The sequence below is a fragment of the Puia sp. genome, assembly GCF_036500295.1.
In the GTDB taxonomy this organism is placed as follows: domain Bacteria; phylum Bacteroidota; class Bacteroidia; order Chitinophagales; family Chitinophagaceae; genus Puia.
In genome coordinates this window covers 173,014-230,684 of record NZ_DASYCH010000125.1, presented here as the reverse complement: position 1 = coordinate 230,684, position 57,671 = coordinate 173,014, and the positions used below count along the sequence as shown (strand labels likewise).

Genomic DNA, 57,671 nt, shown 5'->3' with positions numbered 1-57,671 from the left:
CGCGGAATACATCGCCGTCAAAGCCGCCGATCTTGCTCCCAAACCAAAATCGATAAACGCCGTCGAAGCCGCGTCGATCCCCTTATCGGCACTTACCGCCTGGCAGGCGCTTTTTGATCGTGCTCAACTGCGGAAAGGGCAACGCATACTCATCCACGGTGGCGCCGGCGGCGTCGGCATCTTTGCCGTTCAAATGGCCCGCTGGTGTGGGGCGCATGTCATTGCGACGGCGCAAACCCACAATATCGACTTTGTCCGCAGTCTCGGCGCCGACGAACTGATCGATTATAAGACAAGCCGCTTTGAAGACAAGGTAAAGAACCTCGATGTGATCTTCGATCCCATCGGCGGCGATACGCAACGGAACTCCTGGCCCTTGCTGAAGCGCGGCGGCGTCCTCGTGTCCATCGCCGGCGAATCCATCGAACAGCCGGATCCCACACTCGGCGTGCGCGGCGTCTTCTTCATTGTAAAGGCTGACCGTCAGCAACTGATCAAGATAGGCCAACTCCTTGACAACGGTGTCGTCAAGACCATCGTCAGCACCATCCTTCCCTTACAGGAGGCTGGAAAGGCCTTTGAGATGGCCTTCTCCTCCGGCAAGCGGGGGAAGATCGTCCTCAGCGTCGGCAATTCCTAACCCGGCGCCAAAAGGACAAGAGATGCGTGCATCCTTACATTGCCGCATTGAAGGTATCTGTCTAATTTTGATGCCGAATGAGAGCGGATCGGGTTGAATAAAAGAGAAAAAACTCTTTTATTAAGAAATGCTTACCTTTGTTTCCGCAAATGCACACTATGTTCTCAAAAGCTTGTGAGTACGCCATCCGCTCTGTCATATACGTAGCGCAGAAGTCGAGAGACGGTGTGAAGGTCGGGATCCGGGAGATTGCCAAGGGCATCGACTCCCCCGAGCACTTCATCGCCAAGATCCTCCAGGACCTGAGCCGTAAGGGGCTCATCCAGTCGCAAAAAGGACCCTCGGGGGGCTTCTTTCTCGACGAACGCTCATTGAAAGCACCATTGGCAGACATCGTCCGCACCGTCGATGGCGACGAGATCTTCACCGGCTGCGCGCTGGGTCTCCGGCAATGTTCGGAGGCAAAGCCCTGCCCCCTGCACCACGAATTCAAAAAGATCCGCGATGATCTTTCCCATCTTTTGCAGAACACGACGGTGGGTGAATTCAGTACCCAGCTCGACAAGAACCGGCTCTTCCTGAAGCGATAGCCGCCGCCGCTGCCACTCCCATCATCGCCAAACAAGCGCCACTCCGCCGACCGCCATCCGCGCCGCAACTAATAACCGAACCCTAAGTTTTAAATAAAGGATTAAAAGACCTTTAAATATTTTAATATGCCGTTCTTCTCGCTTCATTCCATCTCCGGCCTCAGCCTCATCCTGATGGCCCTGCTGCTCATCCTATTACTCGCGGCCCTCTATCTTTATGGGAAGACGAAGGAGATAAAACACCTCGCCGCCAAAACCAGGAAAACCTTTGACGAACAGCGACTCGAAGAGTACCTCAGCGGTCTCGACAAAGACAAACTCATCCGGCTCCTGAAAAAGCGCCACCCCAAGGCTCCCGCCATCATTATCGCCGTCCTGACCTCCACTCTCCTCACGACCCCCGCTGCCGCGCAAACCTCCCCTGCAACGCGGGAAACGCTCTTCACCCAACCCGGCATCATTATCCTGATCATCCTTATCCTGCTTCCCGTTCTCCTCGGGGTATTCCTCATGGGCGCAAGACTTACCCGCATCGTCCAGCAATACCGCCGCGACCGCCACGAGCGCGACGACCAACAACTGGATGCTTACCTCGACTCCCTTGAAAATAGCGAAGCCGCGCTTGAAAAACGACTCCACGCCCTCGAATATACACCGGGACCCAACCAACTCTCCGGCACCGTAAAAGCCGAGGATACAAAAGGTCTGATCCATCACATCGAAAGCGAAGACGTACTTCCCGTCGTACCCGTAAAAAAACGTGCGACAAAACGCCCACCGGTCGACCCGCAACTCACCCGGCTCATCCTTGCCTATCTCGTTTGTGCCGCCGGCTGGCTCCTCCTGGGTACTTCCATCGGCGAATACCTCGGCATAAAATTCGTCGCCCCCGACGCAGATCATGTCTCCTGGCTCAGCTTCGGCCGTCTTCGCCCCGTTCACACCAATATGGTTTTCTGGGGCTGGGCCTCGCTCGGGATGCTCGGTCTGGGGTATTATATCGTCCCGCGCGTCAGCAACACGCCGCTGCACAGCATAAAGAAAGGCTGGGTGGCCCTTTGGCTTATCAATAGCGCCGTCCTCATCGGTTCCCTCAGCCTTATGGCCGGTATCAACAACGGCGGCGGCGAATACCGCGAATATACCTGGCCCGTAATGGCGCTCTTCGCGATCGGCCTGATCCTGACCCTAAGCAACTTTCTGCGGACGGTTGCCAGGCGAACTACCCCGGCCATCTATATCTCCAACTGGTACATCATCTCCGCTATTATCTTCGCCCTCGTCATCGTCTTCGTCGCCTACCTCCCCTGGTGGCAGGACGGTCTCGGCGAGACCATCATCCAGGGCTATTATATGCATATGGGTGTCGGGATGTGGTTTATGTTCTTCACCCTCGGCATCGTCTACTATTTCCTGCCACAGCAACTTAACAGACCCATCTACTCCTATAGTCTCGGCATCCTCGCCTTCTGGTCGCAGATCCTTTTCTATACCGTCATCGGATCGCATCACTTCATCTTCAGCTCCATCCCCTGGTGGCTGCAGACCGTAGCCATCGTCGGCAGCGTGGGTATGATCATCCCCGTCACCGCCGGCGCGACCAACTTTCTGCTTACCATCAACGGTTCCTGGTCGAGTGTCGGCAACAGCTACACGCTTCCCTTCTTCCTAACCGGGATCGTTTTCTATTTCACCGGCTCCATGCAGGGAACGGCCGAAGCCTTTCGATCCACCAACCTCATCTGGCATTTCACCGACTTCACCGTGGCCCACTCGCATCTGACGATGTATGGCATCATCACCTTTTTCATCTGGGCCGCCACCTACGTCCTCGTCCCGCGGCTTACCGGCAAAGAAGCGCCACAGATCGCCATCGGCGCCCATTTCTGGCTTGCCCTTCTCGGTCTGCTCTTCTATACGATCCCGCTCATGTGGGGCGCCACCCTCAAGGGATTGCTCTGGAGCCAGGGCAAACCCTTTATCGACGGCGTCGTTCTCATGGCCCCTTACTGGCTCTGGCGCGCCATCGGCGGAAGTCTCATGTGGTTCTCCCATCTCGTATTTGCCTACAATATGTATCGGATGATCGAAGGAACCGGAGTATTTACCTGGAGCTTCCCCGCATCCGGCGTAAGTCCTTCACCCAAAAAAATCTAAAGCAATGGAATTTTTCGACAATCATAAACAGCTTTTCCGCACCAGCTTCCTGTTCTTCGGTACCCTCACCCTCTTCGTCGCCATCCTCCCGGCGCTGACCAATCAACGCAACAACTCTCCGCTACCCGGCTCGGAACCCCTCAGCGCGGACGCCCGGCAGGGAAAACTCATTTTTATCGCCAACGGCTGCGTCGGTTGTCACACCCAGCAGGTACGCAACATCGATATGGACAAATCTTTTGGAAGCCGCCCCAGCGTTTCCGCCGACTATGCCCGTATCCACCGCACCTCCTTCTGGCAAAACACCGCCACCCTCATGGGCTCCGAACGAACCGGCCCCGATCTCACCAATATCGGCAACCGCCAACCCCTGGAATCCTGGCAGCTGACCCATCTCTTCAATCCCCGCATCGTCGTAAAAGAATCCATCATGCCCGCCTATCCCTGGCTCTTCGAAATAAAAGACTCCGCTGAAAAAGGCGATATTACCATCTCCGTCCCTGACCTCTTTCTCAATGCCCAAACAGGCGTAGTGGTCGCGACAAAAGAAGCGCGCCAACTCGTCGCCTATCTTCAATCCCTCAAACAAACCAATCTCCCCGACGGCCGGCCCATCCCCGCCTTCCTCTATCCAATAAAAGCAGCCGCCGGCGCCGGCAAGAATGACAAGTCCAACCAACCCGACGGCGGCGCCCTGTACGCCACCTACTGTCAGTCCTGTCATCAACCCAACGGCGAAGGCCTCAAAGGCGCCTTCCCCTCGCTGAAGGGCAGTGCCATTGTCAACGACCCCAACCCGGAAACCCATCTCAGCATCATCATCAATGGGTATGAAGGCCGGGTCAAAGAAGGCTATCCGCCCATGCCGCCAGTCGGCACCACCAACAACCTCAGCGCAGCCGAGATCAGTGCGATCATGAATTACGAACGCACCAGCTGGGGCAACGCCGGCAAAACCACCGACGCAGCAACCATTGAACATCTCACCACAACAATAAAAAAATGATATATCTTCTATTCTGCCCGGCCTGCTCCATCGGCCAGCCAAGAATTCTAAAAGCCATCAGCCACGGCCCCGGTCCGGATAGCCGCTGGGACTATTTCATTGCCCTGGCCTTCGTGCTCATCACGCTATTCACGGCGTATTATTCGATAAAATGGCTCATCCGTCCCGGTGAAAAAACCAGCGATCACCCCAAGTATCTCATCTTCAATAAAGACTAGTATGAACGCCAAAAGCACCCTCATCCTTTTCCTTGACGACGACCCGACACCCATCGCCCGGCTGTCCGCCCCCGTCACCTTCGAACTCGACACCACCCGACTTGTCGATGGAAGACATACCCTCCGCATCGTTAGCAGGGACGCCGGCGGCAAGGAGGGTATCCGTATCATCCCCTTCGAGGTCCGCAACGGTCCCGCGATAGCCGTCGAAGGTCTCAAGGATGAGGCCATTGTGGACGGCATCCTCCCGCTCATGATCAATGCCTATGGCAAAGGCGATGCTCGGAATTTCGTCATCACGGGTAGTGAAACGCCGCAAAGTATTCCCTTCTGGATCTTTATCTTTCTCATCGCCTTTATCGCCTGGGCCATCTATTTCCTGATCAGCTCCAACGCGATCAACCTCTTTAAGTAAAAAAATCCATCCCCGGCTGGCGGCGGTAGCCAGCGGGCTATTTTCTGTGGGGGTAAGTTTTGTGGAGAGAGCGTAAGAGGAAGAATCAAATCAACTGGTCCTGATCTAAACAGCAACGGCCATGGCGGCAGCGAGCGCGAGGGCAGCATCAGACCGCTCCATCAATTCGCCTGCCAGTTGCCGGTAGTCTTTCGCGCCGTTCGCCGTCCGGTCGAAACTAAAGATGTCCTTGCCGGCTTCCTGGGCCTTGGCCAGCTGGATGTTGGTGCGGATGACGGTGTGGAATACCTTGTTCTCGAATTTCTGTTCCAGCTGCTTCTTCACGCCGATGTTCATCGACTTGCGTTCATCGTACTTTGTCATGACCATGCCCATCAATTCCAGCCGCGTGTTCAGCTTCTTGCGGATGACGTCGAATTGCCGCATGAACCCATAGACGCCTTTTAATGGCAGAAACTCGCCGGGCAGCGGAAGCATGACGAAATCGCTGGCTACAAGTGCGTTCACGGTCAGCAGGCTGATGGCATGGGGGCAATCGATGAAAACGTAGTCGTATTCGTCGACGACAGGACCCAGCAGTTCGCTGATCAGGTATTCCCTACCCATCAGCCCCGCCATTTCCAGTTCGACGATAGCCAGATCGATCGATGCCGGGACCACATCCATTCCCTGCTTGGTATGGACGATCGCCCTTTCCAGATCACCGCCTTCCTGCAGGATCTCTTTCTTTAACTCGGAATACAGATTGAATTGAGGCTCGTCTTCGATGCCGAGGGATTGGGACAGATTGGCCTGGGGATCGGCGTCGATCAGTAACACCTTTTTTCCTTCATTGACTAAGGCGGCCCCCAAATTGAGTGTGGTGGTGGTCTTTCCAGACCCGCCTTTTTGAATCGCAATCGAAATAACTGGCATGAACTACTGTTTTTAAGGTTATAGTCCCTAAAAATATTTATAGTTCCCCGTTAAATCGCAATATAGTTTCCCACGGCTGTGGATTGTCGCGTCAATGCCGGACCATACACCCCACTTACCCTATGAGAACCGTAGGATCGCCGGCGATTATCGTTCCTCCATGCAGTGTAGTATCACCCATGCGCACGGCAGGCTTCCCACCGATCAATACCGTAGTAGACGCCAGCAGGACACTGTCGGGCGGTCCCACACAGGTGCAGAGATCGCCGAGAACGGATGCCGGTATCCCGCCGATGAGCACCGTTGGACAGCCCGGACCCGTGATCGGTCCGCCCACATGCGGGATCGGCGGCGTTCCCGGTGTCGCCATCGGGCAAAGGTGCATATCGGTTAGTCTGGCGGCAGGTTGTCCCATGATAGCTGTTATTTAAAGGGGATATTGTCTTTACTGAACTCAAGCCGCACCCCCTGGATCAGGTCGGGCAGATAGATGGTCAGTCCATCGGTCTTTTTCTTCCTGCCCTCCTCCATTCTTTTCGCTCCTTTGATGCTCGCGTAGTGAACGATATTCAGTATGCTCCCGCCCGACAGCTGATAATGTTTCACCTGCTCGATGATATCCGCTTCCACGTCGCCCGGCTCGGCCCGGAATTTCGTCCCGGGCAGGAACGTCTTCTGCCAGATAAGCTTCCGTTCCTCCGCATCGGGCATGGGGAAATGCAGGATGGAGTTGAACCGGCGGATAAAGGCTTCGTCGATATTATTCCGCATATTGCTCGCCAGAATGACCAGCCCGTTATAGTCTTCGATCCTTTGCAACAGGTAAGAGACTTCCTGGTTGGCATATTTATCATGGGCGTCCCGTACATTGGTGCGTTTGCCAAAGATGGCGTCGGCTTCATCAAAGAACAGGATCCAGTCCTTGTCCTCCGCCCGGGCAAACAGCATCTCCAGGTTTTTCTCCGTTTCCCCGATATACTTACTCACCACCATGGACAGATCGATGCGGTAAACATCCTTCTGCATCGCCTTCCCCAGCAACGCAGCCGTAAAGGTCTTGCCGGTGCCTGGCGGGCCATAGAAAAGCGTCCGGTAGCCGTTTCGGAACCGTCCCTGCTTGATGTCTTTCTCCCGCAGGCCGTCGTGATACTGCCGCCAGTCGAGAAGGTCGCCAATCTGCTTGCGCAGGTTATCATTCACGACCAGGTGATCCCAGTCGAGATCCGTGGTGACGCGTTTGGCGGGAAAGCTCATCCCGAAATGCGGCGGCGCAGCCTCACCACGGGTCAGCAGTTCGATATATTCCTGCGACACGATGATCTTGCCGCTCATCGCCGGCTCGCCCTGCGGCACTTCTTCCAGCCAGACGATCTTCCGGACCGCAAAGAAATGATCCGCGGAAAAAAGCCGCTGCACTTCCAGCCGCTTCTTCCAGTCGCCGCCGCTCAGCAGGAACAACGCGGTATCGCCCGTCGGCAGAAAGCCCCGGAAATTTTTCCCGGTGACTCCGCCGATCTTCGGGAATTCACCGCCATTCTTCAAAACGCTCTCTATCGCCGTTTGAAAAAGGTCCGGCTGGATATGGTGGGCCAGTCCGATCAGCAAGAGCAGGGCCTCCTCTTCCTTCAGCTTCTGTTCCTTTGCAAAACCGCCCAGCGGCAGCTCCCACTTGTCATAGGCAGGCATTTTCGGATCGGCGGCGGCCGCCCCTCCCTGTTCGCCCTCGGCTTCCGCCGTGACCCGGCTTCGGATCAGCTTGTCTAGAACCTGTAATTCTTTAGGTATGGTCATAATATGTCGGGTTTGCCTGCTGCACGACATGTGTCAGCTCATGTGCCAGCAGCTTTTTCCCTTCTTCGCTGTGCGGGTTGTACATTCCTTCGCCGAAGTAGATATCCTGTCCATGGGTGAATGCTGCTGCGTTCAATTCTTTACAAAGGGCCGCGGAGGCGGCATCATAGTGTACCCGTACGTGACAAAAGTCCATGCCAAATGCATGATTCATCTCCGTCAGCACCGTCGGCGGCAGCGAACTCCCCTTCCCCGCCTGTTTCTTTATCGCATCGGCCACGGCATCCGAGGTTTTCCGGGCCTTCCGCTGTACGGTCAGTTGCCGCTTTTGAACGGGCTTTTCTTTTTCTTTTTTCTTCTTCTCCCCGGGCTTGGCCGATCTCTGCACGGGCTTCATCGGTTCTTCCTTATCCTTTTCCATTTTGGCGTCATTGGTTGCGAGTTTCTCATCCTCTTTGGAGGTCGCGAGCCGCTGGATACCCGGGAAGAAGCCATCCCGCTTCTTTTTTTGCACAGCCCCTTTTTGCGGGCTCTTGAAAAATGGCGAGCTGCTTTTTTTCTCGTCACCCCCTTTTGGGTTTCGATGCCGGTAATTTCTTAATTGATAGGACATAAAATTTGTTTTATTGGTTTCCCGCCGAACTCGACTGACTGCTGCTGTTGGCATCCGCAGGTGGTGGCTCCGGCGCCTGTGAGGACTGAGCCGCCGCCTCCAGCCTGATCACCTCTCCTTGCAGGGCGACGATCTGCCAGGGTTGCACCATCACATGATCCATGGCGAATTGATCGACCTGCTCCTTCTTGCTTACCGGCTCACTCACCGGCTGCAATACCCGGTCCTTGAAGTCTTCAAATTCTTCCTGCTCGACCTCATACCACACCTTGCGGAAGAAATCCCAATTGACCATCGGCACCGTACTGACCAGCCAATGATAATGGAAGTCCCTGCCTCGCACCTGGTTGTATTTGGGGTTACGCGGACCGATAGCCGGTAACTTCCGGATATCTTCCTGCACTTCCTTTTGGATCTCTTCGTCGCTCTTGCCCTGTTCCTTCTTCTCCGCGCCGCCCGGCTTGTTAAGCATCCAGTCTGTGGCGGTATCTTTCTTGGCAAATGGCGTTTCAGGCTGCAGCCGGTTGGGCGGCAGCGGTGTTCCGTCCTTGCCAAAGTTCAGCGGGAAGTTGAGGCTTAGCTTCCCAAGCTCTCCCAGGTCCATATGCCCGAGGTCCCAGGTCTTGTCCCAGACATTGACCGTCGTAAAATAAAAATCCAGCAATACCGCCACCTTGCCGGTCAGATCGACGGCCGCCTTGATATCCGCATCCAGGTTGACGCCGGCGCTTACAAAACCCAGACCTTCCGTAGGCGACCAGGACAGGACCAGGCTGGGGTGGAAGGTCGTCTCGGCTGTCAGACCGATCGATCCGGTGACGGTCCCTTCCGCTTTCAGAACTGCAACCCTCGCGCCGAAGGTGAATGATCCCCATAACCTGACCCCCGCGCTGGCCGTGATCTCAGGGGTGATGGTCGTTATCACTTTCATTGAAGAAGGATCGTGGATATCCACGTCCTTCAGGTTCACATCCGCGCTGATCAACGGTACACCGATGTTATAGTTGGCGTCGGCGCCTCCGCCGAATCGGATATAGACATCCCCGACCCCGATGCTGAATACGGGGATATCAGGCGATTTGATCGCAAATAAGGGATAGTCGTCCCCATACAGCTTGTTCCCCTTCATCAGCGGCTGCTTGTCCAGCTTCACATCACCGTTGACAAGCACCTTGCCCTCCTGTGTCAGCCGGACGCCTACGGTGGAGTGTAGATGCTCGTTGAAGACGACGATGATCGTCCCGCTTCCATACAATCGCAGATCCTTGCCGCCGCCCTGCCCGCCGGCCGCCTCTCCCGTTGTCTCATCCACCGGTTTGTTTGTTACGCCGACCGTGACGCTTCCGGTGACATGCTCCCCGACCTTGATGTTGGAGACCTTCGCGGAAGCATCGAATTCACCATCTTTATAGCTTACGGCGATCGGTACGGCATCCAGTTTGGGAACGTTGAGGGTCATTCCACCCGAGAGGCTCAGCCGCCAGCCGGTATTCTGGTCACCACCCGCACCGCCGCCGGGAGCGCCACCACTCGCCAGCGTGACCTCGATCTGCGGGTCCTGTATATATTTGTTCTTGAAGTCGAATGCTGCGCCGAGTGTAAGGCTGAAATCCTGCCCGTTGCGGTAGCTGCCTTTGATGGTAGCGGATTTTACGCCGGGAACATTCAATGCGGCGCTGCCGTCAAACGTCAACTGTCCATCGGCATAGCCGACCCTGATCGTCGCACTGTCGATCCCCTTGACCTTTTTACCGATGACCAGCGTGCCTTCAAATGTCCACGGATTCTTTCCGGGCAGGTCCTTCGTGCTGTCATAGGTGACGGTGATATTTCCCTTATCGAAAGTGCTGGGGTCGAAATCAAAGCCGCCTTTGAAGATAAAACCTTTGCCGTTCTTAGAAGCCTCGACATGTCCCTTGCCGGCCTTCGGGATGCTGAAGCGGACACCGCCGCCGACCGTGAACCCGTTGTTTAGACTAAGACCGATAGTCAGATCCGCGTCGTCCACATTGATCGGACCCACCTTGCCCAGCTCGCTCGCGGCAAAAGTCTTCTCCAGCGACAGATCACGGCCGTTGATCGACACATCGATCGGGGTACCGTTGAGGAAGCCGGGTGTAGGTTTATTGATCTTCCCCGTAATATGCAGATTCAGCTCACTGTCCAGCACCGGGTCGCCGAATTCTACCAGACTTAGATAATTGATCTCCAGTTGGGACATCTCGTAGCCAAATTTCTCCGCCCTGAACACTTTGGTTGTTCCGGGAACTTTGCTGACGGCATATTCCTTCACCGGCGGCTTGTCCCCTTTCAGCACTCCGCCGGCCAGGTCAAGTACGGCGGTGATCTTTGTGAGCCCTTTTGCCTCGCTGCCATGCATGGTCAGCAGATAGCTGCCCACCTGCAGGTCATCTGCCTTGTAAGGAAGAGTGATCATTGTACCTCCCTTGCTCGACTGCAACAGGAATTCCCCCACCTTGGGTTTTCCAAAGGACTTGATATCGATATTGGCCGCCTGCAACGGATTCAGCTTTTCCATTGTTTTTTCGACCATATAGTCTTCCAGAATGGCCTCGTCCTGTGCAAAATTGTTCTTCACCCTCCGCAGACTCGCGGCCTGGATCGTATAGCGACCCTTGGCAAGCTGTTGCGCCTCGTTGGCCTTCGTCTCCAGACTGCCCGCGGGAATATATTGGTTGTAATGGTCCAGGATATCCTGGATCTTCCCCCGGATCATCCGAAGGATATCTCCGCCAAGGTCCCTGTTCCGTTCGGCATTCAAGAGCATCAGGTTGGCGGCATCATCGGCTTTATCCCCCGCTATCTGATAATCCATGATATGTTCCACCTGGAAGGACATCCCTTTCCCCTTAATACTCCATTTGGGAACGATACACTCATCCACCAGATTCCTGTAATTTCCTACCAGTTTCGTAATTCCCTTGCTGTTCGGCAGACTGAGACTATAGAGATTCTCGGGTTTTATCTTGTCGGCGATCGGCTGCGGAGCGTTGATCTTCGCGATATAGGATTTTATTTTATCCTCCACGCTCGACTTTACCATATCCGTCCACATCCCGATCTGGTCGGTTGGAGCCTTTGCCCGGTCACCCGGTGCGGGCAGATCGAAGGGAAGCGTCTTCTTTATTTTTGCGAGATATTTTTCATCGACATTGTCCTTTACTGCAAGATTGTTGATCGCGATCGTCGTATAGCTGCCGCTCCGGCTGATCATCCCGCCCGGGAACGGACATTTTTTTGTCACATCGTCGATACTCGCATCGCCCGGCGTCAGCCCGCAGGTTTTGGCCGGCTTCCGCTGTACCTTCTTCTCACTCTTCGTTCCCTTTTTCGCGCTTTTACCGGTCTGCTGCACTACGTGCGTCAGTTCATGCGCCAGCAAATGTTGCCCATCGGTATTCTGCGGCTTGTATTTCCCCGAGTCGAAATAGATATCCTTCCCATGCGTAAAGGCCTGTGCATTCAGTTGCTTGTTCATTTGATGCGCACTACTGTTATCATGAATACGCACGCCCGAAAGGTCGGCGCCAAACGCCGGCTCCATATGGCTTAGCGTTGTCGGGGACAACGCCGATCCCGATCCCTTCGTGCTCGTGATCCCCGCTTCTACCGAAGCGGAAGCCGCCCCCGCCGCGGGTCCCTCACTTTTCCGTTGCAACCCCTCCTCTTTCTCACAGGATGCGCATTTTCGCTGCAATCCTTCCGCCGGATCGTTCTTGCTCTCGAAGATCGGCTTGCGCCGGATATGCTTCGCCATGCCCATTTCGCTGCTGAGTCCTGTCCCGGCACCAGCCCCCTCGGCAGGTTTCTTCTTCACCACCTGGTCCGCCATCTGATCGGCTTCTTTCTCGTATACGTCGCCCGGCTCCCCGATGGTAAGCTTGGTCTGCACGACGGGCTGCGCGGGTTTGAAAAAACCCTGCCCGGCGACCTTCTTAAAGAACGGCGCCGTCTTCTTCGCCGGCTGCGCGGCCGATGTCTTCGTATCAGTTGTTTTCATTTATCTCCATTCAACATAGATAATATCTTTCAGCCAGGGGAGTTTCACGATGCTTAGCCCCCAGGGCAGGAAATCCAGCAGGGCATCGATGCTGCTGATCTCCAGCATCAGGCGCGTCCGGTCGTTGCGGCGGATCAGCTTCCCGGTGCGCTGCAGGAATCCCTCCCGCAACCCGCCGATGGATGTTCGTTTCAGCTTGTCCCATTGCAGCAGGATGTTCTGTAACAACGCTTCTCCCTCCTCCCGCGCGCTATCCGGAATTTCCGTTCTGGCCGGCAGGGGTTCCTCCAGTCCGTAACCGCACAATATCTTTGGAAAAAGCAGCTCATACTCCGGCGCTTCTTTTTCGCCGGTGGCGAGGAAGTGGAGCAGGAAGACCGCCTGCTGCCGCGCCTGCGGCCCAAGGAACACTCCGTTATCCCACAGCCCGCACCGATGGAAGTACGCCGGCAGAAAAGGGTGTAACAGGATCAGCCCGGCATGCCTGCCGAACAACCCGGCCTCATCCAGCGCTTCGTCCGGCTGGACTACCCGTGCCTTCTCCGGGGTAACCGCCTTCTTCTCCGCCGCCGGCTGCGTGGCCGCAGACGATTCCGTCTCATTGGCTGGCGCCGGGGCGCCGGTATCCTTCGATGTTTGCCCGATCGACCCTTCTTCTTTTTCATCCCGCGTTTCAACGGCTGAAGACTTTGCTTCGGGTTCCCCCGGCTCATCGGCTTCCCACGCTTCACCGGGCTCCCTCACTGCTTTCCGCCCGCCGGACCCGTCACCCGGCACGCCTATTTCCGGCAAGCGAAGTCCTGACTCTTGCAACAGCCGGCGGATCAACCCCTCTTCCGGGCGAAGGAATTCCCGCAAAAGCACCCATTCCGGGCTGCTTGTTCGCAGCTTTTCGGGCCGCCTCGCGGCCTCGCGCAACAGTATTCTCCACACGGCCGCTTTCCGCTCTGGCTTTAAAAGCATAAGAAAAGAAGAATGCGCTTCCATCCACCGCCGCAGGGCCCGGATGGTTTCCGCTCTTTTTTCCGCGGGGCCCGGCTGGCTCCCGATGATCGACGTCATATCATGAAAGGTCTGCTCCAGCCATTGGCTGAGAACACCAATCGCCTCGACCTGTCGCGTCAGCGACGGCTGACGCGCACCCGTGAGGATACCGGTCAGCGTCTCCAGAAACTCATCCGGATGCTGATGACTCACCCGCTGTAAAAAGGCCGCCTGGCTTTCCAGCGCCTGCCGAAGCCGCGTGACGCTGTTATAGTCGACGGATAGCATCTCCAGCACCTGCTGATACCATTCCCTGCCGGGATCCGTGATATTCCACGGCAGCCGGCCTTTCTCCATATAATACCACCACTGGCTCAATGCATTTTCCCGCAGGTCGGCGCGGACAAGCCCCGCCTCCGGCCGCTCGCCTTTCAACACACGGAGGAATTCTTTTTTTATCGCGGCATACAGCTCATCCCCCGATCCATCACCCCGCAAACTCTTTTCGGCGATCCGGCCGAGATCGATCACCAGCCGGTCGATGAGAATCACCTCTTCGTTCGTCGAACATTCATCAAACACCTTCTCCAGTACGGAAAGCAGCTTGTTCCGATAGAAGCTGCTGGCCGCATGCTGCACGCCAAAAGGTTCCAGTCCCGAGGAGATCCGCAGCAGTAATTCCTGTTTTTTTATAAGGTGTTGCATCTTATTTCTTTTCCGGGTCTTTCGTGCCCGGGTCTTTCGTATTCGGATCTTTCGTATTCGGATCTTTGGCGCTTGTGTCTTTCGTCGCCGGATCTTTTGGTTTGGCTTTTTCGATCAGCCCTTTCAACCGGTTGAGCAATCCCTCCAGCACATCGACACCCCTGTGAAGGATCTTTGTCCAAAGCCCGACCCGCACGGCGATCCGCTCTGCCGCGGTGATGGCCGGCCCGACAACCGGGATCTCCTCTATCACAAAAGGGATCACATCCTTCGCAATTTTCTCCACTTCTTTCAACCGGTTAGAAACATCATGGACCTTGTCGGTGGCATCCTGTACCTTGTTCACCACATCCTCCGCCTTATCCGCAACTCCCTTCACCGTGTCCACGACCCCTTCGGCCTTATTGACCACATCCGATTCCACGTTTTTCACCCTGTCCACTATCGAGGCGGCTTTCTCGCCGACAGCCGTACCTACCGCCCCTGCGCCCGTAGCCGCCGCAGTCGTCGGCACAGCGGCGATCATCCGCTTCGCATCCCCGCCCACGGTCTGGCCCGTTGGATTCGGCGAGGGCTTAAACTGAATGCCGCCGCCCGTCGGTCCCGTATTCGGGATATCAAAATTCCATTTCGAGGTATCCGCGCATTCCCGGTCCTTCCAGCAGTAAAGCAGGTTGACCTCGCTCAGCCATTCATCACTGTCCCCGCTTTTTCCGACCTCGGCCGTTGCCTCCGCCAGGCACTGCACCGGCTCGGCAAAAAGCATCCTGACCCAGGGGTCGGCCAGATAGTTCGCACAAGGCTTCTCCGGCCGTAGCGAACGCAGCCAGTCTTTATATTGGCTTTCCCACCGGCACAGGTCCATCGGCGTCAACCAAATGATGCGCAGAAGGATATGCGCCGGAGTCTCCTCCTGTAACAGCCGCTCCAGCACCTGCCGGTTCTCCTTCTTGCGGAACCGCTCCGGCCAGGCGGGGAGAAAGGCCGTAATAATAAAGGAGTAAGGGTCGACACCCGGCTGGCTCAGGAACCCGGGCAAGGGGGTGGGGGGCGGGCACACCGGGATGGCCGTCTTCGCGCCCTTCTCCGGCCGTAACAACAGGTGCTCCACCAGTTGGATACCCTCCTTGTTGATGCAGTCTTTGGCCCGGCCCATCCCCAGCATCGCCATCTCTGCATAGGCATAGGTCTGTGGGTTATACGCCAGGATCTCTTCCGGCTTGTACAGCTCGATGCCATACACCCCCGGTTTGCCATGCACGCTTCGATAATAGGACAATTCATCAAGCAACGGCAACAAATCTAAAAAAGCCTTCCAGGCATCCGCCGCGTGTGCGTAAGGTGCGGGGCCGACCCAGGCGGCAAAACAGCTGGGTTCCTTACCTGACATCTCCGGCGAGCAGCCGCAGTCTTTATCGACAAACCAGGGACCCGGCAATGCCGCAAACCCCGGCAGTTTCATCTCCATTCGATATTCCGTTCCCTTTCTGGTCACGGGGAAATAGGCGATATAATTCAACAGCTGATCCTCCCATTCGTCCCGCGTGACCGACCCGCTTTTGTCGGGGTCCTTCTTTTCGGGGTCTTTCTTTTCGGCTACGACCGGTCTGATCTTCACCGACCCGCCACCTGCCGGCACATAAAGTCCCAGCTCGTCTTCGAAGAACTGTCCCGCCCAAACCGCGTCGGCCATATCGAGTACAATATCCAGAAAGGTATCATCGACGACACCCTTACCCGGTGAAGGAAACCGGGCCACCGCTTCTCCCGACCGCACATCCAACAGCGAGACCGTATCGGTGCCGCTAAACCAGGCTGCCTCAGGGAAACCCTGAGCGGCCGTATAGAGCCGTTGCAGGGCCGCATCCCGTTCCTGTCCCGTTTCATATTGACAGGGGTGCTGCGCATGGGTATCGGCGCCGGCGACAAAATAGCCCCAGCTGCCGTCTTTTCTTTTCTCGGGATGAAAGCCGCCCACCGACTGCGCAACGGAAATAAATTCTTCGACGGCCCGCCAGGCGGTGTCCACCGATGCATATCGTGTGACGCTCTCCGCCAGCACTTCGCGCAGCCCCAGCCGGAAGCCGCATTGTTCATCGTCATAGTCGATAAAATAGTTGCCGCCCACATTCAGCAGCATCCGGAAAAACCCGAATGCGACATGCGCTTCCTGCGCATCGGCAAAAGACCCCGCGCCTTCCCAATCGGTCTCTGCCGTATCCTCATTGATCAGCTGAAACAGGAAGCGATGTAGTTGGCGGCGTATCGGGTAGGCCTTCGCCGCCCTGACCAGTTCATCAGCGGTATTCAGCCCCGCCTTGTTCATCGCCTCCTGCAGGTCTTGCGGGACGAAGACCAGGGTCTTGCGCCTGCCGTGATCGGTCCAGGCGATGGGGTCTTTGTCGCCATAATTGACTCTGTCCATTGCCAGCTCCAGGATCGACAGATATTGATCCTGGAATGCCTGTTGCGCCGCATCTGCGGAAGGGAAACCCGCTGTGCTCTCGAACATCGTCCACTCCCTGTCTGCCGGCAGCCCGAGCTGTGAGAAGTAATCGTTGCGGCATTTTACAAGATAATGCCAGTCGCCGCCGCTCTCCTTGGCTCTAAAATATACATTGTCGCCCCCGAGACAGATCTCGGGATATCGATATCCCTTTCTCCCCTTGGCGATGAGTGTCTCACGGACAGTCTTTGCTTCCTCTTCCGTCTTCCACAGTACCGGATGAAAAGCCCGGGGCCGGTTCTTGTCCGTCAGCCGGTAAACGAACCCTTCCGTTTTGGATGCTGTATCGGGCCGCACCATACTGGACAGCACGGCTGCATCGCCCGCCTGCATCGCCCGCATCGAATTCTTCAACTGCACCGACTGCTGCAGGCCGGTTTCGTCTGCCGCCGGCGTTTCTGCTTCCAACAGAACAAGTTCCTTACCCTCGACCTTCGCCACTGCAAACGAATTCCCCGTCTTCCTGACCTCCCATCCTTTATCCGCCGAATAGAAATCGACGGCCGCCGCGTGCGCCTCCTCCACCGTCTTATATGCCGTGTCGCTATGAAAAACAAAAAACGATCTACCCGGCACTCCGGTATAAAAGCTAAATTTCCAGGTCAACGGCACCCGCGTCATCTGGAGACGATACAAGCGCTGGCGGAGCGACCGGGCGATCTCGCCTGCCTTTGCCCTGGCCGGCGCCTCTTCGGCAAACTCCTCTTCCGAAACCGCAAGCGATCTCCCCTCTTCCTGCACCGAGATCCGATAGCGGTCTGTCTCGGTATCAAAATACACGGCATAGCCGGCCTCCGCCGTCATCCGGAACAACAACGCATTCGCCGCGGCACGCCCCTGTGTATCCGTGGGATATTGTTCCACCGAAGCAAACCGATACGTCTTTTCGGCATCGGCAACTGTAAACCGGCAGTGTTCGGGTTTATGAGGGATGTCGTGCTTCAGGGCGATGTTAAATCCGCGGATATCCAGGTATTCTCCCATTGCCGACTCGGCTGCATTGCGGATCAGCTTTCCGATATCGCCGTCTTTTGCCGCATCGAACTGCCAGCTTTTCGGATCATCGATGCGATGCACGCGTTTGGTGGCATCGTCCCAGGCCCCGCTCTCATCATTAAACGGGGTCGCGCTGCTCCGCACGACCACCCCCTCAGCATTCAAGAGCGCGGCGCGATATTCGAATTGATCTACGGCAATGTCTTCCTCTCCCGGTTCCAGCTGGCGCATCTTCGCCAGCTGATCCGCCGCCGTTGCTGCCTGTGCCTCATCCGGCCAGTCTGCTACCGTTACAGCCTGATAACCGCCATAAAAAAATACGCCGATCGCCCAGCGGCCTGTGTCATTTCGGTGAACCAGTTGAAAGTTTTCCGCGTTGCCCATATTTCGAAACAACTCCGTTGCCGCGGGTAACGCACTCTTCCCGGGAATGGGATCGGGGCAGACCATGAAATCGCTGCCGTCGAGAGAGATCGCCACCTGGCATTGTTTGTCTTCCGTCGCGACCTCAAAATTGCACAGCCAGTGCCGGCGTTGGTCGGTGATCCCGCTAAACGCCATGAATCTTTTCTCAAGACCGCTGGTATTGGTGGTATTCCAGCCGGGAGTTGTATAGTTGAAGCCCTGGCCGCGATTGCCGCTCAGCGCCGGGAAATTGCCAAGAAATTGTTCCATCAGCCCTACCTGCCGGCCGGCAATCTCCTGCGGCGACAAAAACCCCGCCGACAGCAGGGCATAGTCCGTAAACGACTCGGCAAACCGATGCATCAGGTGTTGTAAAAAAGCCGTTCTTCGCTGGGTATACTGTGCCGGGTTCTCGAGCAGGGTCTGTACATAGTTGACGTAGGAGGCGCCGGTCTGTACCAGGCTAAAACTGTAGACGAGGCTGTCATCCTTTCCGGTGAGCACCGATGAATTGTAATTTTCCGTTGCCCCGCCGATATACAATACCGTCGCCACTTCCTTCGAAGCCGAAGCGATATCGGGGAAGAGCGACTGGCTTACAAGAACAAAACGGCCGCCCACTCCCGTAAGGACATAGACCACCTGTTTCTCTTCCACCGGAATATAGTTCACCGTTGGGGTATCGATGCTGAATAGAAGCGCGAGCTGCGTCAATGCGATATCGCGATCGGCGGCATCCGCAAACGTAAAGGGGGTCAGCGTTTCCAGCTGCCCGCAGGCGATGGTCCCTTTCCCTGCGATGGCTTCCCAGACGCCGGCATCCACGGGATAGACGAGCATCGTCCCCGCACCCGCCGCCGGCGGAAAGCGCAACAACGGCGCCAGGCCGGGCACACTCGATACATCCCCCGCAAAATACGTTGATCCGCCTGTATCCGAAGACCCGCTTCCACCAGGCATCGCTCCCCCCATGGAAAACAAGGTCTGGATATTCCCCAACTGCGCGAGATAGTCCGCCAACAGCTGATCGAACAGCAGCAGGTATCCCTTCAGTTGCAAGGCCTGCGCCTGCCGGCCGGCGGGCGCCGTTCCCGGCAGGCCCCCCGGGCCGATCCCGTAAACCTGCGGGTAGTCGTTCTGGATAGAAAAATATCGGTCCAACCCTTCGAGCCACCGGCCCGTGGGAATAGCAACATCGAGATCGGCGGCCGGATAAAATACTTTTCCCGCATGGATCACCTCCTGCTGCAGGGACCGGGTCTCGCTGCCAAGATCCACGGCCAGCAACTGCCCGCCGCGATACCAGCGGAACTGACTCCCGGCAATGTCGAATACCGGTAGCACATTTTCCATGAGCGACGCCGTCCAGACCGGCTGCATCTCCTTTCCCGCCGGCTCACCCGTATCCAGCGACAGCCGCCGCACGGTCTTCACGCCCTGGATATCCAGCAGTTGATGATACACCGCCGAGAGATAGATCGGCGTCCGCCCGGTGGGCCGCTCCGGCAGATCCCTGTCAAGGATGAACCCGTGGCTGGGCCATTTCCCGTATGGCCGGCCCGCGAAGACCTCGTCCAGCGGAATGCCCATCTGCACCAGTTGTCCAAGAGTATAGTAGGCGGGGACAGGCGAGAAGAAGGTATAGAGGGACTTGACCAACTGCCGGTACACCTCCGCCGGCGTCGCATCATCAGCGAGCTCGATATCCGCACTCACCGTTATCGGCTTTCGGTCAAGGACAACCGGTTCTCCAAAATCCTCGCAAAGATTGCGATGCGCCTGCAATACCCCCTTTACCTCGCGGACTACCTTGTCGCTATAGGCTTCCCACTGCTGATCCGTCCCAAAATCGCTGCGATCCATCTCCAGCTCGAGAAAAATAGAATATACCCCCCGGACGGCGACGCCCGCCGCACCCGAACCCGCCGAACCCGCGCCGACCGGCGTTGCACCCGCGCCCGCCGAAGTCATGCCTACGGGCGTTGCATCCGCCGCAAGCCACGCATTCCTCACCTCCGTCAGGTCCATCAGCTTCTTGCGGTAGTCATTGATCGTATAAGGATTTCCGCCCAGGATCTGCGCCGGGGTATAGAAGTCGATATTCTTCTTTCCGTTCGGCGCCGGCGTCAGCAGGTCGGCGATCGGGAAGTTCACGCGGTAGCCAAGATCCATCAGCGCATACAACAAGGCTTCCAGCGTCGTGATCCCCGGATCATGGATATTATAATCCGTCCAGTAGCTCGAGGTGATCGGTCCCAGATAGTTGATCGCATTCGTTCGAAGGCTCCCGAAATCGAGGTAAGCCGGGAAGCCTGAATCGGTCCGGCTGATAGATAGTTGATCGATGGTAGTATTCGTTGTCATGATCGTTTCAATCTCTTTTTCCAGAATAATTCATTGGAAGTGGCTGCCGGCGGGTTGGCGAACGTCACCTCGATAACCCCGGCCACCAGGATCGACCTTGGGGTCAGCGGGTCGATAAAAGCAGGACTGCCAATGGGCTCCCCCTGCCGGCCGATCATCAATCCGACCAGCGCCGCAACATAGTCCCGGCTCTCCACCACGCCGATGATATCCGACAGGTACAGCCGTTTGGCGAATTGAAAGGTCGACGGGTCACCGCTGAGCCAGGGTGCAAGGTGATCCTGCAGGTCGGCGATCAATTGATCTTCCGCCACATTCCGATCGGCGTCTTCCGCCAGCACCACGGTCACACAGATATTGACGGGCTCATACCGGGGATTCCGCACCACCAGCTGCGCCCACGGAGAGATCTTGCCGGCCAGGAATTTCTCTATCGCCAGAAGCATGCTCATCGGCACGGTCGGTTGCAGGTTGTCCGCCACGGTGAGCTGGGTGATATCCGGCAGCACGGCCAGTACCACGTCTCCCGGCGATACCGGGAAATCCATGCGGTAGGCATGGTTGTCCAGGGCCTGGCTGTGGTTGATACATTTTGCCCGCAACAGTTTCGGGAACTGCTGTAGCACGATCCGTTCATAGTCCCATTTCTGGATGGCGCGGCCCTTATGCCGGATCCGCTCGCTGACCCGCAGATAATAGCTGCTCCCCGCCGCTTCCGGCGCACTGCCGCCAAAGGAGTCGAAGGGTTGTGTCACTTTCGAGATCGACGCATCGGGTAGCAACAGCTTGCTGATGGTGCCTGATGCAATCGATGTCCCGGCCCGGAGCGGATCGTTTGCCGGTGAAGGCAGATAAGTCGCGAGCACGGCCTGGGTCAGCACCGCCAGCGCCTGGCTGCTTGCCCCCGTATTGGCCGACATCGTAGCGCTGATCCAGTATTGGCCCGTGGGTAATATCGTATTGTCGTTGCTGATCGAATCCGGGAAGACAAACCGGACCACGCCCGTCGTGGTGAGCCCGTTGGTCTCATCCTCCAGGATCTCAAAGCCCGGCCGTAGCGGCTGCCAGCCATTGTTGCTGAGAAAGCTCCAGTCAAACTGTCCGCCCTTGTCTTCGGTGTCACCGGTAGCTTCGGCCAGTTGGAAGAGGATGCTCAGACTCTCTCCAGGCACCACACCGCTGAGCCCGATAAACAGATTGCCTTCATCACAGAACGTCGCAAACAAAGGCGGCTCCCCGGCGATATCCACCGTGTTAAAGGTTCCGTCAAAGGGATACAGCTGGATCAGGCTGATGTCTTCCAGGGTAGCCATCGCCTGGTAATCGATGGACATCCCTTTTTGGATCAGCGGCGTCCATGGCTCGTTCGGCGCCGAATGCTCTTCGTCATCCCGCAGCTTGTGCGCCTGGTCGAGCACATGCCGGGTCAGCACCCACGGATATATCTTGTGCAGGAAATCCTGGTATTCGAGGGTCAGCCGCATAAACCCGTTACGCAGGCTCGTCGAAAATTGCGTGAAGGGGGTAAAGCTGGGGTCGAAGTCCAGCGGTGGCAGCTGGGGAAAATCTCCCGGCTGAAGGGAAAAGACGTCGGTGTTTGTCGTATCCTTGCCCGGGCATCCGGCAATGCCGGTAGACACGGCATCCTTCGGGATGCCCGCCGTGCCACCCGGTTTCGATCTGGCGATCTCGATCACGCCGCCGCCTGACGTACAGCCGGTGTTTGGAAACAGCTTCCGGTTATTGTCTTTTATCGATGGCTGGCTGTCGTTCGGCAGCGTTTTGCCCGGTCCTTCTTTGTACCAAGCCCCATCGTGCAGCAATGCCAGGTTCACCTGGTGGCCGGGACTGCAAAGATTGACATTGTTGTCCTTCGGGAACTGGATATACGCCTTGTAGTATTCGTTAAAGTCGGCCGGCTTCCCGACCCAGTTGATATTCAAATTCAACTGGGTCCATTTCTTCAGGAAGATCTCCGTGCTGCCGATCAGAAAACTGGGTCCTACCAGGTTGAGTTTGCCGAAATTGGGGCTCTCGCTGTTGTTATCCGGCTGTTCCAGCGGGTACACATCGAAATCGACGACGGCGGGTTTGGTGCCAAAGGGTGCAAAGTTCTTATTCCCATCCAGCACATTATCGTCATTCTGCAGCACAAGACTCGTCACCCCGCAGACCGACACCATCATCTTTGTCTGTACGTTGCCGCTTTCTCCCGTGCTCAGCGCGGCTACGAGCACGATATTGCGAAAGAACTCATAGGCCGACATCCCCTGCCCGCAGCCATCGCCGCGTTGGTTGAGACAGGAAAGCGCGGAAATGGGACTGTCCGCCAGTTGCCATTTGATCATATCATTCAGCTGGATCTTCACCAGCGGGTCCTTCGTATTGAAATCCTCGCCCAGTTTGGACGGGTCGTAAAAACTCACCGCCGGCTGGTCCGGGGCGATCTCCGCCTCGATCTCCCACAGGAAGCTCATGGTCGAAGCATCCCCAACGGGCGTCAGCTTCATCCCGATGCTGTCCGCCGTCAGCCAGGCCTTCGCGCCGCTAAAGCTTACCATGAAAAGAGACTGAGGCGTCAGGATATCCAGGAGTATCTGGGTCTCATAGGGAGCCACCCCGCCGACGGCCTTCATTTCCTTATCCCAAAAAGCGATCTGCGCCTGCTTGTCGGCCGGTATCTGTACCAGCGCCTGGCTCCGTTGGTAGACCTTCTGCGCGTCGCAGGGGCTTCGTTTACAGGGGTCTGTTAGATAGAACAGGGTCAGGCTGCGTTTTGTCGCCGGCCGTATCCCCATGACCAGGGCCTTTTCCAGCACATCCTCCGTGATCACTACATAGGAAGAACCCACAGCTTCCTGTGCCTTGGCGAAAAGCGTGGCGAAGGCTACGCCATCACAGATCCCCCGCCACTGGCAGGAAAGCTGGATGTTGACGGTTCGTTTGCCTTCCTTCATCAATAATACCTTTGAGGCAAGGATAAACCCAAGCCGCGCCATCGGATAGTTCACGGGTGTCGTCAAACCCGGCGGGGTATAAAAACTTTGTCTCGCGCCCAGCGTAGCCCAGGCGGCATTGGCCGGGTCCTTGAACGGCTTGGCGACGCCGTCGGCCATCGTCGCATCCGGCGCCATATAGACCCCTTCCGTATAGGTCTGCCCACCCGACTGCTGCTGATTGACGAAGACCGTCCGCAGCCCGGTGACCTGGCTCTGGGTGAGAAAGCTGTCCTGCGCTACGGTAAAAACGATGTCTAACCCAAGCTTGTCCTTGCCCGCCTTTAGCTTCGTACCGGCCGAGAGGACGTAGGAGGGTTTTTGTTTGGGGAGTCCGAAAATGATATAAGCATTGTCGGGAATGGATGCCGCCGGCGAAACCTTCATCACCTGCTGGTAAAAAAAGTCGAGGTGTTTCTTCGGCAGACTGTTGAGGTCGGCCTGTATCTGCAGGAATTGGTTTAGAAAGGAGAATAAAAGAGCGAGATGCGGGGGTGTACTGGCTTGCCCGTTACCGGTGAGCAGAGAGTACAGGTCGTTATTCACCGGGCCGGCGGCCTGTGGGGTGACAAGCCGCAACACTTCCGTCAGATCGCCCATCAACGCGCTGATCGCTTCCTGCAAGGCAAGCAACTGACTGCGTCTGCTGGGTACGCCACAGGAAAAATCCGCGTCATACGAGGTGAGATCGGCCGCGCTGAGCCCCCAGGCGTCATTGGCCTGCAGTTCCGCGAATGCCGGTACCTGGATGCCATAACAATGCACGGCGGTATTCGCATGACGGATATAAGCCGCGACAGCGGTGGTAAGCCGGTCTGTGATCAGCTTGCGGATATTCATCTCGATATCGAGCCCGCTGCCGGCAAGGCCAAGCGACCATTGCTGCAACGGGAAGATGGCCGTATAGTACGATTGGTAAAATAGTAACTGAAGTCCCTCCGGCGTCGGATGCCGCTGGAATAACCCTACCACCCGATCCATCTTCTCCTGCGCCGCGTCGCCCGAATAAGCCGATATGCTGCTGAGCAGGAAAGGAAGGCTCCCGGTGAAAAAAGGTTTCCATGATCCCACGCTGAGATCGGGATTATAAAAATTGATCTGTCCCGCCAGCGCCGTGAAATAGTTCAGCAAATCGGCTATCTGGCGGCCGTCTATCGGGGTTGTATCTCCCAACAGGTCGGCCGGAGCCCGCCCGTCCTGGCTCGTACCGGGATCATTCTGAAAAGGATGTCGTAAATGATCGCAACTGAACATGAAAAGTCGATTTAGATGGGCTGCAACGCCTCATTCTGGAAATAATCAAACACGTAGTTGAACCGCGTGTTTGTCTGGGTGATACTATAGGTTACCGTGATCCGAAACCGTCCTTCGAGGCTGTCCGTCGACGAGCCGGCGCTGACATCGATATTGATCAGGGTGATCCTCGATTCGAAAAAAAGAATGGAATAATACACCCTGTTCTTCAGAAAGCCGATCAGGTTGGCATTCAGCGGATCGAAAAGATAGGGCTGCAGATCGCAGCCATAGCGGGGCTGCATGACCCGTTCTCCCAACGCCGTGGACAACAGGATGTTCAGACTCTCCCTGATATCTTCTTCATCGCTCACCATCCTCACGCTCCCCAGTTCAGGATCGAAGACCGGCGGGAACTTCCAGCCGGTACCCAGGAAAGAATTGAAGTTGGAAGAAGCCATAGAATAATTTGTTTATGAAATGTTGCCTGTTTCTTTAATTGATCATAACGGTCGTGGCCTGCACGCTTGCCGTCGTCGTTCCCTGCAGGGATGCCGTCGTACCCTTTGCCGTAAGCCCGAGGCCAGCACTCAGGTTGACGTTACCCGCCGTCGCATTGATATTGATATCCCCTGTCGCACTGGTGATCGTGATCCCCGAAGAATCCATCGTGATGGAGTTCTGGTTCTGATCGGAAAGGCTGATCTTTCCGCCGCTGTCGTCAAGCAGGATCTGATTCCCATTGGGGGTATCGATCGTGATCGTATTCTTTCCGTCGTCGAAGGTGATATGCATCTTGCTCCTCGTCGTAAACCCTTTGATGTCATTCTTGTCCTGAGCTGTGACCGGCGCCGGCTTGGCGCTGCTGTTCAGCATCCCCAGTACGATGGCTTCCCGCGGATCGTCATTGATAAATCCTACGATCACCTCGTCGCCGATCTCCGGCCGGAAGAAGGCTCCACGGCTGTTCCCCGCATCCAGCGAAGCCACGCGCGTCCAGGTGCCATCGGCATTATTGTCCACCATCGGCAGCCGGACCTGTATCCGGTCCTGACCCTCGGGATCATTCTCCAGCTTCACCACGATCCCAATCTGCAAACCCCGGATCCCACCCACCAGACCCGCGGCCTGGCTGTCGTTGATATCCCGGTAGAGTTCGGCATAGCGGCGAGCGTCGAGCCCAAACTGGATATGCGTATCCCACATCCCGTTGCCTACCTCCTGCCGAACGGCCGTGACAAAGATGTTTCCGTTAAACCGTGCCCCGACCCCGCTTACTGCCAATATATCCCCCGGCTTGATCCCCGAAAAACCGGTGCATTTCGCCCGGCCGCAGATCTTCGCCAGCAGACTGCGCAGCATCTGACCCTGCGTCCACAATTGTAATTCCGCTTCGGTCAGGTATCCGCTGTGATGCAGTTCGTAATTGGTGAGGTTGATCGTTTGGGCGAGCGTGCTCGCGGCGATATTGCCGGCCTCCGACCATCCCGCCACGCTGGAGGAATCCGAGCTGAACAGCGCCTGGTTATGATAATCCCAGGAATGCGCCTCCACATTCTTCCATTGGCTTCGCGCATCCATCTCCGCTTCAAACTCCAGCAACGAAGAGCCAAAGGCCACCTGGAGAGCAGCCGGGGCGCCCGTCTTCGGGACGGCAATATTCACCACCCCGTCGATGACATTCACCAGCATCCCGTTTGCCTCGGCCCGAAGCAGCATGAAATCCCAATCGGTGCAGTGATGTTGCACCAGCTCTTCGTATTGCAGCTTGCTGTCATCCATTTGACAGCTCAGATTGGGATAGGAGGTGATCAGCGTATCGAGCAGCTCACTATCCTTTTCGTTGCTGTAATACTTGCTATGCCGGCCTACCGTCATGCGCACCGCTTCGTCCTTACAGACTACATGCAGTTGGCTCTGGCCGTTCTCCCGCACCCGGATGGCATGCTTTACTACAATGCCCTTGAAGGTCTGGTCGTTTTGCCCATCCCGTCCGAGTTTGATCACCACCGGCACTCCCGGCGCAAAATCCGGTTGCTCGCTCAACGCAAAAGTCCGGTTCGAGGGGTCTCCATCCTTGAAGACGACCGTTACCGTGGGTACCCGGTTCACTTCCCTTGTGATCACCATCGACAACAGTTCGTAGACGGGATTCGCCACCTGGCCATTGATGAGGATCTGGTAGGTCACTACATTGTGCAGCGAGGTATTGGGTATGAAGAGTTCCTGTGGCATCACGATTCATTTTGTGCGAATGGCGGGAAATAAAGTTCCTGCGGCGGGGCGATCTTGCGCACGGTGACCAGGTTGTTTACCCGCCCCACCTGCAGGAAATAATTGGGATCGTTATATTTCGAAAAGGTTAGTAAGTCGAGGCGATCCCCCCGTTGCACCCGGTGATAATGTGTCAGATCCGGCGATTGCATCCGGTTCGCCGCCGCCCGGGCATTGTCGGATTCCGATCGGACGAAGGTAACGCTCACCTTTACCCGCAATGGCGTGCCGTTAGGCAGGAAAAGCGTGTGGCTCAGGTCGACGTTCGACACCGTACCGGGGAACCGGATCTCCGATCCCCAGATGACGATCACGAAATTCGGCCGGTGGATGTCCCCGTTGAACCCGATACAGGTCAGAAACGCGGACAGCTGGTCATGCACCGACATCCCGTCATATTGGGCTGGATACCCTTCCACGGTCCCCGTTCCATCGAGGATGAAGTCGATCTTCAGTTCCTCGGGGCTCGTGGACTTATATCCGGGCTGGGTGCCGGGCTGGCCATGGCCCGTCCGGTTGTCCAGGTCTACCTTGTAGTTACGGGTAAACGACTCCGGGTTGATCGGCACCGTGAACAGCTTGTCCTTCTCCTCCTGCTGGAAGTCCTTGTCGGAAAAGGAATGGATCACCATTTTGGACAGCGCGCTGTCGCTTGGAGAGGGGCTAACGCTCATAGCGGGTCTTTAAGATTTCAGTCAGCTTGTCGATACAGGCCTGGATAAGCCCCTCATTGGGGCCGATCGCGTTGTTGTGATCAGGAGGCGGCGCAGGCTTGTTCGGCGAGCCGTTCTCCTGTTCGACCGTTGCCTTTATGACCAGTTCTCGTACTTCGATGGGCATACATCAGGAATTAAAAATGAGTCGGTTATAGTTTAATTCGAGGGTTTCGATAAGGACGGCTCCCTCCATGGCGTTCAGCTCCCCTATCTTCCAGTTCAGCGGCCAGGCATTGTTGATCTCCCAGTGCATGAGGCTCTGATGCGTCTCGTCCAGCAGGTGAATGGTCACCAGCTTAAACGGCGTGAACGTGTCGTTCTCAAACGCCAGTTTGAAATACTGCGTGAGCATCGAATCCTCCGGCATCAGCAGTCCCCGCTTCAGCACCAGCGGACCGAACTTCCGGCGCACCGGCAGTACATGCGTGAACCGGTTCTCACCGCCCTCCCGCACCGTCTCGGTTTCCAGCGTGGAATCGAGCCCTGTCACCGACTGAAAGCTCACGTCGATGCTGTTGCCGTCCGTATCGAAGTCGAACTGCACCTTGAAATGAAAATTGACGGTCTGATAGGTTGTGCTGGACATATTACGGCGCCTCCGTTATCGTTAAGCCCTCATGAACCAGCTCCATCGTTTCGATCGCCACCTCGTTGGCATCCGCCTTCAGGTCCGTGGCCTGGATCTTTGTCGGCCAGGCATTGGCCAGGCTCCAGGTGATGATCGGCTTGTGCTGCTCGTCCATTAATTGGATGACCACATTTGTGCGAAACTGGGCACTCGATTCCTGGAAGAAATAAGTTTGCTTCCACAGCTCGTAATAGTCGAAATCGCCGAGGAAGGTCCCCCGCTTCAGGGTGACATTACTGTATTTGGTAAGGCCCGGCTGTTTCAGTTTGTTGTACAACTTGCTGTTGCCTTCGCGGTATTCGATCACCTCCGTTTCGAAATCGAGCCCGGTGACTTCGGTGAAACCCATCCGCGTCTTGCCCCAGGATACCTGGAAATGGAACTTCGGGAGGGGATATGTCTTTGTAGGATCTGCCATTGTAATAGATTTTGTGCTGATTAATAGATTTTCGATGATCAATTAGCTGCAACGCACGGCAGGGTTTACCTCCTTCAATGCGTTTTGCAAGCTCTGCTGGATGGCCTGCAAGGCCAGCTGCCGTTTGGTAAGCTCTTTCACCTCGTTGGTCAGTTCCCTCATCTCCCGCCGTTCGGCTTCGAAGAGCTGATGGATCTCCCGGTAATAAGCCTGATTGCAGATAGGGAATTCCAGGATCGGCTCCAGACAGAAAGGTTCCGTCACCGGACCGCCCGGTATCCCACCTCTTTCCGGCTTTGCCTCCAACGGGCGGATCACCGGTCCATCCTCGCAGGGGATACCACAGGCCAGCGTGTCCTGCCAGATGCGGATCAGCCGCTTGTAGCCGTACTGGTCACAGATCTGCCGGTGAAGGCTGATGGCCGAATCCATCGCGCTCATGACCAATACGATCAGCGCATCTCTTGTCGCCAGCACCGCATTCAGCGCCGTGCCATAGTCAGCCAGCACTTTGCCGACCCCTGTTGTCGCCGTCAAAGCAGGATTGTTAAGGCATTTGATACAGTTCTGGAGCGAGTCGTATTTCGCCTGCAGCTGATCCAGTGTGAGATAGAACTCCCGGACCATACAATACAGGATCTCGACGCCTTTTACCGTGAACTGGGTATTCTTGCAGGTATTGACCAACTGGGCTTCGATGATCTCCAACTGCCGGCAAACCGCGAAGGCCAGATCATTGGCGGAGGAGAGTTCGTCGCCCCAGGTCTTGAGCCGGTTGTAACGGGTGGTCACAACGGTCAGATGTTTCTGTACATGGGTCAGCTCAGTGGTCACGGCGGTGAGTTCCCAGTTGACGATATCCAGTTCGGCCTGCCAGTTGTTAAAGCAGCAATCGGAGCTGGGCGGCTCGTTCGGGTTTGGCTTTGGCTCGGGACAACACTTGAGGATTTTGGAATCGTCGTATTCCCGTTGTTCGGTATACTTGAATTCATTGATCATAAGAAGATGTTTAATAAATAATAAATTGGATTATTCCACCGCACCGCCGCGATAGACGCTTCTCACCACTTCGCCGATCTTGCAGATCCGGCATTCGCAGTCATCCAGCCTTGGCGCGATCACCGACTCCTGCCAGGGTTTCACGCAACCGCAATCCGGCTGGCAAAGGAACTGTACCGAGAAATGCGCCGCATGGCATACTGCGATCTTGTTGTATTCGTCCACACCCGTTTTGGTGCAGTCCTGCACCGAGGCGATGAGATCGGCCTGCACGGTGGCCATATCCGTCGTGCGCGTCTTCACCGAGGCCTGGATTTGCGTGACAAGCGCCGAGGAAGCCTTCGTCAGGTCGACCTGTAACTGGGTCAGCACGGAGATATTCGAGAAGGTCTGGATGCCCGTAACGTCCGCCGAGGACTGTAAAAGGGAATCGACGTCAAACACGAGCACCTTCTTGGGGATGAGGATCAACTCTTCATAGACCTTATCGGCATCCCTGCAGGCGTCCGGCCGTTCGCGCGGGGCGGGCACCGGAGCATCGGCCTTGCAGTTCTCCAGGTTCTTTCCCGTCAGCAACGCCCACTGGGTGGCATTGCACTGGTCGTTCCGGAAATTTTCCAGTACCGAGGCCTGGTCGCGCAAAGCGGATACCTTGGTCTTCAGCGTCTTTATCGCCGTCGTCATCTGCGTCAGGTTGGCATACAGCGCTGCCGACAGCTTGTTGTAGCCGGTTACATTATCCGTCAGTGCGGCGTTGCCCGTCGTCAGCTCGGTATCGAGACAAATGTCGAGATCGCGGTAGATGCGATAGTTGTTCTCCGTCCATTCGAATAATTTCTTCTTCTTCCGGTAGATCCTTACGGCCCGTTCATAGGCTTTTTCACCTGCTTTCTGATTGGTCTTTGAGGTTCGGAGATTGGTGCAATACAGCAGCCGGGCGGCGTCGATGCTTTTCTGGGTGGCCGTCTCCTTTTCCTCTGGCTTTACGCGATCCTTTTCCTTTTTACCGGGATCGGGGTTTTGGGAAGGCTTTGGTTGGTCCATAATTATAAGTTTAAGAATTGAATAATTGTCTTAGTGTATCAGGCGGAAGGCATCATCTGAAGGAATTGCAGGATGATGAATTCAGCGGGTCTTACGACGGCCATTCCTACCTGTACGATCATCCGTCCTTCCAGTACATCCTGCGCCGTCATCGTGGATCCGAGACCCACATTCACAAAGAAGGCATCCTTTGTCGTACTGCCCATCAGCGCACCCGCCTTCCAGAGCTCCGTGAGATAATTGCTGATCATTGCCGTTACCCGGGTCCAGGTATTGTTGTCGTTGGGTTCGAATACGAAGGGCTCGATGGCATTCTTGATCGATTGTTCTGCCATGAAAAAGAAGCGGCGGACGGGGATATAGCGCCATTCGTTGTCATTGCCGGCCAGCGTCCGGGCCCCCCAGACAATCGCCGGACCTCGCCCGGGAAAGCTGCGGATGGCATTGACTGACAGACCCGACACCGGATCGATATTGAGATACTGCCCCTGCTCGAATGAACTTACCTGCTCTTCCAGGTCTACGGTTTCCAGGACCGCCACATTGGCCGGCGCCTTCCAGACCCCGCTGGAGTTGTCGACTGCCGCATAGATCCCCACCATCGCGGGAGCCGCGGGCATCAGCATCTCGAGGTTGTTCTGAATGGCGTTCTGGGCTGCATAGTATGCCTGACTGTTGGTTCCCTTTATTTTATCAAGGGTCGTCGCCGCCGTTCCGGTGGCGGTGGTAAGGTTCACCTTCACCAGGGCGTCGCTCACCTGGAAGTCGTTTGTCGTCTTTATCCGCGGAAAATAAACGGCCGCGTATTTATAGTCTTCCAGTTCCTGTACCACCAGGCCGGCCACGGGCGGGGTGCTCTTGTCCTGGTTACGCAGGACGGCCACATCCTGTTGCCAGGTATTGCCCGCCGTGCGGAAGACATCCATCACCGCCATCCGGTTTTGCATTTTCACACAGTGCGCCACCACCGCGCTTTGCAGGGAGTAGTAATTGGCGGCCGAAGGCATTCCCAGTGCATCGGGACAAACGACGAGTGTGATGTCGTTGTATTTTTCCAGTTCCGGCCGGAATGCGCCGCTTGCATCCAGAAAATCCGAAAGATTGATCACCGGGTTCGCGGCGTTAAAGGGATTGATGGAAAGGATATAGCAGGTTCCGCCGCCATTCGCGAAATAGTTCTGCACCGCGTAATACATCAGGTATTTCGACCGGGTTGCCTCATCCACGATCGGGACGGCAACGGGCGGCATCTTCGTGGCGTCGATGGCGACGGAGATGCCCGGCTCGTCCTGCGCCATGCCGAAAAACTGGGTGTATTCCAGTAGACTGTCGATCTGCCACGGGACAAGATGCAGGCTCTTCGTTCCCTCAGCGGCCATCGCGGTGTAACCCGCGAATACAGGTACCGCCGTTGGAACGCTGACGATGGATGATGGGATGACGGGGATCTCCTGTATGTACACCCCCGGTGTTGCTAGATTTAACGTTGTAGCCATGTTGTTCTGTTTTTTAATAAGTCATTGAAATATTTATTGAGAAGTGGGGAACAGTTTCGATTCCGGCACTCGTATCACGGAGAAGAATTGGTTGTTGCTGGCCTCGGTGGTCCCTCCCGGCTCGGGTGCGGGCAGGTAGACCCAGGTGGGGGATTTAGCCGCCGGATCGGTGGAAAAAAAGGTAGGCAGGTAGGTGAGGGGTACGGGAGTTAGCGTCGTCAGTCCGCTGCCGCTTTGTTGCAGGAAGCTCGTGAGATTACCGGCTGGGGCGCTTAGCGCAAGCCCCGCGTTATTGAGATATTTTCTAAAGCGGAAAAGACTTTTTATCCGCAGTTGGAAGGAAGGCGGAGGCACCAGCGTCCCATCCGGCTTGATCCTTGTTGACAGGTTGCCGTTGCCATCCAGCAGGCTAAAGGCGGTGTCCGCGACCGCTGCCTGGATTTGCACTGCTCCCCAGGACGCTCCCAACTCGCTGACATCGCCATAGAACACCAGCGGCAGGGTCTGCGAATAGTTACCCGTACCGGTTATTTTTAACGTATAGACAACCGGGACAGCATTGGAAACGGTGGTAATCGGTAAAGCGTTGCCCTGTGCGTCCTGTGAAAAATCGAGCGTCACGGATGTCAATGGACCGGTGGCCGCCGCCGTTATCGTCTTCAGCACTTTTCCTGTGGCATCCTGCAAGGAGAACCCCGCGCTTGTTACCACATCCGTGGGTTTAAACCGGTAGACAAATCTTGTGCCGACCAGCAGCCTGTCACTTTCGTTGATATAGCCATCGCCTGTCACCGGCAGATATTGGGGGTTCTTGCCGTCGAAATAAAAGGCCTTGATGGTATTTCCATCCTTCAGTAATTCTCCCTGCTCATACGCATAGCCGGCCGTCTTTGCCGGGATGGGATTGGACAGCGAAGGAAAGGTCCTGGCGCCGGGAACCGGGGTATTGCCAAAGAAGTAGATCGCGTCGGTGTTCCGCTGCATCCGGCCGTTGCTGATCGCGGACAGGCTGCCACCCCTTTCCCGGATCAGCATCAACAGACTTGTGGTGCTGTCCAGCGGCACGACAGGAGAGTAGACGATCGTGCCGTCGGCCTGTTTTGTCGCTGTCACCCGGGCCACCACCTGGAAACCGGAGTAGCCGGGGATCAAGCGCAGTTGCTGCCGCGCAAACACCTGCTGCATGGCGGCCGGCAAACCCACCTGGACGCCGTCAAGCGTTGAAGGCACATTTTTCTGGAGGCGATTGGTCAGATAAGTGCCGGGGTTGGCGATATTCGCCGCGTCGAACACTGAACTCTGGTCGGCATCGGTGAGATAGTATTCATGCAGGAACAGCACTTCAAACAGGATCTTGTATATTTCGGTGATCATAATATTAATAGGTATCAGGCTATAAGGGTCTTGTATCCGAATCGATCTCCGTTATCAGTGGAACGGTCCGCAGGGTGGCCCGGTCGCTGATGGCCACCAGTCGCAACTTGTACATGACAAAGGGTATCTGTCTTCCGCCAAGCGATCCCCACAGGTGATTCAACTGTTCAAAGGTCAGCGTGTAAAGCTCCAGCGTGAATCGCAGGCTGAGCAGGTCGGGGTCCGTGCTGAACGGTCCATCCGTCGAAGCCGCATAGGAGAACACAGATTTGCTTTGGAGAAATTGAACGACAAGGGATATACGCTGTAAGGCGAATATATATTTGTCACCCCAGTAATTGCTGGTGAACAATACATAGAGGTTCAGGAACACGGGTGGGTTCTGATAAACGGCATTGTTCGGTGGATTGTAGCGGACCGGCGGCTGATTCTTCAGCGTACTCTCCTCTTCTACGTTTACTACCGTAATGACGATATTGTTGGCGAGTTTGTCACCATTGGCTGTCTCAAGCAGTCCGATGTTATCAACAACGACAGTGGCCGTCGAATCTTTGAATGAAAGGTAGCTTACCAGCTCCTTTTCAAGCAAAGAAATGGCTGTGTCAATCATAGCAATAGATTGAGCAATGAATCAATTATGTACACAAATGGGTACAGTTACCGTAATACAGGTACAGTGAATGTACAGGCTCTCAGGTGACCAAAGCAGGCGCAGGCGGGTGTAGGTATGAAGGGGCTACTAGTGGAGTCAGATAACTGTAAAAAGTAGAGGTGGGGGTAGGATTATTTCAGGTAGTGAGTGCGAAGAAAATACTTTTATTTGAAATAAACAATAGTAAAAATCATTTATGTTGTAAGTATAACTACGCAAATTATTTTAACAACCCATAAAGCAACCGGTCGGCATATCCGTTCGTTCTAATTTCCTTGACCTATTTAACACGCTAACATGAAACAACATCAAACAACCCTTACGCTGGGTATTCTATGCGTTATTTTCTCAGTGGCGATCCTCTGCTGCAAAAAGGATGCGACACCTGAGCAACCGCGGCTGATCCGGTATATTTTGTATACGAAGCAGGATTTTTCAGCTGAACACGACACGATCCGCTTTCGGATCTACATGGCGACCAAGGCAAAGACCCTGTTCGATTCCGGCATTGTACCGATGACCATCAGCGCGGTTCCCGACCAGCAGCATCAACTGGTATTCGAAAAGAAAGTGCCTTTCGGCTATGAGAAGGAAAAGCTCAAAGTCGGGTTTATTTACGACATCGACAATGTAGGCGAAAGCTGGTACCTGGACAGCTGCCTCGTTGGTGAGGCGACAAAAACAGTAGAGTATTCTTTTAAGTGACCTATTACTTCTTAAGCATTTCTAAGACTTTTGACAGGATTGATCAGTGCTACCCTGATGATCTGGACGCTGATGGTAACGGTGGTGATAAAGAGCGCCAGTGCGGTCGCGATCACGAAAACACCGGGCCCGATACTGATCCGGTAGCTATATTTCTCCAGCCATCCCTGTGCAAAATAATACGCGAAAGGCGATGCCACTGCGCAACTGATGACGATCAGCAGGATAAGCTCCGAGGAGAGCAGTCGCCAGAGTCGCCAGACGGATGCGCCCATTACTTTCCGGATCCCGATCTCCTTTGTCCGGCGTTCGGCGATATAACTCGCCAGGCCGAGCAGACCCAGGCAGGAGATCACGATGGCAAGTGTGGCAAACAACCCCATCAGTTGGCCCTGGCGTGATTCGGCGTCGAATTTATGCGCATACTCTTCATCGACAAAATGATAGATAAAGGGGTAAGCAGGATTGTATTTTCCAAAAATGGAAGCCAACTGCTTCACGGCGTCCTGGGGGATATCCTGCGGTGAAAGCCGCAGCAGGATCGAGCCGGCCCATCCTGTATTGTATAAAAAAAGAGTAGGAGTGGCGGCCTCGAAAGCAGATCCCATCACCGCATCTCTAACGACGCCCACCACCCGCATCGGCGTCTTGGAATAGTCAAGTTTGATCAGTTTATTTACAGGGTCTGTAAGATGCAGCCGCTTGACGGCGGCCTCATTCAGGATGAGGCTCATCGTATCCACATCGCCCTTGAAATCCCGGCCTTTTTTTATGGACATTCCGACTGTTTTGAAATAATCCTGGGAAACGGAAGTGACCACCATCTCCAGCGATTCATCTTTTTTCCTGCCCGGCCAGTCCTCGATGGCAAAGGAAGCCGCCCATCCGTCAAGCGAGGTGGATGACTTGGTAACGGCGGTGGCGATGCCGCTTTGCAGCAGCTCGTTTTTCAAGGGCTCGAAGTTCTTCCGCAGGTCGTCACTGATGTCGGCGGCGATCAGGCCCTTCTTATCATATCCTGCGGGCCTGCTCTGGGCATATTTCACCTGACGGTAAACGATCAGCGTCACGATGATCAGCGCGAAACTACAGGCGAACTGCAGGACGACAAGCGTCTTCCGGCTCCAGGCCGCCGATCGCCCTGAGGTGAACGTCCCTTTCAAGATCTTCACGGGTTCGAAGCCGGAGAAGTAGAAGGCCGGGCGGATACCCGCCAGCAGCCCGGTCAGCAGCACATACCCGCCCATAATAACCCAAAAGATGGGATTCGAAAGCGGGATGGTCAACTTCGCGAGGAATATCGAATTGAAACCCGGCAGCGCCAGCCGCGCCAGCATAAGGGCGAAGCCAAAGGCAACAAAAGCGATGACCAGCGATTCCGTTAAAAACTGCAGGATAAGATGTTTGCGTTCCGACCCGACTACCTTTCGGACACCCACTTCTTTTGCCCGCTTTTCGGACCTTGCCGTCGAGAGATTGGTAAAATTGATACAGGCGATGAGCAACACAAGCACGCCGATCAGGGTATAGATCCGGACAAATTCGATCATCCCGCCGACAGCCCTGCCGTTCTCGAAGTTTTGGTAGAGCCGCCACTTGGCCAGGGGGTGCAGCAGGACTTCGATCTTCACCGTCGCAGGATGTTCCTGCTCCTGCGCCAGATCGCGGATCTGCCGGTTAACTTGCTCGGGGGAGGCATTCGGCTCGAGCCCGACATAGAGAGGGAAGGAGCAGTTCACCCAGTCCGACATGCTTTTTTTTACTCCGCTATCCGTCTGCTCGACAAAGCTGAAAGGAATGACATAGTTGATCTGGAAAGAAGAGTTGCCCGGCATATCCTTCATCACACCCGTGACCTTCAACTCATGGGTGTTCTCAAAAACTACCGTCTTGTTTAGGGCGTCTTCGGAGCCAAACAAGGCCCTGGCCGCAGAGTGCGTCAACACGATCGAGTAGGGGTCCCGCAAGGCCGTGGCCGTATCGCCCTCGACAAACGGAAATGGAAAGATGCGGAAGAAATCGGAGCCCATGATACCCCCTTCCAGGTGTAGCTTATGTTCGCCGGCCGACAGCCAGCGTGCGGACATCCAGTTGGACTCCGCCACATAGCGGACGCCCGGTATCTTAGTGCGAAGCGCCGTTGCCAGTGGAAGGGGAGCGCCGCTTTGGGTGTTGACACTACTATTGTATCGAAAATTCAGCTTTACCTGGTATGCCTGTTTATACCGTGGCAGGAAGCGGTCGTAGGAATACATATACCAGGCCCAGAGACCGATCAGCAGGGCAACGGCCATTCCTAAAGCCAGCCCCGATATATGGATAAAGCTGAATAGCTTATCTTTTTTAAGATTGCGCCAGGCAATCTTGAAGTAGTTTTTAAGCATACCCTTTCGCTCTAAAAAGAATGCCGCTTTTATATCTTATTAACTATCAGTAACGTAATGCCAACCGGCCACCCCCCGCTGTCCGCTTTCGATACGTTCATTGTTCGCTCCGGCCCGTGTCAGCTGCGTGCTATCGCCGCATCTCCTGCATAAACTGCGTAGGCGTCTTTCCAAACTCTTTTTTGAACGCCTTGGTAAAGTATGACTGGGTCTGGATGCCGATGCGCATCATCACCTCCGTCAGCGTCACATCCTCATGTGTCATGATCTGCACGGCCTTCTTCAGCCTGATCGTCCGGATAAAATCGCCGATCGACTGCTGACTGATCCCTTTGATCTTTTGATACAGCTTTGTCCGGCTCATCCCCATCTCCTGGCAAAGCCATTCGATATCGAAATCCGGGTTCGACAGCTGCGAATCGATCGTCTCGAGCAACCGCTTCATAAATTCCCGGTCCTTCTCCGAATGCACCAGCTCCATCGCCTCGACCTGTGAATCCCGGGAATACCGGTCCTTCAGCTTCCGGTCCCGGTCGAACCGGTTGCGGATCGTCAGCAACAACAGATCCATATTTAAGGGCTTGGCAAAATAGTAATCCGCTCCGGCATCGAGGCCCTCCAACTGTGCTGCTGGCGCCGTCCGCGCCGTCAGCATCAGAAAGGGGATGTGACAGGTATCGATATCCTGCTTCACGGCCCGGCAGAGATCGAATCCGTTCATCTCGGGCATGATCACATCGCTGATGATCATCCCCGGCGCGATCTCGTGCGCTTTGGTGAGCCCATCGCGTCCGTCGACGGCCTCCACCACCTGGTATTGGGCACAGAGGCATTCCTTCAGAAAATGCCGCAACTCGTCATTGTCCTCGACCAGCAGGATCGTTTCCACCGGCGGCAGATTCAAAGCCCTGTTCTCCACACGCGCCGCCGGGAAGCTTTCCAGGCGCACTCCACCCTCCGTAACCACGACCCGCTTTTCCTCCGGGCCATAATCGTCTTCACCGATGGGGATCCCGATGATGATCTCTGTACCTTTCAGGCGTTCGCTATAGACGTAGATGTCGCCTTTGTGCAGCAGCGCCAGGCTCTTCACGAAGGCAAGTCCCACTCCCGAACCCAGGTGTGACTCGGTGATCCGGTAGTACCGCTCGAACAAATGATGGATGCTGTTTGCGGAGATGCCAATCCCGGTATCCGCTACACGGATATAGGCATAACGGGTTCCCCGGTATGGATTTTTGAGGATCAGCTCACCTCCGAAGGACGGGGCAAACCCCTCCAGCGTGTCCATTACCTGCAGGGTGATCCGCCCGCCCACATTCGTATATTTAAAGGAATTCTGCAGCAGATTGAGCACCGTCTTCTCCAACACCTGCCGGTCGAACCAGACTTCCCCGGACACCGCGCCCTGCAGGGAGAAATCCAGTTCCTTCTGCACTGCCCAATCCCTGAACTCGTCGGCCAGCTCCGCCATGAACGTATTCAGATTGCCCGGCTGCACGCAAAGCCGGAGTGCGCCGCTCTCCAGCTTTCCGAAGTCCATCAGCTCGTTGATCAGATGGAGCATCCGCTGTGCATTCCGGTGCATCCCCTGAAAATATCGTTGCAGCAGGGGAGAGTCAAGTTCCTTCATCATCTTCTCCAGCGGGCCGAGGATCAGCGAAAGCGGCGTGCGAAATTCGTGGGAGACGTTGGTGAAGAATTGCAGCTGGACCTGGCGCATCTCCTCCCGTTTCTTCTCCTCCAGTTGCCGCATTTTCAGCCGGGTACGGAACTTATAAAGCAGGTATAGACCCGACACCACCAGGGCCACGAGCAATGTGGTAAACCAGCCTGTCCGCCAGAAGGGCGGGGTGATGACCACGCGGATCGAAGCCCCTTCGTCATTCCAGATCCCATCATTATTAGAGGCCTTTACCCGGAAGACATAACTCCCGGGACTGAGGTTGGTGTAAACGGCCTTGTTCTCCTTGCCGACATAGTTCCATGCCGTATCCAGCTGCTCCAACCGGTAAGCATATTGATTGTTCTCCGGGGTCGTATAGTTCAGTGCCGAGAAGGTAAAGGAAAACGTAGACTGCCTGTAGGAAAGCATGATCTCTTTTGTCCCGCTGATGTCCTCGGTTAGGGGTCCGATGCCGTCATCCGGCCGTACCTTGCGGTTGGACAGCTGAAATCCGGTGATATATACCGGCGGGATAAAAGAGTTGGCGGAGATCGCCCCGGGATAAAAGCTGTTGAACCCATTGATCCCACCAAAATACATCTCCCCATCTTTGGTCTTTAAAAAAGCGTTGGCTTCGAATTCCAGGTCCTGCAAACCATCCCCCGTATTGTATTTTTTGAAAATATTCGTCTCGGGGTCGAGCCGGGTAAGCCCGTTGGACGTTGCGACCCACAGGATACCCGCGCCGTCCTCGGTGATGCCCTTGATGAATTCACCCGCCAGTCCGGCCCGGTTGGGATAAAGCAGAAAGCGGTCCCGCGCGGCATCAAACAGGTATAAACCCTTCTGACCTACCCAAAGCCGGCCGCGGCTGTCCACGAACAACACCCGCAAGTCGGGCATCTTCTCTTCTTTATCAAAATAATGCGTAAAATGTCTTGTGCTCTCGTTCCAACAGTTGAGCCCGCCGTCGTCGGTGCCGATCCAGATCCTGCCTTCTTTGTCGTCCAGCAAAGACACGATGTTCTTCCCCGTTAGACTCGTCTTCCCGGTCGGATCATCGATCAGCCGGGTAAACTGCTCCTTCTTCCGGTCGAAGATGTTCAACCCGCCATAGTAGGTCGCCACCCATAGATTTCCGGAAAAGTCCTCAAAGGTCTTCTGTACAAAGTTCGAACTGATCGAATGCGGATCGTCGGCTACATTCTGATACCGGGTAAAATCCCCGCGCTCCCGGTTAAAACGATTTAGCCCGCCACCCCAGGTGGAGACCCAGAGCTCTCCTTCCCGGTCCTGAAAGACATCCAGTACGGCGTTCGAGCCGATGCTCCGTTCGTTATACGGATCGTTGCGGTGATGCCGGAAGATCCGTTCGTCCCGCAGGAAAAGATCGAGTCCTCCACCATCGGTGCCTACCCAGATATTCCCGGTCCGGTCTTCGCAAAATGCCTTCACATCATTATAAGAAAGGCTGTTTGCCGCCGGTTCCTGGCGATACAGGTTGAATTTATCCATCCCGGGGGAGTAGATATTGATGCCGCCCCGGTGCGTGCCCACCCACAGATTTCCCTGGCGGTCTTCGAATAGCGCGGAGATGGTCCGTTGGGAAAGGCTCGTCCCGTTGCCGGGTTCATAGGTATAGTGAAAGAAGGAACCGGAAGAAGCATAAAAAAGATTGAGTCCCCCATTGATGCTGCCTGCCCAGACCTGACCCTTGTGATCGGTGAGCATACACTTGATCATATTGTTCCCGAGGCTGCCGGGTTCCTTGTCGGAATGCCCGTATCGCGTGAAGGATTTCCGCAGCGGATCGAAAAGATACAGACCATCGTCTTCGGTGCCCAGCCAGAGATTACCCTGCCGGTCCTCCCGGATGGCGATGATCGTATTCCCGCTGGCATTGGTAATCGCGGGGTTCTCTATCGCCGTGAACTTTCCCGATTCAGGATGAAAAACATCGAGTCCCGACTGTGTACCCACCCAGATCTGCCCCGTTTTATCCTCGTGCAGGCAGTTGATCCGGTCGTCGCGCAGCGATCCGGGACCGCCGCCCATCCGGAAATGCCGGGATCTTCCCGTCTTCCTGTCGAGCAGGTTCATGCCGCCGGAGGTCGCAACCCAGAATTGTCCCCGGTGGTCCTCCAGCAGGGCGGTGATCCCGCTGTTGCTGAGACTTCCCGTGTCGTCGTCGCGGTGTTTCCAGCGGGTGAAACGGTCCTTCCTCCGGTCCAGCCGGTTGAGTCCATTGACTGTTCCGATCCAGAGTTGGTGATCCCGGTCTTCATAGATACACCGGATATATCCGTCGCTGATGCTTCCGCTGTCCGCGGGGTCGTTCCGATAGACCACCATTTCATGGCCGTCGTAGCGGTTGAGCCCGTCCCGGGTCCCGATCCAGATGAACCCCTGGTTATCCTGGCAGATAGCTTCGATCGTGCTGTTGGACAACCCCTGCTCCCCGGACAAATGCGTGAAACGTAGTCTTGGTCCCTGGGCATGGACGACGCCGGCAAACCCGGACACACCTAATATTATAAGTATCCTCCACATGGCAGGCAATATCATTTACTCAAATTTACTTCCTGGCGTTCAGTTTTCCACCCATCGATGCCCGTCAAATGCCGGAATGAACAGTAGAACCACAGAAATAACCGTTAGAACAAAGGCCTCTCCCGAACAGCCCTTACCTTGTATTAAGTTCAAAACCAACTCGCATTATGCAAAAACGATTGCTTGTAAGGATTCCCATCCTGCTTTTATTACTATGCCTGAGCTCCGCCCTTTTTGCCCAAAAAAAGACTGTTACGGGCAAGGTGACGGACGCAAAAGACGGCTCTCCGCTGGCCGGCGTTTCCGTCCAGCCAAAAGGTGACCTCAAAAGCGGGGTGGTCACCGGCAACGACGGCAGTTTCACCATCACCGTCAATGACTACGTAAAAACCCTCGTCTTCTCCTTTATCGGCTTTGGCACCCTTGAGCGACCCGTTGCGGCCGGCGACATGAACATCGCGCTCACCGGCAGCAGCTCCGGCCTGAATGAGATCGTCGTCATCGGCTATGGGACCGTCCGCAAGACGGACGTCACCGGCGCCATCGCCACCGTCGGCGAAAAAGACTTCCAGAAAGGAAGCATCACGACGCCGGAACAATTGATCGCCGGTAAAGTAGCCGGGGTCTCCGTCGTCTCCAACGGTGGCCAGCCCGGCGCGGGCAGCACCATCCGCATCCGCGGCGGCGCCTCCCTCAATGCCAGCAACAGCCCGCTGATCGTCATCGACGGGGTCCCCCTCGACAACGACGCCATCGCCGGCGCCGGCAACCCCCTCAGCTTCATGAACCCCAACGATATTGAGTCGTTTACCGTTCTCAAAGACGCTTCCTCCGCCGCGATCTACGGGACCCGCGCCGCCAACGGGGTGATCCTGGTCACGACAAAAAAGGGCAGGGGCGGCGCCTTAAAGGTCAACCTCAACTCGACCAACAGCGTAGGCACCCTGGTAAAGGAAGTCCCGGTCCTCAGCGCTGCGCAGTTCCGCTCGATTGTTAATACCAGCGGCACCGCAGCCCAAAAGGCAATGATGGGCGGAGCCAACACGAACTGGCAGGACCAGGTCTTCCAGGACGCCTTTGGCACGAACAACAACCTCAGCATCAGCGGCGGCCTGAAAAAGCTGCCCTATCGCCTCTCCATCGGCTATCAGGATCAAAATGGTATCCTGAAGACGGATAACCTCCAGCGTACTTCCGTGGGGCTTGCCATCAACCCCGTTCTTTTTGACAACCACCTGCGGATCGACCTCAACCTGAAAGGCAGCGCCCAGCATACCCGTTTCGCCAACCAGGGTGCTATCGGCGGCGCCGTCACCTTCGATCCCACTCAAGCCGTTTACTCCAAGAGCAGCCGGTATGGCGGTTACTTCGAATGGCTGGACCCCACCAACCCCACCGGGCTTACGAACCTTGCCGGCCGCAACCCTCTCGGCCTGCTCGAAGAGCATTACAACCGGTCCACTCCCAAGCGAAGTATCGGTAACCTACAGGTGGATTATAAATTCCATTTCCTGCCTGAGCTACATGCCAATATCAACGCCGGCTACGACGTATCCGACGGGAAAGGCACCACTTTCGTCCCCGACAGCGCCGCTGAATCTTATATCGCCGGCGGCACCGGCGGCCAGAACAACCGTTACCGTACGACCAAGACAAACACGCTCTTCGAAGCCTATCTCAGCTATAGCAAGGACATCGCATCCATCCACAGCCATTTTGATGTGCTGGGCGGGTATTCCTATAATAATTATCTCACCAAAGTTTACAATTACGCCAGCTTCTATGCCAGCGGCTCAAAGGTTCCCAATTCCGACCCGGCCTTTCCGTTCGACAAACCGGAGCATACCCTGCTCTCCTGGTTCGGCCGGGCCAACTACAGCTACGCGGATAAGTACCTGCTGACGGCCACCATCCGCCGCGATGGTTCCTCCCGTTTCGGCCCCAGCAATAAATATGGGACCTTCCCCTCCGTCGCTGTTGCGTGGCGGTTAAAATCCGAATCCTTCCTCAGCGGGGTAGACGCGGTATCCAACCTCAAGCTGCGCGCGGGGTATGGCGTCACCGGCCAGCAGGATGGCATCGCCAACTATGCCTACCTGTCCGTCTATGCGCTGAGCAACTCCAACGCCTCGTACCAGTTTGGCGACAGCTATTACCAGGGCTACCGGCCCGGCGGTTATAATCCCAATGTCAAATGGGAACAGACCGCCACTTCCAACATCGGACTCGACTATGGGTTTCTCGATAACCGCATCTCCGGCAGCGTCGACTATTATTACAAGAAAACCACCAACCTTCTCAACTCGATCCCACAACCTGCCGGCAGCAACTTCTCCGCCTATATCCTCGCCAATGTCGGCGACATGACCAACAAAGGCGTAGAGTTCAGTATCAACTTCCAACCCATCCGCACCAACCGGGTCACCTGGGACCTCGGGTTCAACATCACCTATAACAAGAACCGGATCACCAACCTTACGGTCATCCCCGGCGACACCAGCTATCCCGGCTTTGCCAGCGGCGCCATCGCCGGCGGCATCGGAGGCCAGTTCGGACTGATCAATGCCGTGGGTGGACCCAAGAATACCTTCAATCTTTATCAGCAGGTGTACGACGCGAAGGGTCAGCCGATCGAAGGGGTCTTTGTCGATAAGAACCACGACGGCATCATCAACCAGCAGGATCTCTTTAAAACAAAACCCGCCGATCCCCAGACCTTCATGGGCTTTACCACCAACGTGACTGTCGGCCGCTGGAACGCCGGTTTTGTCCTCCGCGCCTCGCTGGGCAACTATTCTTATAACAATATCTTCAGCCAGACGGGCACCCTGAACCAGATCCTCGGCAACAGTGTGCTTTACAATGGCTCGACGAATTACCTCGTCACCCACTTCAAAGGCGGCAACGCACAGCAGCTGTTAAGCGACTACTATATCCAAAACGCCTCGTTCCTGCGAATGGATAACCTCTCCGCCGGTTACAATTTCGGGGCGATCAGCCATACGCACACCAACCTGCGCTTCATCGCCGGTGTACAGAACGTTTTCGTCATCACCAAATACAAAGGCATCGATCCTGAGATCTCCGCGGGCACCGACGTCGGCCCCGGCAACCCCGGCATCGATAACAATCTCTATCCGCGCCCACGGACCTACTTCCTGGGTCTGAACCTTGACTTCTAAAAAAAGAAAAATGAACAACAACATCTTCTATATTGCCGCCGCCCTCTGCCTTTCGGCAGCGGCCTGTACCAAAAAGCTCGACCGCCTGCCGACGAACGATATCACGCCGGACAAGGCCTATAGCACCTCTACGGGTTATAAGGAAGGCCTGGCAAAGGTATATGCAGCCTTCGCCAACACCGGCAACACCGGCGGTACCGGTAATCCCGATATTCCCACGCAGATCATCAACGACGAAGGCAACTCCGATTTTCTCCGGCTTTACTTCAACCTGCAGGAACTGACTACCGATGAAGGGGCATGGACCTGGCAGAACGATGCGGGCATCCAGGGGCTCCATGAGATGAGCTGGTCTTCCATCAATCCCATCGTCGACGGACTCTACTACCGTAGCTTTTTTCAGATCGCCCTTTGCAACGAGTTCATCCGGCAGTCGGCCGACGGCGTACTCGACGGGAAGCACTTCCCCAGCCAGAGTGTCGACTCCATCCGACATTACCGCGCGGAGGCCCGCTTCCTTCGTGCCTACCAGTACTGGGTGCTGATGGACCTGTATGGCAATCCGCCGTTTGTAACGGAGAAGGATGCTATCGCCTCCACCATTCCCAAGCAGATAAGCCGGGCCGATCTCTTCAAATATGTCGAGTCCGAATTGAAGGGCGCCGCTGATAGCGGCCTCGTCGCGCCCCATACCAATGAATATGGGCGCGCCGACCAGGCTGCCGCCTGGGCCCTCCTCGCCCGCCTGTATCTCAACGCACAGGTCTATACCGGCACCGCCCGTTATACCGACGCTATTACGTATTGCAACAAGATCACGGTCGCAGGCTATAGCCTTCATCCCAACTATAGCGAGTTGTTCCGCGCCGATAACAACCTCAATATCGACGAAAACATCTTCACCATCGCGTATGATGGCACCTATATCCAAAACTATGGCGGTACGACCTACCTGATCCATGGACCGGCAAATATTCCCGGCACCATCACCGGCTGCAACGGCAGCTGGACCGGCTTGCGGCTCACCCAGCAGTCCGTTCAGCTCTTCCCCGACTATAGCGGGAATACCGACCACCGGGCCCAGTTTTGGCAGACCGGCCAGACCCTGGACATGACCGATATGTATACGGCTACCGCCGGCTTCTCCACTTTCAAATACCGCAATATCACCAAGAGCGGCGCTCCCGCTCCGCATGCAGACCCCGCGGGTAACTACTCGGACATCGACTTCCCCCTCTTCCGGTTTGGTGAGATCTATCTCATCTATGCGGAATCCGTCCTTCGCGGCGGCACGGGCGGCGATGCCGGCACGGCACTGAAGTACGTCGATTCTCTCCGAAGCCGGGCCTATGGCGGCGCGGCGGGCGTTATCCCGGCAGGGCAGCTTACAACGGACTTCATCCTCGACGAACGCGGCCGCGAACTCTACTATGAGGCTTGCCGGCGCACCGACCTCATCCGCTATGGCAAGTTCACCACCGGCGCCTATCTCTGGGCCTGGAAGGGCGGCGTTGAAAGCGGAACGGCCGTCGCCGACAAATACAATCTCTTCCCGATCCCAAGCACCGATCTGTCCTCGAATCCGAATCTCAAACAAAATCCCGGGTATTGATCCATCAAATCATAAAACATGAAAAAGCTATTCTATATCACGAGTCTGGCGCTGGGCATCTTCATCGCCGGCTGTAAAAGAGAGCTCCCGCAGGCCACCCTGCAAAGTCCTGCAGCCATCAGCGGGTTCACCGCCTCTTCCAATACCATCGTTCTCTCCACGGCCAATGACTCCGTCATGGTGGCCGTCTTCAAATGGCCGGCGCTGACCTACGGCGCCAGTGTTCCCGTCACCTATACGCTGCTTATCGATCAGGCCGCCGACACCGCCGGGGCCACCGGTTGGTCCAACGCTCTCAGGACCACGATCACGACCGACAGCCTCAGCAAAAGTTGGTTAGGAACCGATTTCAACCACCTCGTCAATCAACTCGGCCTCACCCCCGGTGTAGCCAGCGCCATCGTCGTCCGCCTCAAGGTCGACGTCAACCAAAGCAACGGCACCACGTCCGCCGTCGCCCCCCTGACCTCCGACCTGGGCATTACCGTTACACCCTACAAGGTGTTCGTCAAATATCCCGAGCTCTTTGTGGCCGGAGATTTCCTCATTCCCAACTGGGTTCAGAAAGACCAGCCCGGCTGGATCCTCGCTTCGGTAAAGAGCAATAGCACCTACGAAGGCTATGTCAACTTCCCCAACAGCAGCAACCTCTTCAAGCTCTGCGTCGAACCGGACTGGAACGGCACTGCCTATGGCTGGGGCGGAACACAAACGACCATGAGTCCCACGGGCGGTAATTTGTATTTTGGCGGTCCGGGATACTGCCGGGTCGTAGCCGATGTCACCGCTCTGACGCTTAGCTTTACCCCTACGGCCTGGTATGTCGCCGGCGATTTCAACTCCTGGAGCACCACTGCTACCCCGATGACCTTCGACGCGGTATCCAACACCTGGAAAGCCAGTGGTGTTGCCCTGACGGGTGGAACGAATTTCAAATTTGTCAGCATGTCCGACTGGGACAACCAATACGGCCTCGATAGCAAGGGGAACCTCGTGCTGGGCAACAGCAGCGGTAATATCCCGGTTACCAAATCAGGCACCTTCACCGTTACGCTCGATCTTAGCCAGGGCGCCGGCAACTATGGGTATTCCGTACAATAATTGAATGAAATGCGGCTCATCTTATCGATATTAACCTCTGTCCTGTTGTTCATCGGGTTTAGCAATTGTAAAAAGAACAGCGGAACTCCTGTCGGCGGTGGGACAAAACCCACTGCCGACACTTTTATCTTCAAAGGCGCCGATGTAAGCTGGATCACTCAGATGGAGGCTTCCGGGGTCAAATTCTATAATTCCACCGGTACGGCCATGGATGGCATGGCCCTCCTGCAGACCCTCGGCATCAATACGATCCGTCTCCGGGCCTGGGTCAATCCCACGGGCGGCTGGTGCAACACCACCGACGTCGTTGCAAAAGCGGTCCGCGCCAAAAAGCTCGGCCTCCGGGTCCTGCTCGATCTTCACTACAGCGATACCTGGGCCGATCCCGGACACCAGGCGCCTCCCGCCGCCTGGGCCGCTTACGATCTGCCTGCATTAACCAATGCCATCTCCACCTATACGACGGGTGTCATGGACACCCTAAAAGCCGCCGGCGTGGTGCCCTCCTGGGTACAGGTGGGCAACGAGACCAACGACGGGATGTGCTGGCCCCTCGGCCGCGCGTCGACGAACATGCCTAATTTTGCCGCACTGGTCAGCGCGGGCTACAAGGCCGTCAAGGCGGTGAGCGACACTACCAAAGTCATCGTCCATATCTCCAACGGCTATGACAATAGCCTCTTCCGCTGGATGTTCGACGGGTTGACGGCCAACGGCGCCCAGTACGATATCATCGGCATGTCGCTCTATCCTAATCAAAGCACCTGGGCTTCTTACAATCAATCCTGTGCCGTGAATATGAACGATATGGTCACGCGGTATAATAAACCGGTAATGATCGTCGAAGTGGGCATGCCTGCCGACGAAGCCACCGACTGTCAAGCCTTTATCACCGATCTGATCCACAAGGTCAGGGCCGTTGGCGGCGGGAAGGGATTGGGGGTCTTTTACTGGGAGCCTGAATGTTATAACAACTGGCAAGGCTATGGGCTTGGGGCCTTTGACAACACCGGAAAGCCCACCGTCGCTATGAATGCATTCCTTCAATAACAAAAATCGATCTCTTTTGAAAGCGCTACTCCTATCGATCGTGTTCTTTCCGCTTCTCGTACTGGCTCAACAACCGACGAAGCGCCACCAATCCTTCGACGCCGGCTGGAAGTTTCATCTCGGCGATGCCGCCGATCCCGCGAAAGATTTCAACTATCGAACGGCCAACGTCTTCGTAAAGACGGGCCGCGCCAACGGCACGGCCATTGCCCCGGATTTCGACGACCGGGCCTGGCGGACGCTGTCCCTGCCGCATGACTGGGCCGTCGAGCTGCCCTTTGCAAACTCCCCCGACTCTTCGGTCATTGCCCATGGCTATAAGCCCGTGGGCGGCCACTATCCCGCTACCAGCATCGGCTGGTACCGCAAACATTTTACCATCGCCCCGAGCGATTCGGGCCATCGGTTCGTCATCCGGTTTGACGGGATCTTCCGCGACAGCAAGGTCTGGGTCAACGGCTTCTATCTCTGCGGCAACGCCAGCGGCTACAGCGGGTTTTCCTGCGACATCACCGACTACCTTCGCTATGGCCATGAAAACGTCCTCGTCGTCCGCGTCGACGCTTCGCAATATGAAGGCTGGTACTATGAGGGCGCCGGCATCTACCGGCATGTCTGGCTGGAACAATACAACAACCTCCACATCGCGGAGGACGGACTCTTCGTGCACTCTGCCGTCTCGCCTTCGTCTGCCGCCGTCACCGTCGAAACGACGGTCGTCAACGACAACCCCGGTCCCGCGACCACTACCGTCTCGGCCTTTCTCACCAGCCGCGATGGCAAATTACTCGGCCGCGCGACGGCCCAGCGGCTGGCGCTAAAGCCCAACGAACGCCGGACCGTCATCCAAACGGTTACCGTGCAAAAGCCCGTCCTCTGGTCACCCGAAACCCCCTACCTCTATCGCGCCGGCGCCACGCTCCGGGCGGACGCGGGCGCCGGCTCGACGCATTCCGGTACCGTCGTCGATGAAGAAAAACTGCGTATCGGCATCCGCACCATCCGCATCGACGCCGGTGGACTCTATGTCAATGGCCGTTATACAAAGATCAAAGGGGTCAACAATCACCAGGATCATGCGGGTGTCGGCGCGGCGATGCCGGACTATCTGCAGTATTACCGGGCCCGGCTGCTAAAACAGATGGGCGTCAACTCCAGCCGGACCAGTCACAACCCGCCCACCCCCGAATGGCTCGACGCCTGCGACAGCCTCGGACTGCTCGTCGTCGACGAGAACCGGTTACTGAACAGTGGTCCGGAATATCTGGGGCAGTTCCATCGGCTTATCCTCCGCGACCGCAGCCGGGCCTGCGTCTTCCTCTGGAGCCTGGGCAATGAAGAGCAGATGGTTCAGACACGCACCGTCGGCCGGCGCATCGCCGCTACGCTCATCCAGCGTCAAAAGGAGTGGGACCCCACCCGCATCAGCACCTATGCCGCCGATCTGGCCAACGTCTATACCGGCATCAACGAAGTCATCCCCGTCCGCGGCTTCAACTATCGCATCCATGGCGTGGAACCCTATCACAAGGACCATCCCGATCAACCCATCATCGGCACCGAAATGGGCAGTACCGTCACCACCCGGGGTATTTATGTAAAGGATACCGTCAACGCCTACCTGCCCGATGAGGATATCAACGCGCCCTGGTGGGCCAACACCGCCGAGCAGTGGTGGGCATTGGCGGCTGATAAGCCGTATTGGCTTGGAGGATATATATGGACCGGCTTTGACTATCGCGGGGAACCCACTCCCTATAGCTGGCCCAACATCAGCTCTCATTTCGGGGTCATGGATATGTGCGGCTTTCCCAAGAATATCTATTACTATTATAAATCCTGGTTCACCGACGACGACGTCCTGCATATCTCGCCCCACTGGAACTGGGAGGGGAAGGAAGGCCAGAGCATCCCTGTCTGGGTCAACAGCAATGCCGACGAGGTCGAGCTCTTCCTTAACAAAAAAAGCCTGGGTAAAAAGGCGATGCCGCGGAACAGCCATCTGGAGTGGTCGGTACCCTACGAACCCGGCCGCCTTGAAGCCATCGCCACAAAAAAAGGGAGGAAGCTTACCGCTTTTGTCGAGACGACCGGCGAACCGCACGAGGTCGTCGTCACGCCTTACAAGACGACCATGAACGCCGATGGAAGCGAATCGACCGTCGTCAACATCAGTGTTGTCGACCGCCAGGGCAGGGAAGTCCCCGATGCCGGCAACCTTATCCGCTTTCGAACTACCGGCGATCTGCATATCATCGGCGTCGGCAACGGCGATCCCAGCAGCCATGAGGCGGATAAGCCCATGCCTGCCGCCGCCGGCTCCGCCGACAATGCCACCGCCTTCGATCCCATGCTCGGGCCCAACTTCGCCCCTGCCGACAGCATCGCGCAGCGCAATCTCTTCAACGGCCGCTGCCAGGTCATTCTGCAATCCGGCTCCGAGCCCGGCATGACCCATTTTTACGCCGAAGCCGATGGTCTCCAAAAGGGTTCCACCGACATCTCGCTCATCAGCCCCAACACAATGCCACACCCGGTTCCGGCATCCAATTACACCCACCGCCCCGTCACAAAAATGCTGGGCGCCGACATTTCCTTCCTGCCCGAACTCGAAGCCCGCGGGGTTCACTTCTCCGATAACAAGGGCCAACGCGATGCCATCGACATCCTGAAAGATCATGGCTTCAACTATATCCGGCTGCGCATCTTCAACGAACCGGCCCGCGACAGCGGTTATTCCCCAGGGAAGGGTTTCTGCGATCTGGCGCATACCCTGGCGATGGCGCGCCGCGTCAAAGCGGCAGGAATGCGGCTGCTCCTCGACTTCCATTACAGCGACTACTGGGCCGATCCCGGCAAACAATATAAGCCCGCGGCCTGGCGGGGCCTCGATTTCCCGACGCTGGCCGATTCTGTCTATGCGTTTACGAAAAGGGTAATCGCCGCCCTTCGGCAGCAGAATACGTTACCCGACATGGTGCAGGTGGGGAATGAGATCAATCATGGGATGATCTGGCCCGATGGCAGCATGCGCCATCCCGACAGCCTGGCGGCGTTGATCGATGCCGGGGTTCGCGGGGTAAAGGCCGTCGACCCGACCTGCCCGATCATGCTGCATATCGCCCTCGGCGGCCAGAATGACGAATCCCATTTCTGGCTCGACAACATGCTCCGGCGCCGGGTGTCCTTCGATGTCATCGGGCTATCCTATTATCCGCGCTGGCATGGCACCCTTGCCGATCTGCGATACAATATCGACGATCTCGCCCGTCAATATGGAAAGGATATGATCGTAGTGGAATACACGCAATTCAAAAGAGAGGTAAATGATATAGCGTTCAGCGTTCCCGGTGGGTTAGGGAAAGGCACCTGTATCTGGGAGCCGCTGAATACCTGGGAGCAGATCTTCGACAAGGATGGGAAGGCCAACGACCTGCTTTATATATATGATGACCTGAGTAAGGAATTTATAAACCCTTCGCCAGCATCCCCCCGTCTATCACAATATTCTGTCCGGTGATATAGGAGGCTTTGTCCATGGCGAGGAAGGCTACCGTAGCCGCCACTTCCTCCACCTGGGCGACGCGGCTTAACGCCGTCCGGTCGATGATATGTTGCAGGCGTTCGGGATTTTTCAGGACCGATGCGGCAAGCGGAGTGTCCGTGTAGGCCGGCGAGACGGCATTCACCCGGATGCCAAATTCCGCCCATTCGATGGCCAGGTTGCGGCTCAGCTGGATCATGGCGGCCTTCGTCATTCCATAGGGTGCGCCTGACAAGGTATCGACGACCCCGGACACCGAGGCAATATTGATCACGTTGGCCCCGATGCCAAGCATCAGGTAGGGATGACAAAGCCGGCAAAGGGCGATCGTTGAGAACAGATTCACTTCGAATACCTCGCGGTATTCCTCTTCTACATAGTCGACCAGCTTCTTGCGGATATTCATGCCTGCATTGTTCACCAGCACGTCCAGCCGCCCCCAGCGTTCCTGGATCGCCGCCTTGATCCACTCGCGATCGGTCTCTTTGCTCACATCGGCCACCACTCCGGAGACCGGCCGTCCCGCGGTCTGCCATTGATGCACCGTCTCATGCACGTCCTTCGAATGCCGCGCGACGATGATCACCTCCGCCCCCAGGTCCAAAAACTCTTCCGCGATTGCCCGTCCGATCCCCTTCGTTCCTCCCGTGACCAGGGCTTTCTTGCCTTGCAAATCCCATTTTTTCATGTTGATCGATTTATATTTTTTCAAACCTCAAATTCCTGCTCCGTCCGGTATTCAGCAAAAACCCACCGACCTTCCCCTTCTTATCCCTTTGAAACTCCAACAGGAACGGCCCGAGGAAAACATCTTTTATAAAAGGCCTCAATTCCGCCGCATCGTTCCGCGGGGTTTTCACCTGCAATATATTATCGCTTATGAAGAAGGTATAGCGCACATCCAGCTCCTTGCTGTAGTAGGTCCCGACAAAATCTTCCAGCCCCGCCAGCGACACCGCCACCTTCTTCACTTTCTCATAACTCCGATCCTTCATTCCGGGCGCCCGCAGCAGAACCATCACCTTGTCCCCCGAACCATGAAACCGGTACTCGGCGCCATTGAAAGGATGCATGAAAACCGTATCATTCAACGCCCGGAGTCCATTGCCATTCAGGCTCAGCCAGCCGCTGTTGCCAAAATTGACCGCATTCCCCTCCAGCTTCATGCGCACCTTGCTCGTATAATCGTAATAATCTCCTGCCCATCGGCCGATCGTCGCCGTATCCACGATGACTACCGGGGTGACCTCTCCTTTGCCCGGCGGCAGCATCAGGTCCGTTACCTTGCGACAGAGCTCCGTCGGGTTGATATTCCCAAGATTGGCCAGGATGATCACCGAAAAATGCTGCTCGGGAAAGCGCAGGAAATTAGCCCGGTATCCCGCATCCGCCCCCGAGTGCTCGACAAAATTTCTCCCTTTGTATTGACCCAGCATCAGGCCGGAGGCATAGGTCTGCAACTCCCCATTATTAAGGACCCCGGGTTTGAGCATCGCATCGATAAACGCCGGACCACCCACCTTCGCTGTATAAAAATTCTCATCCCATTTGGCCAGATCGCCCACGGTCGTGAACAGGCTGGTGGCGCCATAGTTATCGAACACCGGGATATTTATCGCCCATCGATCGCCGTCCCGGACGTAGGCCGATGTCCGGTTGGGCACGATCTCGGTGTGATCACTGTGAAAATGAGTCGAGTTCATCCCCAGCGGTTTGAAAAAACAGGAGTCCGCGTAGTGCCGTAAGGAAACTCCCGTCACCCGCTTTACAACGATCCCCAGCAAGGTAAACCCTGTATTGCAATAGAGATATTCATCGCCCGGCCGGAAGTTCAGGTCCTGCTGGCGTTTCACCATCTCCATGATGTCATCTTCCGTAATATCATCTCCCTCACGCCAGCCGGCAAGGGTTACAAGGTCCCACTGGTCGCGAAGCCCGCTGCTGTGATGCATCAGGTTGGCGAGCGAGATCGGATGGCCCAGATCGGGGACCTCGGGGATATATTTTCGAACATCATCGTTTACCGACAACTTCCCCTCCATGGCCAGCCGGATGATGGCGGCCGCCGTAAATTGCTTGGATATCGACGCGACATGAAAGATAGAGCCGGGAGTGATGGCGATGGCATATTCCATATTGGACATCCCGTAACCGCGGGTATAGATGACTTTCCCATCCTTCAGCACGGCAAGCGCGCAGCCCGGCGAGCTGGTATTGTCCCATTCACTAAAAACACGATCGATCTTTTTAGCAAGTGAGTCGCTCACCTGGCCATCGCAGTGCGGGAACCCCGCCACCAATAGCAGGCCGCCGATAAGCAGTTGTTTCGAAAAAAACCGGGACATAGGACAACATTTTACAGAAAGGTAGGAAAATTCTAAATTCACGGTTCATTCATAAAAATGTCCGCTATGTCCATCTTCGCCCGTTTTTTGTCATTGTTGATCGCCATCCCCCTCTCCGGCACCGTACTGGCCGGGGACGTACACATCATTCCAGAGCCTGTATCGGTCAAAGAACAACCCGGCCATTTTGTTCTCTCCCCGGCCACCACCATTTCCGCAAGCGTCGACTCCTTTGCGTCTACGGCCGGCTGGTTGAGCGAACACCTGCACCTGCAACAGGGCAAAGGGGGCAAACGGATCACCCTCACAACGCCCGCAGACCGGAATGTCCTCGGCGCCGAAGGGTACACGCTTTCGGTTACCCCCTCCGGTATCCGCATCAGCGCAAACACGACCGCCGGTATCTTCTACGGCATGCAGACCCTCCTGCAATTGATCCCTGCTGATGCTGCTCCCGGCCAGACTGCGAACATCCCCTGTGTGGAAGTCACCGACTACCCGCGTTTTGGCTGGCGTGGTCTGATGCTTGACGTCAGCCGTCATTTCTTTACCAAGGATGAGGTAAAGCACTATATCGATGACATGGTCCGGTATAAGTTCAACACCCTCCACCTGCATCTCAGCGACGACCAGGGCTGGCGGATCGAGATCAAGAGCCTGCCCCAGCTTACTCAGCATGGGGCGTGGCGTGTGGCCCGCACCGGCCGTTGGGGTGAATACCTGCCGCCGCTGGCAAACGAACCCACTCCCTACGGCGGTTTCTATACCCAGGACGAGATGCGCGAGATCATCCGGTATGCTGCCGAGCGTCATGTCACCATCCTTCCCGAAATAGATATCCCGGCCCATAGCCTGGCCCTGATCTCGTCCTATCCCAATCTTTCCTGCACCCAGCTGCAATACAGCGTCAACCCCGGCGCCCGTCCCCCGGTTCGCGAGGACAACGCGCTTTGCATCGGTAATGACTCGGTATATCTCATCCTTGACAAGATACTGACCGAGATCGCCGCACTCTTCCCCAACCCTTATATCCATATCGGCGGCGACGAAGCTTTCAAGGGATTCTGGGCCGCCTGTCCAAAATGCGCAAAGCGGATGAAGGATGAGAATCTCAAGAATGTGGATGAATTGCAGAGCTATTTTGTAAAACGAATCGAGAAGATCGTCAACTCCAAAGGCAAAAAGCTCATCGGCTGGGACGAGATCCTGGAAGGCGGCCTCGCTCCTTCGGCTACGGTCATGAGCTGGCGGGGTATGTCCGGCGGGATCGCCGCGGCAAAAATGAACCATCCCGTGGTCATGACCCCCTGGGATTATACCTATATCGATCTCTATCAGGGCGAGAGCTCCGTAGAACCCCCTACCTATGGCATCTGCCGGCTCAAGGACTCTTACTCCTGGGACCCGGTTCCCGACAGTGTCGACGAAAAGCTTATTCTGGGCGGTCAGGGCAATCTTTGGAGCGAGTCCGTTCCCAACTATCGTCATGCACAATATATGACCTGGCCCCGCGGGCTTGCCCTTGCCGAGGTATATTGGAGCCCGAAGAAGGCCCGCAACTGGGATGACTTCACGCACAGGATGGAAGCCGAATTCAAACGGATGGATGCGGCCGGTATCAAATATGCACGCAGCGCCTTCAATCCTATCCTTGTCCCCAAGAGAATTGCCGGCGGGGACCTCACGGTCAGCCTCACCACCGAGATCAGCGGGCTGGATATCTATTATACGTTCGATCAGACAAACCCCGACAACACCTATCCCAAATATGATGGCACCCCGCTGCGGTTTCCCATGGGTGCTAACCAGATAAATGTCGTCACTTATCGCGACGGCCAGCCTATCGGGATGCAGGTCGGCGTCAAAAAGGATGAACTTATCAAACGCGCCGCGGAAGGGCATCACGTCTATTAGACTCTACATCACATACTTTTAAGACCCCGGCCGCCGACAGGCGGCCCGGGTCTTTTTTTGAGCCTCCCAACAAACCATCTTTGAGCTTTTCAACAAACCTACCGTTCCGGGAAAACCGGAACTTTGGGGCTACAAAAACAGCATAAAATGGCAAAAATTTGGTTCATCACCGGTAGTTCCCGCGGGCTGGGTCGCAGCCTGACGGAGGCTGTCCTCGCAGCGGGCGACAAGGTCGCAGCAACGGCCCGCGACCCCAAACAGCTTGCATCACTCGAATCCCAATACCCCGGGCAGCTCCTTGCTCTGCCGCTCGATGTCAATGACAGCGCCCGGATCCGGGATGCCGTCGCGACAACCGTCAAAACCTTTGGCCGCATCGACGTTCTCGTCAACAATGCCGGCTTCGGCATCACCGGCGCCGCGGAGGCCTTCAGCGACGAGCAGGTCCGCAGCCAGCTGGAGACGAATCTATATGCCCCTATCGCCATCACCCGGGCCGTATTGCCGGTGATGCGCAAACAGCGGTCGGGCCGGATCCTCCAGATCAGCTCTGTCGGCGGGCGCGTCGGTAATCCCGGGCTGAGTATGTATCAGGCCGCCAAATTCGGTCTCGGCGGTTTCACCGAAGCCCTGGCAAAAGAAGTGGCGCCGCTCGGGATCTACGTGACCTCCGTCGAGCCCGGCGGCTTCCGCACCGACTGGGGCGGCGCCTCGATGACTTTCGCTCCCGATATCGAGGGCTATGAAGCAAGTGTCGGTGTCATTCGCAGTTATCTCCGCAGTGGTAAGTACGTTCCCATGGGCGACCCCGAAAAAGCGGCCCGCGCGATGATCAGGCTCGTCGACGAGCCCCATCCTCCCGTTCACCTCGTCCTCGGCAGTGAAGCCGTTGCGATCCTCCAGGCCGCCGACGCCACGCGCAAGGCCGAACTCGAAAAATGGCTTCCGGTCAGCACCTCCACCGATCACGATGAAGCCGTCAATTTCCTTGAGACCGAAGATGGCCGCGCGTTTCGCTAGTGCCTGGCCGCCGGCTTCGAATAAGGCGGATGCTCCAGGGATCCCTTCGGCTCCTTATCCAGCAAGCGCAAACACTCCTGCACCGCCCGTTCCAGCTGCAGATCCTTCCCCTTCGAAGCCGCTCCCGCCTCGATCTTAACCTCGATGTCCGGTGCAACCCCCTGATTCTCGGCTATCCATTGATGTGCCTCGGGATCGAATACCGCATTGTCCGGCGCCGTTATCGCCCCACCGTCCAGCAGCGCATAATGCACCGAGGACTTCACCAGCCCGCCCCAGGTCCGCGCACCGATCAGCGGCCCCACCTTCTGATGCCGGAACACCCACGGGAAGAAGTCTCCGCCGGATCCGGCCAGCTCGTTTATCAACAGTACCTTCGGCCCGAGGATGCCCGCCGGCAGCCGGAAAGCAGGTCCATTCGGTACTTCATTGGTAATCGCGG

The 57,671-nt window shown here is 56.2% G+C and carries 38 protein-coding genes (2 of these 38 only partly in view); 14 read left to right on the top strand and 24 right to left on the bottom strand.

Translation table 11 applies throughout. The features are described 5' to 3' along the window. The 6 genes from VGM48_RS23625 to VGM48_RS23600 all read left to right on the top strand — a co-directional run. Positions 1-640: the 3' portion of an NADP-dependent oxidoreductase gene (locus tag VGM48_RS23625; protein WP_331583203.1), read on the top strand. 314 nt of this gene lie to the left of the window's left edge; the window shows 640 of its 954 coding nt (coding positions 315-954); its start codon lies beyond the left edge, outside the window; it ends in the stop codon at positions 638-640. A gap of 158 nt (positions 641-798) precedes the next feature. Then, the gene (locus VGM48_RS23620; protein WP_331583201.1) at positions 799-1,230 is read left to right on the top strand and encodes an Rrf2 family transcriptional regulator; all 432 of its coding nucleotides are present in this window, start codon (positions 799-801) and stop codon (positions 1,228-1,230) included. A gap of 126 nt (positions 1,231-1,356) precedes the next feature. Beyond that, positions 1,357-3,387 carry a cbb3-type cytochrome c oxidase subunit I gene (locus VGM48_RS23615; protein WP_331583199.1) on the top strand — a complete coding sequence of 677 codons (2,031 nt, stop codon included), beginning with the start codon at positions 1,357-1,359 and terminating at the stop codon, positions 3,385-3,387. 4 nt (positions 3,388-3,391) lie between these two features. Beyond that, positions 3,392-4,393: a cbb3-type cytochrome c oxidase subunit II gene (locus tag VGM48_RS23610; protein ID WP_331583197.1), complete on the top strand. Its 1,002-nt coding sequence runs from the start codon at positions 3,392-3,394 to the stop codon at positions 4,391-4,393. Next, positions 4,390-4,611 (top strand): hypothetical protein, encoded by a 222-nt coding sequence (locus tag VGM48_RS23605; protein WP_331583195.1) that lies wholly within the window; start codon positions 4,390-4,392, stop codon positions 4,609-4,611. Before VGM48_RS23610 ends, VGM48_RS23605 begins: the two co-directional genes overlap by 4 nt. A gap of 1 nt (position 4,612) precedes the next feature. Then, positions 4,613-5,026: a cytochrome C gene (locus tag VGM48_RS23600; RefSeq protein ID WP_331583193.1), complete on the top strand. Its 414-nt coding sequence runs from the start codon at positions 4,613-4,615 to the stop codon at positions 5,024-5,026. A 105-nt stretch (positions 5,027-5,131) separates the two neighbouring features. Here VGM48_RS23600 and VGM48_RS23595 read toward each other — a convergent pair whose 3' ends face one another. The 19 genes from VGM48_RS23595 to VGM48_RS23505 all read right to left on the bottom strand — a co-directional run bounded on the left by VGM48_RS23595 (position 5,132) and on the right by VGM48_RS23505 (position 34,114). Next, positions 5,132-5,941, bottom strand: a complete 810-nt coding sequence (locus VGM48_RS23595; protein ID WP_331583191.1) for a ParA family protein — start codon at positions 5,939-5,941, stop codon at positions 5,132-5,134. 115 nt (positions 5,942-6,056) lie between these two features. Then, positions 6,057-6,356 carry a PAAR domain-containing protein gene (locus VGM48_RS23590; RefSeq protein WP_331583189.1) on the bottom strand — a complete coding sequence of 100 codons (300 nt, stop codon included), beginning with the start codon at positions 6,354-6,356 and terminating at the stop codon, positions 6,057-6,059. An 8-nt stretch (positions 6,357-6,364) separates the two neighbouring features. Continuing rightward, complete coding sequence (locus VGM48_RS23585) at positions 6,365-7,732, bottom strand: ATP-binding protein (protein ID WP_331583187.1); 1,368 nt, start codon at positions 7,730-7,732, stop codon at positions 6,365-6,367. After that, the gene (locus VGM48_RS23580) at positions 7,719-8,246 is read right to left on the bottom strand and encodes a DUF4157 domain-containing protein (RefSeq protein WP_331583185.1); all 528 of its coding nucleotides are present in this window, start codon (positions 8,244-8,246) and stop codon (positions 7,719-7,721) included. The genes VGM48_RS23585 and VGM48_RS23580 overlap by 14 nt, the downstream gene beginning before the upstream one ends. A 109-nt stretch (positions 8,247-8,355) precedes the next feature. After that, on the bottom strand, positions 8,356-12,366 hold the full coding sequence (locus VGM48_RS23575; RefSeq protein ID WP_331583183.1) for a DUF4157 domain-containing protein: 4,011 nt from the start codon (positions 12,364-12,366) through the stop codon (positions 8,356-8,358). Beyond that, positions 12,367-14,055, bottom strand: a complete 1,689-nt coding sequence (locus VGM48_RS23570; RefSeq protein ID WP_331583181.1) for a contractile injection system tape measure protein — start codon at positions 14,053-14,055, stop codon at positions 12,367-12,369. It lies immediately after the preceding gene. A 1-nt stretch (position 14,056) separates the two neighbouring features. Further along, positions 14,057-20,326: a hypothetical protein gene (locus VGM48_RS23565; protein WP_331583179.1), complete on the bottom strand. Its 6,270-nt coding sequence runs from the start codon at positions 20,324-20,326 to the stop codon at positions 14,057-14,059. Next, positions 20,323-24,576 (bottom strand): hypothetical protein, encoded by a 4,254-nt coding sequence (locus VGM48_RS23560; protein WP_331583177.1) that lies wholly within the window; start codon positions 24,574-24,576, stop codon positions 20,323-20,325. The genes VGM48_RS23565 and VGM48_RS23560 overlap by 4 nt, the downstream gene beginning before the upstream one ends. 11 nt (positions 24,577-24,587) lie before the next feature. Continuing rightward, positions 24,588-25,016: a GPW/gp25 family protein gene (locus VGM48_RS23555; protein WP_331583175.1), complete on the bottom strand. Its 429-nt coding sequence runs from the start codon at positions 25,014-25,016 to the stop codon at positions 24,588-24,590. A gap of 34 nt (positions 25,017-25,050) precedes the next feature. Further along, on the bottom strand, positions 25,051-26,790 hold the full coding sequence (vgrG, locus tag VGM48_RS23550) for a type VI secretion system tip protein VgrG (RefSeq protein WP_331583173.1): 1,740 nt from the start codon (positions 26,788-26,790) through the stop codon (positions 25,051-25,053). Beyond that, the gene (locus VGM48_RS23545) at positions 26,790-27,503 is read right to left on the bottom strand and encodes a hypothetical protein (protein ID WP_331583171.1); all 714 of its coding nucleotides are present in this window, start codon (positions 27,501-27,503) and stop codon (positions 26,790-26,792) included. Before VGM48_RS23545 ends, vgrG begins: the two co-directional genes overlap by 1 nt. Then, complete coding sequence (locus VGM48_RS23540; protein ID WP_331583169.1) at positions 27,493-27,669, bottom strand: DUF5908 family protein; 177 nt, start codon at positions 27,667-27,669, stop codon at positions 27,493-27,495. The genes VGM48_RS23545 and VGM48_RS23540 overlap by 11 nt, the downstream gene beginning before the upstream one ends. A 3-nt stretch (positions 27,670-27,672) precedes the next feature. Next, positions 27,673-28,131 (bottom strand): phage tail protein, encoded by a 459-nt coding sequence (locus tag VGM48_RS23535; RefSeq protein WP_331583167.1) that lies wholly within the window; start codon positions 28,129-28,131, stop codon positions 27,673-27,675. 1 nt (position 28,132) lies between these two features. Continuing rightward, positions 28,133-28,591: a phage tail protein gene (locus tag VGM48_RS23530; protein WP_331583165.1), complete on the bottom strand. Its 459-nt coding sequence runs from the start codon at positions 28,589-28,591 to the stop codon at positions 28,133-28,135. A 42-nt stretch (positions 28,592-28,633) separates the two neighbouring features. Continuing rightward, a complete protein-coding gene (locus VGM48_RS23525; protein WP_331583163.1) occupies positions 28,634-29,590 on the bottom strand; it encodes a hypothetical protein in 957 nt (318 codons plus the stop codon). A gap of 30 nt (positions 29,591-29,620) precedes the next feature. Next, positions 29,621-30,634, bottom strand: coding sequence for a hypothetical protein (locus VGM48_RS23520; protein ID WP_331583161.1), 1,014 nt, complete (start codon positions 30,632-30,634; stop codon positions 29,621-29,623). 38 nt (positions 30,635-30,672) lie between these two features. Further along, positions 30,673-32,130 (bottom strand): phage tail sheath family protein, encoded by a 1,458-nt coding sequence (locus VGM48_RS23515; protein ID WP_331583159.1) that lies wholly within the window; start codon positions 32,128-32,130, stop codon positions 30,673-30,675. 33 nt (positions 32,131-32,163) lie between these two features. Continuing rightward, positions 32,164-33,504 (bottom strand): hypothetical protein, encoded by a 1,341-nt coding sequence (locus VGM48_RS23510; protein WP_331583157.1) that lies wholly within the window; start codon positions 33,502-33,504, stop codon positions 32,164-32,166. Positions 33,505-33,523: 19 nt separating this feature from the next. Next, positions 33,524-34,114 (bottom strand): DUF4255 domain-containing protein, encoded by a 591-nt coding sequence (locus VGM48_RS23505; RefSeq protein WP_331583155.1) that lies wholly within the window; start codon positions 34,112-34,114, stop codon positions 33,524-33,526. Positions 34,115-34,453: 339 nt separating this feature from the next. On the opposite strand from VGM48_RS23505, the gene VGM48_RS23500 reads away from it, so the two are divergent. Next, on the top strand, positions 34,454-34,861 hold the full coding sequence (locus tag VGM48_RS23500; RefSeq protein WP_331583154.1) for a hypothetical protein: 408 nt from the start codon (positions 34,454-34,456) through the stop codon (positions 34,859-34,861). Between the two features lie 11 nt (positions 34,862-34,872). Here VGM48_RS23500 and VGM48_RS23495 read toward each other — a convergent pair whose 3' ends face one another. Together VGM48_RS23495 and VGM48_RS23490 are read right to left on the bottom strand one after the other, a co-directional pair. Then, entirely contained in the window at positions 34,873-37,245 is a 2,373-nt protein-coding gene (locus VGM48_RS23495; RefSeq protein ID WP_331583152.1) for an ABC transporter permease, read from the bottom strand. Positions 37,246-37,375: 130 nt separating this feature from the next. Beyond that, positions 37,376-41,461 carry a hybrid sensor histidine kinase/response regulator transcription factor gene (locus tag VGM48_RS23490; protein ID WP_331583149.1) on the bottom strand — a complete coding sequence of 1,362 codons (4,086 nt, stop codon included), beginning with the start codon at positions 41,459-41,461 and terminating at the stop codon, positions 37,376-37,378. A 167-nt stretch (positions 41,462-41,628) separates the two neighbouring features. Between VGM48_RS23490 and VGM48_RS23485 the strand changes: the two genes are divergently transcribed. Genes VGM48_RS23485 through galA form a run of 5 tightly spaced genes read left to right on the top strand, consistent with a single transcriptional unit; the run spans position 41,629 to position 51,926 of the window. Then, positions 41,629-44,643, top strand: coding sequence for a TonB-dependent receptor (locus tag VGM48_RS23485; protein WP_331583147.1), 3,015 nt, complete (start codon positions 41,629-41,631; stop codon positions 44,641-44,643). 10 nt (positions 44,644-44,653) lie between these two features. Further along, positions 44,654-46,255 (top strand): RagB/SusD family nutrient uptake outer membrane protein, encoded by a 1,602-nt coding sequence (locus tag VGM48_RS23480; protein WP_331583145.1) that lies wholly within the window; start codon positions 44,654-44,656, stop codon positions 46,253-46,255. Positions 46,256-46,273: 18 nt separating this feature from the next. Further along, complete coding sequence (locus VGM48_RS23475; protein ID WP_331583142.1) at positions 46,274-47,356, top strand: SusE domain-containing protein; 1,083 nt, start codon at positions 46,274-46,276, stop codon at positions 47,354-47,356. Between the two features lie 9 nt (positions 47,357-47,365). Then, a complete protein-coding gene (locus VGM48_RS23470) occupies positions 47,366-48,406 on the top strand; it encodes a glycoside hydrolase family 53 protein (protein ID WP_331583140.1) in 1,041 nt (346 codons plus the stop codon). Positions 48,407-48,422: 16 nt separating this feature from the next. Further along, positions 48,423-51,926: a beta-galactosidase GalA gene (galA, locus tag VGM48_RS23465; RefSeq protein WP_331583138.1), complete on the top strand. Its 3,504-nt coding sequence runs from the start codon at positions 48,423-48,425 to the stop codon at positions 51,924-51,926. Here the strand turns inward: galA and VGM48_RS23460 are convergent. Together VGM48_RS23460 and VGM48_RS23455 are read right to left on the bottom strand one after the other, a co-directional pair. Beyond that, entirely contained in the window at positions 51,874-52,638 is a 765-nt protein-coding gene (locus VGM48_RS23460; protein WP_331583136.1) for an SDR family oxidoreductase, read from the bottom strand. The genes galA and VGM48_RS23460 overlap by 53 nt on opposite strands. Positions 52,639-52,648: 10 nt before the next feature. Beyond that, on the bottom strand, positions 52,649-54,295 hold the full coding sequence (locus VGM48_RS23455) for a serine hydrolase domain-containing protein (protein ID WP_331583134.1): 1,647 nt from the start codon (positions 54,293-54,295) through the stop codon (positions 52,649-52,651). A 66-nt stretch (positions 54,296-54,361) separates the two neighbouring features. Here VGM48_RS23455 and VGM48_RS23450 point away from each other — a divergent pair, with 66 nt between their 5' ends. Together VGM48_RS23450 and VGM48_RS23445 are read left to right on the top strand one after the other, a co-directional pair. After that, positions 54,362-56,209, top strand: coding sequence for a beta-N-acetylhexosaminidase (locus tag VGM48_RS23450; RefSeq protein ID WP_331583132.1), 1,848 nt, complete (start codon positions 54,362-54,364; stop codon positions 56,207-56,209). Positions 56,210-56,356: 147 nt separating this feature from the next. Beyond that, the gene (locus VGM48_RS23445) at positions 56,357-57,229 is read left to right on the top strand and encodes an oxidoreductase (protein WP_331583130.1); all 873 of its coding nucleotides are present in this window, start codon (positions 56,357-56,359) and stop codon (positions 57,227-57,229) included. Here VGM48_RS23445 and VGM48_RS23440 read toward each other — a convergent pair. Then, on the bottom strand, positions 57,226-57,671 hold the 3' end of the coding sequence (locus tag VGM48_RS23440) for a S41 family peptidase (RefSeq protein WP_331583128.1). The gene runs 2,791 nt beyond the window's last position; 446 of the gene's 3,237 nt are visible here — the last part of the coding sequence; the start codon falls outside the window, past its right edge; the stop codon is at positions 57,226-57,228. The genes VGM48_RS23445 and VGM48_RS23440 overlap by 4 nt on opposite strands.

What these genes read in the sequence shown, in the direction of transcription:
- VGM48_RS23480 (WP_331583145.1), top strand. Translation starts at nt 44,654, where the DNA reads ATGAACAACAACATCTTCTATATTGCCGCCGCCCTCTGCCTTTCGGCA.
- VGM48_RS23505 (WP_331583155.1), bottom strand. Translation starts at nt 34,114, where the DNA reads ATGATTGACACAGCCATTTCTTTGCTTGAAAAGGAGCTGGTAAGCTAC.
- VGM48_RS23560 (WP_331583177.1), bottom strand. Translation starts at nt 24,576, where the DNA reads ATGTTCAGTTGCGATCATTTACGACATCCTTTTCAGAATGATCCCGGT.
- VGM48_RS23500 (WP_331583154.1), top strand. Translation starts at nt 34,454, where the DNA reads ATGAAACAACATCAAACAACCCTTACGCTGGGTATTCTATGCGTTATT.
- VGM48_RS23525 (WP_331583163.1), bottom strand. Translation starts at nt 29,590, where the DNA reads ATGATCAATGAATTCAAGTATACCGAACAACGGGAATACGACGATTCC.
- VGM48_RS23595 (WP_331583191.1), bottom strand. Translation starts at nt 5,941, where the DNA reads ATGCCAGTTATTTCGATTGCGATTCAAAAAGGCGGGTCTGGAAAGACC.
- VGM48_RS23610 (WP_331583197.1), top strand. Translation starts at nt 3,392, where the DNA reads ATGGAATTTTTCGACAATCATAAACAGCTTTTCCGCACCAGCTTCCTG.
- VGM48_RS23565 (WP_331583179.1), bottom strand. Translation starts at nt 20,326, where the DNA reads ATGACAACGAATACTACCATCGATCAACTATCTATCAGCCGGACCGAT.
- VGM48_RS23490 (WP_331583149.1), bottom strand. Translation starts at nt 41,461, where the DNA reads ATGTGGAGGATACTTATAATATTAGGTGTGTCCGGGTTTGCCGGCGTC.
- VGM48_RS23470 (WP_331583140.1), top strand. Translation starts at nt 47,366, where the DNA reads ATGCGGCTCATCTTATCGATATTAACCTCTGTCCTGTTGTTCATCGGG.
- VGM48_RS23485 (WP_331583147.1), top strand. Translation starts at nt 41,629, where the DNA reads ATGCAAAAACGATTGCTTGTAAGGATTCCCATCCTGCTTTTATTACTA.
- VGM48_RS23575 (WP_331583183.1), bottom strand. Translation starts at nt 12,366, where the DNA reads ATGAAAACAACTGATACGAAGACATCGGCCGCGCAGCCGGCGAAGAAG.
- VGM48_RS23520 (WP_331583161.1), bottom strand. Translation starts at nt 30,634, where the DNA reads ATGGACCAACCAAAGCCTTCCCAAAACCCCGATCCCGGTAAAAAGGAA.
- VGM48_RS23460 (WP_331583136.1), bottom strand. Translation starts at nt 52,638, where the DNA reads ATGAAAAAATGGGATTTGCAAGGCAAGAAAGCCCTGGTCACGGGAGGA.
- VGM48_RS23620 (WP_331583201.1), top strand. Translation starts at nt 799, where the DNA reads ATGTTCTCAAAAGCTTGTGAGTACGCCATCCGCTCTGTCATATACGTA.
- VGM48_RS23615 (WP_331583199.1), top strand. Translation starts at nt 1,357, where the DNA reads ATGCCGTTCTTCTCGCTTCATTCCATCTCCGGCCTCAGCCTCATCCTG.
- VGM48_RS23450 (WP_331583132.1), top strand. Translation starts at nt 54,362, where the DNA reads ATGTCCATCTTCGCCCGTTTTTTGTCATTGTTGATCGCCATCCCCCTC.
- VGM48_RS23530 (WP_331583165.1), bottom strand. Translation starts at nt 28,591, where the DNA reads ATGGCAGATCCTACAAAGACATATCCCCTCCCGAAGTTCCATTTCCAG.
- VGM48_RS23600 (WP_331583193.1), top strand. Translation starts at nt 4,613, where the DNA reads ATGAACGCCAAAAGCACCCTCATCCTTTTCCTTGACGACGACCCGACA.
- VGM48_RS23535 (WP_331583167.1), bottom strand. Translation starts at nt 28,131, where the DNA reads ATGTCCAGCACAACCTATCAGACCGTCAATTTTCATTTCAAGGTGCAG.
- VGM48_RS23540 (WP_331583169.1), bottom strand. Translation starts at nt 27,669, where the DNA reads ATGCCCATCGAAGTACGAGAACTGGTCATAAAGGCAACGGTCGAACAG.
- vgrG (WP_331583173.1), bottom strand. Translation starts at nt 26,790, where the DNA reads ATGCCACAGGAACTCTTCATACCCAATACCTCGCTGCACAATGTAGTG.
- VGM48_RS23455 (WP_331583134.1), bottom strand. Translation starts at nt 54,295, where the DNA reads ATGTCCCGGTTTTTTTCGAAACAACTGCTTATCGGCGGCCTGCTATTG.
- VGM48_RS23585 (WP_331583187.1), bottom strand. Translation starts at nt 7,732, where the DNA reads ATGACCATACCTAAAGAATTACAGGTTCTAGACAAGCTGATCCGAAGC.
- VGM48_RS23590 (WP_331583189.1), bottom strand. Translation starts at nt 6,356, where the DNA reads ATGGGACAACCTGCCGCCAGACTAACCGATATGCACCTTTGCCCGATG.
- VGM48_RS23475 (WP_331583142.1), top strand. Translation starts at nt 46,274, where the DNA reads ATGAAAAAGCTATTCTATATCACGAGTCTGGCGCTGGGCATCTTCATC.
- VGM48_RS23545 (WP_331583171.1), bottom strand. Translation starts at nt 27,503, where the DNA reads ATGAGCGTTAGCCCCTCTCCAAGCGACAGCGCGCTGTCCAAAATGGTG.
- VGM48_RS23515 (WP_331583159.1), bottom strand. Translation starts at nt 32,130, where the DNA reads ATGGCTACAACGTTAAATCTAGCAACACCGGGGGTGTACATACAGGAG.
- VGM48_RS23510 (WP_331583157.1), bottom strand. Translation starts at nt 33,504, where the DNA reads ATGATCACCGAAATATACAAGATCCTGTTTGAAGTGCTGTTCCTGCAT.
- VGM48_RS23605 (WP_331583195.1), top strand. Translation starts at nt 4,390, where the DNA reads ATGATATATCTTCTATTCTGCCCGGCCTGCTCCATCGGCCAGCCAAGA.
- VGM48_RS23495 (WP_331583152.1), bottom strand. Translation starts at nt 37,245, where the DNA reads ATGCTTAAAAACTACTTCAAGATTGCCTGGCGCAATCTTAAAAAAGAT.
- VGM48_RS23570 (WP_331583181.1), bottom strand. Translation starts at nt 14,055, where the DNA reads ATGCAACACCTTATAAAAAAACAGGAATTACTGCTGCGGATCTCCTCG.
- VGM48_RS23445 (WP_331583130.1), top strand. Translation starts at nt 56,357, where the DNA reads ATGGCAAAAATTTGGTTCATCACCGGTAGTTCCCGCGGGCTGGGTCGC.
- VGM48_RS23555 (WP_331583175.1), bottom strand. Translation starts at nt 25,016, where the DNA reads ATGGCTTCTTCCAACTTCAATTCTTTCCTGGGTACCGGCTGGAAGTTC.